The sequence below is a fragment of the Saliniramus fredricksonii genome, assembly GCF_900094735.1.
Classification (GTDB): Bacteria; Pseudomonadota; Alphaproteobacteria; order Rhizobiales; family Beijerinckiaceae; genus Saliniramus; species Saliniramus fredricksonii.
In genome coordinates this window covers 2,222,501-2,277,695 of record NZ_FMBM01000002.1, presented here as the reverse complement: position 1 = coordinate 2,277,695, position 55,195 = coordinate 2,222,501, and the positions used below count along the sequence as shown (strand labels likewise).

General features: G+C 65.2%; 59 protein-coding genes (1 of these 59 only partly in view). 30 read left to right on the top strand and 29 right to left on the bottom strand.

The window, feature by feature from the left end:
- Window positions 1-749, top strand: the final stretch of a protein-coding gene (locus GA0071312_RS16910) for a D-alanyl-D-alanine carboxypeptidase (protein ID WP_074445911.1). Its footprint begins 814 nt before the window's first position; only the last 749 of its 1,563 coding nucleotides appear in the window; its start codon lies beyond the left edge, outside the window; it ends in the stop codon at window positions 747-749.
- A 123-nt stretch (window positions 750-872) separates the two neighbouring features.
- On the opposite strand, the gene GA0071312_RS16905 is transcribed toward GA0071312_RS16910, so the two are convergent.
- From GA0071312_RS16905 to GA0071312_RS16895, 3 genes are read right to left on the bottom strand one after another with little or no spacing between them, the layout of a single operon-like run.
- Window positions 873-1,616 carry a DnaJ domain-containing protein gene (locus GA0071312_RS16905; RefSeq protein WP_238947271.1) on the bottom strand — a complete coding sequence of 248 codons (744 nt, stop codon included), beginning with the start codon at window positions 1,614-1,616 and terminating at the stop codon, window positions 873-875.
- Window positions 1,613-2,350 (bottom strand): hypothetical protein, encoded by a 738-nt coding sequence (locus GA0071312_RS16900; protein ID WP_074445910.1) that lies wholly within the window; start codon window positions 2,348-2,350, stop codon window positions 1,613-1,615. Before GA0071312_RS16900 ends, GA0071312_RS16905 begins: the two co-directional genes overlap by 4 nt.
- Entirely contained in the window at window positions 2,347-3,213 is an 867-nt protein-coding gene (locus GA0071312_RS16895) for a class I SAM-dependent methyltransferase (protein WP_074445909.1), read from the bottom strand. The genes GA0071312_RS16900 and GA0071312_RS16895 overlap by 4 nt, the downstream gene beginning before the upstream one ends.
- 240 nt (window positions 3,214-3,453) lie before the next feature.
- Here GA0071312_RS16895 and GA0071312_RS16890 point away from each other — a divergent pair, with 240 nt between their 5' ends.
- The 8 genes from GA0071312_RS16890 to GA0071312_RS16855 all read left to right on the top strand — a co-directional run bounded on the left by GA0071312_RS16890 (window position 3,454) and on the right by GA0071312_RS16855 (window position 9,776).
- Entirely contained in the window at window positions 3,454-4,248 is a 795-nt protein-coding gene (locus tag GA0071312_RS16890) for a thymidylate synthase (protein WP_074445908.1), read from the top strand.
- A gap of 19 nt (window positions 4,249-4,267) precedes the next feature.
- Window positions 4,268-4,792 carry a GNAT family N-acetyltransferase gene (locus tag GA0071312_RS16885; RefSeq protein WP_074445907.1) on the top strand — a complete coding sequence of 175 codons (525 nt, stop codon included), beginning with the start codon at window positions 4,268-4,270 and terminating at the stop codon, window positions 4,790-4,792.
- Window positions 4,789-5,310 (top strand): dihydrofolate reductase, encoded by a 522-nt coding sequence (locus GA0071312_RS16880; protein WP_074445906.1) that lies wholly within the window; start codon window positions 4,789-4,791, stop codon window positions 5,308-5,310. Before GA0071312_RS16885 ends, GA0071312_RS16880 begins: the two co-directional genes overlap by 4 nt.
- Before the next feature lie 132 nt (window positions 5,311-5,442).
- Window positions 5,443-6,591 carry an FtsH protease activity modulator HflK gene (gene hflK / locus GA0071312_RS16875; protein ID WP_074445905.1) on the top strand — a complete coding sequence of 383 codons (1,149 nt, stop codon included), beginning with the start codon at window positions 5,443-5,445 and terminating at the stop codon, window positions 6,589-6,591.
- Window positions 6,588-7,601 (top strand): protease modulator HflC, encoded by a 1,014-nt coding sequence (gene hflC, locus GA0071312_RS16870; RefSeq protein ID WP_074445904.1) that lies wholly within the window; start codon window positions 6,588-6,590, stop codon window positions 7,599-7,601. Before hflK ends, hflC begins: the two co-directional genes overlap by 4 nt.
- An 18-nt stretch (window positions 7,602-7,619) precedes the next feature.
- Window positions 7,620-7,805 (top strand): DUF2065 domain-containing protein, encoded by a 186-nt coding sequence (locus GA0071312_RS16865; protein ID WP_074445903.1) that lies wholly within the window; start codon window positions 7,620-7,622, stop codon window positions 7,803-7,805.
- 179 nt (window positions 7,806-7,984) lie between these two features.
- The gene (gene infC, locus GA0071312_RS16860) at window positions 7,985-8,506 is read left to right on the top strand and encodes a translation initiation factor IF-3 (protein ID WP_238947270.1); all 522 of its coding nucleotides are present in this window, start codon (window positions 7,985-7,987) and stop codon (window positions 8,504-8,506) included.
- Window positions 8,507-8,759: 253 nt separating this feature from the next.
- Window positions 8,760-9,776: an acyltransferase family protein gene (locus tag GA0071312_RS16855; protein ID WP_074445901.1), complete on the top strand. Its 1,017-nt coding sequence runs from the start codon at window positions 8,760-8,762 to the stop codon at window positions 9,774-9,776.
- Between the two features lie 9 nt (window positions 9,777-9,785).
- On the opposite strand, the gene zapE is transcribed toward GA0071312_RS16855, so the two are convergent.
- Complete coding sequence (zapE, locus tag GA0071312_RS16850; protein WP_238947269.1) at window positions 9,786-11,003, bottom strand: cell division protein ZapE; 1,218 nt, start codon at window positions 11,001-11,003, stop codon at window positions 9,786-9,788.
- A 147-nt stretch (window positions 11,004-11,150) separates the two neighbouring features.
- On the opposite strand from zapE, the gene GA0071312_RS16845 reads away from it, so the two are divergent.
- A complete protein-coding gene (locus GA0071312_RS16845; protein WP_238947268.1) occupies window positions 11,151-11,903 on the top strand; it encodes a dimethylsulfonioproprionate lyase family protein in 753 nt (250 codons plus the stop codon).
- Between the two features lies 1 nt (window position 11,904).
- On the opposite strand, the gene GA0071312_RS16840 is transcribed toward GA0071312_RS16845, so the two are convergent.
- The 4 genes from GA0071312_RS16840 to GA0071312_RS16825 are packed head-to-tail and all read right to left on the bottom strand — an operon-like array spanning window position 11,905 to window position 16,370.
- Window positions 11,905-12,669, bottom strand: coding sequence for a glycerophosphodiester phosphodiesterase family protein (locus tag GA0071312_RS16840; protein ID WP_131817852.1), 765 nt, complete (start codon window positions 12,667-12,669; stop codon window positions 11,905-11,907).
- Window positions 12,670-12,694: 25 nt separating this feature from the next.
- Entirely contained in the window at window positions 12,695-14,995 is a 2,301-nt protein-coding gene (locus GA0071312_RS16835) for a xanthine dehydrogenase family protein molybdopterin-binding subunit (protein ID WP_074445899.1), read from the bottom strand.
- Window positions 14,996-14,999: 4 nt separating this feature from the next.
- Window positions 15,000-15,491 carry a (2Fe-2S)-binding protein gene (locus tag GA0071312_RS16830; protein ID WP_074445898.1) on the bottom strand — a complete coding sequence of 164 codons (492 nt, stop codon included), beginning with the start codon at window positions 15,489-15,491 and terminating at the stop codon, window positions 15,000-15,002.
- A gap of 12 nt (window positions 15,492-15,503) precedes the next feature.
- A complete protein-coding gene (locus tag GA0071312_RS16825) occupies window positions 15,504-16,370 on the bottom strand; it encodes an FAD binding domain-containing protein (protein WP_074445897.1) in 867 nt (288 codons plus the stop codon).
- Between the two features lie 264 nt (window positions 16,371-16,634).
- Here GA0071312_RS16825 and GA0071312_RS16820 point away from each other — a divergent pair, with 264 nt between their 5' ends.
- From GA0071312_RS16820 to GA0071312_RS16785, 8 genes are all read left to right on the top strand, one after another.
- Window positions 16,635-17,249, top strand: coding sequence for a queuosine precursor transporter (locus GA0071312_RS16820; RefSeq protein WP_074445896.1), 615 nt, complete (start codon window positions 16,635-16,637; stop codon window positions 17,247-17,249).
- 139 nt (window positions 17,250-17,388) lie between these two features.
- Window positions 17,389-17,823 (top strand): Hsp20 family protein, encoded by a 435-nt coding sequence (locus GA0071312_RS16815; RefSeq protein ID WP_074445895.1) that lies wholly within the window; start codon window positions 17,389-17,391, stop codon window positions 17,821-17,823.
- Window positions 17,824-17,904: 81 nt separating this feature from the next.
- Complete coding sequence (locus GA0071312_RS16810; protein ID WP_074446292.1) at window positions 17,905-18,186, top strand: BQ00720 family protein; 282 nt, start codon at window positions 17,905-17,907, stop codon at window positions 18,184-18,186.
- 167 nt (window positions 18,187-18,353) lie between these two features.
- A complete protein-coding gene (locus GA0071312_RS16805; protein WP_074445894.1) occupies window positions 18,354-19,223 on the top strand; it encodes an RNA polymerase factor sigma-32 in 870 nt (289 codons plus the stop codon).
- Window positions 19,224-19,292: 69 nt separating this feature from the next.
- The gene (locus tag GA0071312_RS16800) at window positions 19,293-20,057 is read left to right on the top strand and encodes a CDP-alcohol phosphatidyltransferase family protein (protein ID WP_083204644.1); all 765 of its coding nucleotides are present in this window, start codon (window positions 19,293-19,295) and stop codon (window positions 20,055-20,057) included.
- A gap of 74 nt (window positions 20,058-20,131) precedes the next feature.
- On the top strand, window positions 20,132-20,479 hold the full coding sequence (locus GA0071312_RS16795; protein WP_074445893.1) for a hypothetical protein: 348 nt from the start codon (window positions 20,132-20,134) through the stop codon (window positions 20,477-20,479).
- Between the two features lie 193 nt (window positions 20,480-20,672).
- Window positions 20,673-21,809: a DUF2865 domain-containing protein gene (locus GA0071312_RS16790; RefSeq protein ID WP_074445892.1), complete on the top strand. Its 1,137-nt coding sequence runs from the start codon at window positions 20,673-20,675 to the stop codon at window positions 21,807-21,809.
- Window positions 21,810-21,982: 173 nt separating this feature from the next.
- On the top strand, window positions 21,983-22,540 hold the full coding sequence (locus GA0071312_RS16785; RefSeq protein WP_074445891.1) for a hypothetical protein: 558 nt from the start codon (window positions 21,983-21,985) through the stop codon (window positions 22,538-22,540).
- A gap of 18 nt (window positions 22,541-22,558) precedes the next feature.
- On the opposite strand, the gene GA0071312_RS16780 is transcribed toward GA0071312_RS16785, so the two are convergent.
- Window positions 22,559-22,825, bottom strand: a complete 267-nt coding sequence (locus GA0071312_RS16780) for a BolA family protein (RefSeq protein ID WP_074445890.1) — start codon at window positions 22,823-22,825, stop codon at window positions 22,559-22,561.
- A gap of 316 nt (window positions 22,826-23,141) precedes the next feature.
- Between GA0071312_RS16780 and GA0071312_RS16775 the strand changes: the two genes are divergently transcribed.
- From GA0071312_RS16775 to GA0071312_RS16760, 4 genes are all read left to right on the top strand, one after another.
- The gene (locus GA0071312_RS16775) at window positions 23,142-23,774 is read left to right on the top strand and encodes a J domain-containing protein (protein WP_074445889.1); all 633 of its coding nucleotides are present in this window, start codon (window positions 23,142-23,144) and stop codon (window positions 23,772-23,774) included.
- Between the two features lie 138 nt (window positions 23,775-23,912).
- On the top strand, window positions 23,913-24,917 hold the full coding sequence (gene cobS, locus GA0071312_RS16770; protein ID WP_074445888.1) for a cobaltochelatase subunit CobS: 1,005 nt from the start codon (window positions 23,913-23,915) through the stop codon (window positions 24,915-24,917).
- Window positions 24,918-25,010: 93 nt separating this feature from the next.
- On the top strand, window positions 25,011-26,906 hold the full coding sequence (gene cobT / locus GA0071312_RS16765; protein WP_074445887.1) for a cobaltochelatase subunit CobT: 1,896 nt from the start codon (window positions 25,011-25,013) through the stop codon (window positions 26,904-26,906).
- Window positions 26,903-27,937, top strand: a complete 1,035-nt coding sequence (locus GA0071312_RS16760; RefSeq protein ID WP_074445886.1) for an esterase-like activity of phytase family protein — start codon at window positions 26,903-26,905, stop codon at window positions 27,935-27,937. Before cobT ends, GA0071312_RS16760 begins: the two co-directional genes overlap by 4 nt.
- Here GA0071312_RS16760 and GA0071312_RS16755 read toward each other — a convergent pair.
- The 7 genes from GA0071312_RS16755 to GA0071312_RS16725 form a co-directional block, all read right to left on the bottom strand.
- Complete coding sequence (locus GA0071312_RS16755) at window positions 27,919-29,691, bottom strand: hydantoinase B/oxoprolinase family protein (protein ID WP_074445885.1); 1,773 nt, start codon at window positions 29,689-29,691, stop codon at window positions 27,919-27,921. The two genes, GA0071312_RS16760 and GA0071312_RS16755, sit on opposite strands and share 19 nt — an antisense overlap.
- A complete protein-coding gene (locus GA0071312_RS16750; protein WP_238947267.1) occupies window positions 29,688-31,814 on the bottom strand; it encodes a hydantoinase/oxoprolinase family protein in 2,127 nt (708 codons plus the stop codon). Before GA0071312_RS16750 ends, GA0071312_RS16755 begins: the two co-directional genes overlap by 4 nt.
- 130 nt (window positions 31,815-31,944) lie before the next feature.
- Window positions 31,945-32,835: an ABC transporter permease gene (locus GA0071312_RS16745; protein WP_083204642.1), complete on the bottom strand. Its 891-nt coding sequence runs from the start codon at window positions 32,833-32,835 to the stop codon at window positions 31,945-31,947.
- Entirely contained in the window at window positions 32,825-33,595 is a 771-nt protein-coding gene (locus tag GA0071312_RS16740) for an ABC transporter ATP-binding protein (RefSeq protein WP_074445884.1), read from the bottom strand. The genes GA0071312_RS16745 and GA0071312_RS16740 overlap by 11 nt, the downstream gene beginning before the upstream one ends.
- A gap of 65 nt (window positions 33,596-33,660) precedes the next feature.
- On the bottom strand, window positions 33,661-34,689 hold the full coding sequence (locus GA0071312_RS16735) for an ABC transporter substrate-binding protein (RefSeq protein ID WP_074445883.1): 1,029 nt from the start codon (window positions 34,687-34,689) through the stop codon (window positions 33,661-33,663).
- Between the two features lie 23 nt (window positions 34,690-34,712).
- Window positions 34,713-35,393 (bottom strand): GntR family transcriptional regulator, encoded by a 681-nt coding sequence (locus tag GA0071312_RS16730; RefSeq protein WP_074445882.1) that lies wholly within the window; start codon window positions 35,391-35,393, stop codon window positions 34,713-34,715.
- 182 nt (window positions 35,394-35,575) lie between these two features.
- Window positions 35,576-35,857 carry a hypothetical protein gene (locus GA0071312_RS16725; RefSeq protein ID WP_238947266.1) on the bottom strand — a complete coding sequence of 94 codons (282 nt, stop codon included), beginning with the start codon at window positions 35,855-35,857 and terminating at the stop codon, window positions 35,576-35,578.
- A 138-nt stretch (window positions 35,858-35,995) separates the two neighbouring features.
- Here GA0071312_RS16725 and GA0071312_RS16720 point away from each other — a divergent pair, with 138 nt between their 5' ends.
- The 5 genes from GA0071312_RS16720 to GA0071312_RS16700 all read left to right on the top strand — a co-directional run bounded on the left by GA0071312_RS16720 (window position 35,996) and on the right by GA0071312_RS16700 (window position 41,192).
- Complete coding sequence (locus GA0071312_RS16720; protein ID WP_074445881.1) at window positions 35,996-36,829, top strand: hypothetical protein; 834 nt, start codon at window positions 35,996-35,998, stop codon at window positions 36,827-36,829.
- Window positions 36,826-38,121, top strand: coding sequence for an amidase (locus tag GA0071312_RS16715; protein ID WP_074445880.1), 1,296 nt, complete (start codon window positions 36,826-36,828; stop codon window positions 38,119-38,121). The genes GA0071312_RS16720 and GA0071312_RS16715 overlap by 4 nt, the downstream gene beginning before the upstream one ends.
- 112 nt (window positions 38,122-38,233) lie before the next feature.
- Window positions 38,234-39,439 carry a 3-oxoadipyl-CoA thiolase gene (pcaF, locus tag GA0071312_RS16710; RefSeq protein WP_074446287.1) on the top strand — a complete coding sequence of 402 codons (1,206 nt, stop codon included), beginning with the start codon at window positions 38,234-38,236 and terminating at the stop codon, window positions 39,437-39,439.
- 99 nt (window positions 39,440-39,538) lie between these two features.
- Complete coding sequence (locus GA0071312_RS16705; protein ID WP_074445879.1) at window positions 39,539-39,811, top strand: DUF6460 domain-containing protein; 273 nt, start codon at window positions 39,539-39,541, stop codon at window positions 39,809-39,811.
- Between the two features lie 13 nt (window positions 39,812-39,824).
- On the top strand, window positions 39,825-41,192 hold the full coding sequence (locus GA0071312_RS16700; RefSeq protein WP_074445878.1) for an MATE family efflux transporter: 1,368 nt from the start codon (window positions 39,825-39,827) through the stop codon (window positions 41,190-41,192).
- A 147-nt stretch (window positions 41,193-41,339) separates the two neighbouring features.
- On the opposite strand, the gene GA0071312_RS16695 is transcribed toward GA0071312_RS16700, so the two are convergent.
- The 12 genes from GA0071312_RS16695 to GA0071312_RS16640 form a co-directional block, all read right to left on the bottom strand.
- Window positions 41,340-42,161 carry a universal stress protein gene (locus GA0071312_RS16695; protein WP_074445877.1) on the bottom strand — a complete coding sequence of 274 codons (822 nt, stop codon included), beginning with the start codon at window positions 42,159-42,161 and terminating at the stop codon, window positions 41,340-41,342.
- 140 nt (window positions 42,162-42,301) lie between these two features.
- Window positions 42,302-43,354: an EscU/YscU/HrcU family type III secretion system export apparatus switch protein gene (locus GA0071312_RS16690; protein ID WP_074445876.1), complete on the bottom strand. Its 1,053-nt coding sequence runs from the start codon at window positions 43,352-43,354 to the stop codon at window positions 42,302-42,304.
- Between the two features lie 18 nt (window positions 43,355-43,372).
- Window positions 43,373-44,194: a type III secretion system export apparatus subunit SctT gene (sctT, locus tag GA0071312_RS16685; RefSeq protein WP_074445875.1), complete on the bottom strand. Its 822-nt coding sequence runs from the start codon at window positions 44,192-44,194 to the stop codon at window positions 43,373-43,375.
- A 4-nt stretch (window positions 44,195-44,198) separates the two neighbouring features.
- On the bottom strand, window positions 44,199-44,468 hold the full coding sequence (locus GA0071312_RS16680; protein ID WP_074445874.1) for a flagellar biosynthetic protein FliQ: 270 nt from the start codon (window positions 44,466-44,468) through the stop codon (window positions 44,199-44,201).
- 3 nt (window positions 44,469-44,471) lie between these two features.
- Window positions 44,472-45,140, bottom strand: coding sequence for a type III secretion system export apparatus subunit SctR (sctR, locus tag GA0071312_RS16675; RefSeq protein ID WP_074445873.1), 669 nt, complete (start codon window positions 45,138-45,140; stop codon window positions 44,472-44,474).
- Window positions 45,137-46,228, bottom strand: coding sequence for a type III secretion system cytoplasmic ring protein SctQ (gene sctQ, locus GA0071312_RS16670; protein WP_074445872.1), 1,092 nt, complete (start codon window positions 46,226-46,228; stop codon window positions 45,137-45,139). Before sctQ ends, sctR begins: the two co-directional genes overlap by 4 nt.
- The gene (locus tag GA0071312_RS16665; RefSeq protein ID WP_074445871.1) at window positions 46,225-46,695 is read right to left on the bottom strand and encodes a hypothetical protein; all 471 of its coding nucleotides are present in this window, start codon (window positions 46,693-46,695) and stop codon (window positions 46,225-46,227) included. Before GA0071312_RS16665 ends, sctQ begins: the two co-directional genes overlap by 4 nt.
- Entirely contained in the window at window positions 46,695-48,161 is a 1,467-nt protein-coding gene (locus tag GA0071312_RS16660) for a FliI/YscN family ATPase (protein WP_083204641.1), read from the bottom strand. Before GA0071312_RS16660 ends, GA0071312_RS16665 begins: the two co-directional genes overlap by 1 nt.
- Before the next feature lie 54 nt (window positions 48,162-48,215).
- Complete coding sequence (gene sctL, locus GA0071312_RS19455; protein ID WP_074445870.1) at window positions 48,216-48,788, bottom strand: type III secretion system stator protein SctL; 573 nt, start codon at window positions 48,786-48,788, stop codon at window positions 48,216-48,218.
- 280 nt (window positions 48,789-49,068) lie between these two features.
- Complete coding sequence (locus GA0071312_RS16650; protein WP_074445869.1) at window positions 49,069-50,046, bottom strand: hypothetical protein; 978 nt, start codon at window positions 50,044-50,046, stop codon at window positions 49,069-49,071.
- On the bottom strand, window positions 50,043-50,903 hold the full coding sequence (gene sctJ, locus GA0071312_RS16645; RefSeq protein ID WP_074445868.1) for a type III secretion system inner membrane ring lipoprotein SctJ: 861 nt from the start codon (window positions 50,901-50,903) through the stop codon (window positions 50,043-50,045). Before sctJ ends, GA0071312_RS16650 begins: the two co-directional genes overlap by 4 nt.
- 24 nt (window positions 50,904-50,927) lie before the next feature.
- Complete coding sequence (locus tag GA0071312_RS16640; RefSeq protein ID WP_131817851.1) at window positions 50,928-51,734, bottom strand: hypothetical protein; 807 nt, start codon at window positions 51,732-51,734, stop codon at window positions 50,928-50,930.
- Between the two features lie 424 nt (window positions 51,735-52,158).
- Between GA0071312_RS16640 and GA0071312_RS19765 the strand changes: the two genes are divergently transcribed.
- The 3 genes from GA0071312_RS19765 (at window position 52,159) to GA0071312_RS16630 (ending at window position 54,100) form a co-directional block, all read left to right on the top strand.
- The gene (locus GA0071312_RS19765) at window positions 52,159-52,476 is read left to right on the top strand and encodes a hypothetical protein (protein WP_131817850.1); all 318 of its coding nucleotides are present in this window, start codon (window positions 52,159-52,161) and stop codon (window positions 52,474-52,476) included.
- A 16-nt stretch (window positions 52,477-52,492) separates the two neighbouring features.
- A complete protein-coding gene (locus GA0071312_RS16635) occupies window positions 52,493-52,762 on the top strand; it encodes a hypothetical protein (RefSeq protein ID WP_074445866.1) in 270 nt (89 codons plus the stop codon).
- 318 nt (window positions 52,763-53,080) lie between these two features.
- Complete coding sequence (locus tag GA0071312_RS16630) at window positions 53,081-54,100, top strand: alpha/beta hydrolase (RefSeq protein WP_074445865.1); 1,020 nt, start codon at window positions 53,081-53,083, stop codon at window positions 54,098-54,100.
- Between the two features lie 18 nt (window positions 54,101-54,118).
- Here GA0071312_RS16630 and GA0071312_RS16625 read toward each other — a convergent pair whose 3' ends face one another.
- On the bottom strand, window positions 54,119-54,949 hold the full coding sequence (locus GA0071312_RS16625) for a DUF3108 domain-containing protein (RefSeq protein ID WP_074445864.1): 831 nt from the start codon (window positions 54,947-54,949) through the stop codon (window positions 54,119-54,121).
- Window positions 54,950-55,195: the final 246 nt, after the last annotated feature.

Genomic DNA, 55,195 nt, shown 5'->3' with positions numbered 1-55,195 from the left:
GGCTGGTCAAGAACAATCTGCCGCACGCCTTTGCGGGCGCCCGTCAGACGCCGATGATGAATGCCGCCGGCGCGGTGGCCTTCGTGCCGAATGTCCTGCCGCCCGCGCGCCCCGCCGATATCGGCGTGCCGCCGGCTGCTTTCGCCAGCGCCTCGGCCACCGGCGGTCCGCTCGATCTCGCCTCCATGCGCCCCGCCGTGGCGCCCGAACGCAATGCCGGCAACACCGCGACGCCGGCTTCTTCCGGCACGCTGCGTCAGGGTGCTGCCGCCGAAACGGCGCCGGAACAGAGTGGCGGGCAAGTGCTCTCTTTCGCCGAGTCGACCGGTTCGATTCCGCTGCCGCCTGCTGATCTGGGTTCACGTCATGTTTCCCGGGAAATGGCGCAAGGCGGTGAAGATGCCGAGACCGTGGCGCCCATGCAGGTCGCGAGCGCGAATGCCGCTGCGCCGCTGCCGCCGGCTGCGACACCGGCCGAGCCCGAGCCGGAGCCCGTCGCGGTTTCGCCCTGGGTCGTGCAGATCGCCGCAGTCGATTCGAAGCGCGCCGCCCTGGAGATGCTGGAAAATGCCCGTAGCCGTGTCGGTGACCCGCTCAGCGCAGCCGAGCCTTTCACCGAAACGGTCCAGACCGGGGGAACGACGCTGCATCGCGCGCGCTTCTCGGGCTTTGACAGCCAGGGCGCGGCGCGCGACGCCTGCCGCCAGCTGGAGCGTCGCGGCTTTGCCTGTTTCGCGTCGCGCAGCTGATCGGCGACCCCGCCGGAGCACGTCCGGCATACCTTTCGAGTGCGGATCGACCGGCATCTTCCGGTCGATCCCGTGAGTGGCGTAACCGACCATGGTCCCGTTCGGACCATCGCGCGTGGAGTATCAGCGATGTCGGCTCAAGAGCATGTCCTTGGCCTGGTTCACCCGGGCCGCGAGGTAGGTCGACCCCCCCTGGTCGGGATGGAGCTTCAGCATCAGCGCGCGGTGCGCGCGCTTGATGGCGGCAGCATCCGCCCCCGGCTCAAGCCCCAGGATCTGATAGGCCTCCTCTTCCGTCATCGCGCCCGCCTCGGCCTCGCGGCCCGTCCCCGCGTCAGCGTCAGCATGAGTGTCTTCACGCCAGCCGGGAAACCGGCGGTCGAAATAAGCCTCTAACAGACGCAAGCCCTCCTGATCGCCGGCGCCGGCGCATTCGGTGTAGAGCGTCTGCAATTCGCGTTCGCCGAGTTCGTCGAGGCCGCGCCCGGCGAAGGCACCCGCCAGAACGCTGCCGTTCATCTCGCCGCTATCGTGATCGAGGGTCATCTCGATCATGGCCGAGCGCACGCGCGAGGTCTTGCCGGTGGCGGGGCCGCTCGAGGGGCTCCCTGGCCCCAGCCGGCCAAGGCCCCCGGGCAGACCGGGAAGGCCCGCGCTCCAGCCCAGCAACCAGGCGGCGAAACCGCCGATCAGCAGCGCCATGTCGATGCGTCCGCGCACCAGCATGAGAGCGGCGAGCGCCAGCGCCGCCGTTCCGGCAACGGCCTTGATCAGCCGCACCAGCACGCGCGGATTGGTGCGCGCATAGAGGCGCGACAGCCACCAGAGAAGGAGAACGGCGAGGACGCCATAAAGCAGTGAGATCATGAGCGCTTCATCGCCGTAATCAGGCGCCGCGCACCGGCATCGCCCTCGGCCAGCTTCTGTAGCGCCCCCATGCCGCCTGCCGCATAGGTGGCCGCTGCCCGCAGCAGCGCTTCGAGGGCGCCGGGTGCGGCTGCATCGAATCGCTCATGTGCGCCCCCGCTGAGCCGCGCCATCTCGGCGAAGGCCGCCGTCGCGGCGGGATCGTCGCCCTCCTGGAAGAAGAAGCCCCTGATCCCCATCACCCCGAGCTCACCGGTGAGGGCGCACAGCGTATCGACATGTTCCTCCATGGCGTCGCCGACGTAAATGAAGGCGGCGATACGGCGCTCCTGCGCCGCCCTGCGGACATGGCGCAGCACGCGTTCGATCTGCGTCAGACCACCCTGACAGCGCAGACCTGTCATGATCTCGGTGAGCGCGCGCGGATCCGAGACCCAGCGCGAGGCCCGGCATTCGCGAAAGCCGCGGAAATAGACGAGTTGTACGGCGAGCCCGCCGATCCGCGCCGTCGTGTCGAACATTCCCGCCTGGACCGAGCAGGCCAGATCCCAGGTCGGCTGCCGGCTCATCGTGGCATCGAGGGCGAAGATCAGGCGACCCTGATCGGCGCCCGCCGCAACGGGGGCGAGGCTGCCGGCTTCCCGCAGAAACGCGTCGACGGCGCCGCCGGACTGGCCGGCAGGGCCCGGGCGATTGTCTTGCTTGCGCCTGTCGGGCGCCTTGCCTTCACTCATCTTTCGACCTTGTCGCCTCCCGGTCCGCCAGCGCGGCGGATCGCACCGTCATGCCCGCCACCGCATCCGTAAGATAGGGTCGAACCGGTCGCGTTCCCATGGCATGCGTTGCCGCTGCGCTGCGGCACCGGTGCGCCGGCGGGGCTTGATGCCGGTGACAGGCGGGGTGAGAGCCGCAGGCGCCGGCTGCGCTGCCGCACCGGGATCGGGCGCTGATCCTGACGCGTCGCCTCGACGATATGGACTCCGGCGAAGGGGGCCCGCAGCCGCAGCCCCGCCCGCTCCCACAGACCCGCACTGCGCAGGAAACGCAGCGAGGAGATCGGCGGCACGTAGAGGGCCTCGTTCCAGACCTGCGCATCGAAACCGTTGCGATGCAGCAGGCTGCCCAATTGTGAAACCGAATAAGGGCGCCCCTGGCCGAAGGGGGTGGCGTCGACACGCGCCCAGATGCCGCGCCGGTTGGGTACGATGATCGCAACACGTCCGCCGGGAGCGAGGATGCGCCAGATTTCGTGCAGGAACTCGTCCGGATCGCCGACATTCTCGAGCAGATGCGCCACCAGCGCGCGTTCATAGGCGCCGTCCACCGCCGGCAGCACCAGCGGCTCGACGAGACAGGCGCGATTCTTCTCGTCCGGCGGCCAGTGCGATACACCCTGGCGCGCGGGCATGAACAGGTTCACCCGCTCGCAGCGCGCGATGGCCGGGCGCAGGAACGGCGCGGCGTAGCCCAGCCCGACCATGCGGCAATCCTGTGAGCCGCGTATGAAATCCACCAATGTGCGCGCCACGAAGCGCTGCGCCACATGCCCGAGCGGGGTCTGGTAGAATTGCTGCAGCGAGACGATATCGACGATCATGGTCGGCGCATGCCTTCGGTTGCCCTTGGCGGGTCTCGTCCGGTTGCCCTTGGCGGGTCTCGTCAACGAATGGCCAAAACACCGCGTCTGCGCAACCCGTATCGTCACGACAGGGCGTTTTCGGCCCGAAGGCGGACAGGCCGGGCGATGTGTCTCGTGAGGAAACGTCTTGTGGATAGGATTGCAGGCGTGCTCCCCAAGCCGGCATGGCAGGCTAAGATCGGAGGAACGAGGACAATCATGCAGCAATACCACGCGCTCCTGCGCCGCATTCTCGACGAGGGCCTTGAGAAGGGTGACCGGACCGGTACGGGCACGCTCTCGGTTTTCGGTCACCAGATGCGCTTCGATCTCGCCGACGGCTTTCCGCTGGTCACGACCAAGAAGCTGCATCTGCGCTCGATCATCCACGAATTGCTGTGGTTCCTGGCGGGCGACACGAATATCGCCTATCTCAAGGAGAACCGCGTCTCGATCTGGGATGAGTGGGCCGACGCGAACGGCGATCTCGGGCCGGTCTACGGCAAGCAATGGCGCTCATGGCCCAATCCGAACGGCGCCGACATCGACCAGATCAGCTGGCTGATCAACGAGATTCGCCGCAATCCCGATTCGCGCCGCCTCGTGATCAGCGCCTGGAACCCGGCCGATCTCGACCGGATGGCGCTGGCGCCGTGTCACTGCCTGTTCCAGTTCTACGTGGCCGGTGGCAAGCTCTCCTGCCAGCTCTACCAGCGCTCCGCTGACGTTTTTCTCGGCGTGCCCTTCAATATCGCCTCCTATGCGCTGCTCACCCATATGGTCGCGCAGGTAACGGGGCTTGAGCCAGGGGATTTCGTGCATTCCTTGGGCGATGCGCATCTCTATGCGAACCATCTCGAACAGGCCCGTGAGCAATTGTCCCGCGAACCACGTCCGCTGCCGCGCCTGCGTCTCGATCCGCAGGTGCGCGATATTTTCGGCTTCCGTTTCGAGGATATCGCCATCGAGGGCTATGATCCGCATCCGGCGATCCGCGCCCCGGTGGCGGTTTGAGCGGCACAGGTGAGGCGATATGAGCGCTGCATCGACAGGCGTGACAATCCGCCGCGCCCGCCCCGGCGAGTCCGGCATCGTCGCGGGCTTCATCCGCGAACTCGCGGAATACGAGCGGCTCGCGCATGAGTTGCGGGCCGGCGAGGCGGAGATCGATGCGGCGCTGTTCTGCGACAATCCCCGCGTCTTCTGCGATCTCGCTTTTCTCGATGACGAACCTGTTGGTTTCGCTTTGTATTTCTACAATTTCTCGACCTTTCTTGGACGCCACGGGATCTGGCTCGAGGATCTCTACGTGCGCGAGGGGCTGCGCGGGCGCGGTATCGGCAAGGCACTGCTGGCGAGCCTCGCACGGCGTTGTGTTGCAGAAGGTCTCGGGCGCCTCGAATGGTGGGTGCTCGACTGGAATGCCCCGGCCATCGCCACCTATCGCGCTCTGGGGGCGCAGCCGATGGAGGAATGGACGGTGCAGCGGCTGACGGGGGAGGCGCTCACGCGGCTCGCCGACAAGGGCGGGGAGATATCAGGGAGAGAGCCGGGATGACGACAGAGACAGGTTTTCCGCTTACCATCGTCGCGGCAATTGCCGATAACGGCGTGATCGGCGACGACAACCGCCTGATCTGGCGGCTCAGGAGCGATCTGCGGCGCTTCAAGGAGATCACCCTCGGCAAGCCGATGATCATGGGCCGCAAGACCTTCGATTCCATCGGGCGACCGCTGCCCGGGCGTCGCACCATCGTGATGACGCGCGATCCGGATTTTGCGGTGGATGGTGTCGATGTCGCGCGTTCTTTCGACGCGGCCTGCCTTCGCGCCGATGCGGTTGCGCAGGAAATGGGCGCGCGCGAGATCATCGTGGCAGGCGGAAGTCAGATCTATGCGCAGGCGCTGCCAGCCGCACAAACGCTTCGGCTGACACGTGTCCACGCCATGCCTGATGGCGATGCGCACTTTCCCGACTTCGATTCGACACAATTTCGTATCATCGCTGAATCCGGCCACGGCGCCGGCCCGGATGATGAATTCGCGTTCACTTTCATCGATATGGAACGATGCTGACTGCCCGGTTTCGGTTGACTTTGGGGGCAGAAGTCTCCACTTCCGATGCAGACGTGGCGCGCTTTTCCGCAATGATAACGGGTGAGCAACGCGATGGTTTCAAGAATTATGCACTGAAGAGGGAAGCGTAGGATGCCCTGGAATAATCAAGGCAGCGGCGGTGGCGGAGGGCCCTGGGGTCCCCGCGGCAGCGGCGGCGGCGGTGGCGGCGGCCCATGGGGAGGCGGCCCGCAAGGCGGCGGCGGCTCCGGACAGACCCCGCCCGATCTGGAAGAGATCCTGCGCAAAGGCCAGGATCGCCTGAAGAACATGGTGCCCGGCGGCGGCTCGATGGGAGGCAAGGGCATCGCCCTGATCCTCATCGGTGTCGTGGTCGTCTGGCTGCTCACCGGCTTCTACACGGTTCGGCCCAACCAGGTCGGCCTCAATCTCATTTTCGGCGCCTATGTCGGCCAGACGGCGCCGGGCCTGAACTACAATCTGCCTTTCCCGATCGGTCAGGTGATCAAGCCGGACGTCACGCAGGTCAACCGCGTCGAGGTCGGATACCGCTCGGCGACAGAAGGGCAGCGTCCGCGTGACGCGCTCGAAGAGAGCCTGATGCTCACGGGTGACGAGAATATTGTCGATATCGATTTCGACGTGCAGTGGCAGATCGATGCGGCCCGGGCCGAAGAGTTCGTCTTCGAGATCCAGAATCCGGAAGGCACGATCAAGGCTGTGGCCGAGAGCTCCATGCGTGAGGTGATCGGGCGCCGTGACATCCAGGCCATCCTGACGATCGAGCAGGGCGAGATCATGCAGGAAGTCCAGGAGATCATGCAGGCCACACTCGAGGATTACAGCGCCGGCGTCACGATCCGCGTGGTGCAGCTGCAGGCCGCCGTGCCTCCGGCTCAGGTGCGTGAAGCCTTCTTCGACGTCAACGCGGCGCAGCAGGATCTCGTGCGCCTGCAGAACGAGGCCGAGACTTATGCGAGCCGGGTCGTTCCGGAAGCGCGTGGTCGCGCCGCGCGGATCATTCAGGAAGCTGAAGGTTACCGCGAGCGGGTCGTCAATGATGCCCAGGGTCAGGCGTCACGCTTTACCCAGGTCTTCGACGAATATGTGAACGCGCCGGACGTGACGCGTGAGCGTCTCTTCCTCGAGACGATGGAACGTGTCCTCGCGGGCACGGACAAGGTCGTCATCGATCAGAGCAACGGGGATGGTCAGCAGTCGGTCGTGCCGTATCTGCCCCTGCCGGAAATCCAGCGCCGCGCGCAGGGAGGCTCCCAATGAGAAATCCCGTCATCCGCACCGGCATCCTGATCGTTCTCGGTCTGGCGGCAGTGCTGCTCTACTCCTCCCTGTTCACGGTGCATCAGACCCAGCAGGCCGTGGTGCTGCGCTTCGGCGCCGTACGTCAGGTCATTACCGATCCGGGCCTCTACCTGAAGGCTCCGTTCATCGACGTGGTCCTGCCCGTCGAGAAGCGGCTGCTCGATCTCGACATCCCGGTTCAGACGGTCCTGTCGAGTGACCGTCAGAATCTGGAAGTGGACGCCTTTGCACGCTACCGGGTCATCAATGCGCTGCGCTTCTATCAGACGGTGAACAACCAGACCAATGCCAATGCGCGGTTACGCTCCTTCGTCAATGCCGCAATGCGTAACATACTGGCGAATGCCTCCTTCCCGGAGATCATTCGCACCAGCCGAAACGACCTCATGCTGCGTATTGCCGAGACGGTGAACCGTCAGGCGGAGGATCTGGGCATCGAAGTCGTCGATGTGCGCCTCACCCGCGTCGATCTGCCGACGGCGAACTCCGAAGCGGTGTTCCGCCGGATGCAGACCGAGCGTGAGCGTGAAGCGGCGGATCTGCGCGCACAGGGTGCCCAGCGTGCCAATGCCATCCAGGCGCGGGCCGATCGCGATGTCGTCGTGATCGAGGCGGAAGCCAACCGTACGGCCGAAGAGCTGCGCGGTGCCGGTGACGCCGACCGTAACCGCATCCTGGCCGAAGCCTATGGGCGTGACGCCGACTTCTTCGCCTTCTATCGCTCGATGCAAGCCTACGAGCAGGCCCTGATGACGAGCGATACCGCGACGACGCAGATGGTGATCTCACCCGATTCGGACTTCTTCCGCTTCTTCGACAGTCCTGCCGGGCGCGGACAGTCGACGCGGGATCTGCCGCTTCCGATCGATCCGGAAGGGCCGATGAGCGAAGCGCCCACGCTTCCTCAAGCTCCGACTGCGGCGGATGCGACGGGGAGCCTCGGCCCGCTCGCCGCGCCCGTCGAATAAGGCCTGCAAGCGTCTCGCATGTGGGACCTGATCACAGCCCTCGGCCTCGTTCTCGCGGTCGAGGGCATTCTTTTTGCCGCTTTCCCCGACGCAATCCGCCGCGCCATGTACGAGGCGTCGCAAAGCCCGCGCGATCGGATGCGGGCGGTGGGGATCGTTTGTGCGATCATCGGTATCGCCATCATCTGGCTCGTGCGCGGATGATCGATGCGGTTTTATCCGGAATGGCGCGGCAATGGCTTGACTTGCCTCGATTTTGCGCAAACACTCCGGCATCGATGCAACCGGGGTTTCCGGCCCGACCTTCCGCATGGATTGTGGGAGGATTTCGTGCTTGAAGCCGATCAGAGGAGAAGACAGCCATTCGCCGACCAATGAGAGCCATGCCGGTCCCGCAAAAGGACGGGCCGCGCGCCAACCGCGACATCCGAGGCGTTCGTGAGGTGCAACTGATCGATGACGAGGGCACGAATCGTGGCGTCGTCCCGTTTGCGGAAGCCCTCCAGCTGGCCGAGGCAGTCGGCCTTGACCTGGTCGAGATCGCACCCAATTCCGAACCTCCGGTCTGCAAGCTTCTGGATTACGGCAAGTTCCGTTTCGATCAGCAGAAGAAAGCGTCTGAAGCACGCAAGAAGCAGAAGACGGTCGAGGTCAAGGAAGTCAAGCTTCGTCCTGGTATCGACAAGCACGATTACGAGACGAAGATGAAGAACGTGAAGCGTTTCTTCGAGGATGGCGACAAGGTGAAGATCACCCTGCGCTTCCGCGGGCGCGAAATGGCGCATCAGGATCTCGGCCTGAAATTGCTGTTGCGGGTCAAGGAAGAGACCCGGGAATTCGCCAAGGTCGAGCTCGAGCCGCAGCTCGAAGGCCGCCAGATGATCATGATCCTGGCACCGCGCTGAAGCGCGTGCCGCTTGTTTCACGGATGCATGTCATGCCGCCCCGTCTGGTAACAGGTCGGGCAGGCACGCGTTCGGGATATCGATGCTCGGGGCCGGGACGATGCGTGTCGCGGCCCCGTATTCTTGGCTGACTGACCCTTGACCGATCTCGGCATGGTCGATTTCTGCGACGATCAAAAGATTTCCGCATTTGCCGCACAGACTCACGTTGCTGCGCCGAAATTCTGGGGCGTCTGTGGGTCGGGAGGGCGGCGTGAAGCGGATCGAGGAAATCTACTGGTTGCGTTTCTACGGCGCGCTGGCCGTCTTCACGTTTCATCTGATCGACCGGATCGAGCTCTATTATCTCGAGCACACAGCCCTTGATCTGTTGCGCATTCCCTCCGCACTCGGAACGCCGATCTTCATTTTCATCTCGATCTTTCTGTTTTCGCTGCGCTATGGTCGTGATGTCCCGAACGATTTCCTTGTCACGCGGCTGAAATATATCATGTTGCCCTATTTCGTTTACGGGATAATCTATTCAACAGCCGAATATATCCGCGTATCGCTCAGCGGGCTGGAGGTCAGTTACATTGCCTATCTGCGCGAATATCTGCTCTTTGCCGGCTGGCACGGCTATTTTCTAATCGTGGCGATGCAGTTTTATATTTTCTTCTGGGCCTATAATCGCTTCAGGCTCTGGACATGGCTGCCCTCCGAGCGCTGGCTGATACCGGCATCATTGATCAGCATGGCATGGTGGGGTTTTTTCCGCTGGTACGATATCGCGCCCCCGGGCTATCTGCACTGGATCGCGCCGCTGGGCTGGGTCTATCTGTTCTTCCTCGCCGTGCTCATGGCAAGGCATTACCCCGATATCCGCACAAACCGGCTGCTCGCGACCTTTTCGCAGCCGATCTGGCTCATCGCGATCCTGGTCCTGCTCGTCAGCATGACCTTTCTGCACGCGATCGAATACTCGTCCAAGGAAGCCTGGGTCATCCCGCTTTTCAGCTTCGCGCTGCTCTTTGCCATGCCGCGGCTTCTCGGGATCGTCGCGCCACTGCTGGTGCGCAAGGTCAATGAAGCCTCCTTCGTGATCTATCTCGCGCACCCATTGTTCTTCTCGGCCGTCGATCTCGTTGGCTGGAATGTCGGTCTGCCGTTATGGCTCTACGTGATCGCGCTCATCGTGGCGGGTATGGGCGGCTCGATCATGCTCAGCCACATCGTCAATCGGGCAGATTGGAGCGCCATGCTGCTGGGCAGGCGGCTGCGCGTGGCCTGAGGGAGGCCTTCAGGTTTCGACGAGGCCCGTCGTGTCGTCAGAGCCACGCGAATCGGGGCGGCCATGGGCGAGCGCGAGATAATCCTGCGAGCGCATCTCGATCAGACGCGAGACGGTACGATCAAATTCGAAGGCCTCCCGCCCGTGCCTTGCATCATAGAGCGCGTGCGCCTCGGCGGCGGCGGAGGCGAGCAGCTTCACGCGGTTGTCGTAGAGCGCGTCGATCAGGGTGATGAAGCGCTTGGCTTCGTTGCGGTTTTCGAGATGCATGCGCGGTATCGCGTCGATGATCACCGTGTGGAAATCCTGCGCAATGGCGAGGTAGTCGGCGGCGCCGAGCGGGCGGGCGCACAGCTCCTCGAAGGAGAAGCGCGCCACGCCCGAGGCGGCCTGCGGGACCTGCAGCGGGTGCCCGCGCACGGCCACGCGCATCGGCTCGCCGCGCTTGCGGCCGGTGAGGCGCCGGAAGGCGTCGTCGAGGGCGGCGCGTGCCGTATCATCGGCCGGGACGTGCCAGACCGGCTTGCCTGCGAGTTTCTCCAACCGGAAATCGGTGCGCGAATCGAGTTCGACGATGGCCATACGCTCATGGATCATCTCGATGAAGGGCAGGAACAGCGCGCGGTTCAGCCCGCCCTCATAGAGGCGGGCCGGCTCCACATTGGAGGTTGCGAAGACCACGACGTTTTCCGCAAACAGCGCCTTGAACAGGCGCCCCAGGATCATCGCATCGGCGATGTCGGTGACGGTGAATTCGTCGAAGCACAAGACATAGGCTTCCTGCGCGAGCGCCCTGGCCACCGGTTCGATCGGGTCGTCCCCCTTCACCTTGCCGGCCTTGAGATCCTGCCGGTAGGCGTGGATGCGGCCATGGACATCGGCCATGAAAGCGTGGAAATGCGCCCGGCGTTTGCGGCGCACGCTCAGGCTCTCGTAGAAAAGATCCATCAGCATGGTCTTGCCGCGCCCCACCGAGCCCCAGACATAGAGCCCCTTTATCGGTTCGCTCGCGGCGGTGCGGCGCCCGAACAGCCAGCCGAGGGCACTGCTCTTGCGCGCGAGGCGCTTTTCATTGAGTTGCACGGCCAGTTTGTCGAGCCGCGCGAGCAGGCTCGTCTGGGCCGGATCGCGCTCGATCGCATTGCTCGCGACGAGCGCGTGATAGCGCGCGCTGACGGGCCGTGAAGTGCTTTCAGGATTGGTGATCTCGTCGGTGCGCTTGTTCAAGATCGTGGTCGCGTGGCTGGTTCGTGAAGGTGAGCTTGTTATCTCTTTGGCTAGCGCGATAAGCGGGCGCTCACAAGCCCCTGAAACATGCGTTGACCGGCCCGTATCCTTGCGTCAGCATCGCGCATCAAGGTAGCGGAGATTGCCATGAGCGATGATATGATGGGGGACGTGCCGGAGGATGGGAGTGCGGCAGCGGCGCCCCCCGTGACGGTTGATACTGCAGGGGCAGTGTCGGCGCCCTCTCGCCTGCGCGACCATCCGAACTGGTATTACCTCCTGCGCGAATTCTATGAGCTCTACCGCTTCCTGCCATCGGGCGGCAGCGACAGGATTCGCGGCCATCAGCGCGCGGTGCGCGAGCGTATCAGCGCCCTGATCCAGACGAATGCGCTCCTGCGCTTCGGGGCCTGCGAGGAAAAACCCGTCACCGCCTATCTGCGCCGCGTCCTCGACGAGGGGCGTGTCGAGAAGCACGCACCGGTGATTCGCGCCATCGATGCCGTGCGCGCCAGTCTCAACTGGCAATACGGCTATGACAAGATCCCGCGCGGGCTCTCGCAAAAATTCGCCTATGCGGAGATCGCCGGGCCGAATGCGCCGATCCACAGCGAAGCGGTGATCCTCGGCCTCGTGCTCTTCGCGCCCGGCTGTACCTATCCCACCCATGCGCATGACGGCATTACGGAGAGCTATGTCTGCCTCTCCGGCGCGGTCTCGGAAAATCATCAGGGCGTCTATGCGCCGGGCTCACTGATCTTCAACCCGCCGGGCCAGCACCACCGCATCACGGTGTCTGACCGGGAGCCGTCACTTCTGGCCTATGCCTGGATCGGGACGCGCGAGAAGCTCTCGCATCAGAAGATGGCGTTCTCCCGTGCGCCACGAAAGCGGGCATGAGTCACAGCCACAGTCCACGCTCCTGCAGAACCTGCTTCAACAGAGTCGGCCGGTCGGTCATCAGCCCGTCCATGCCGGCATCGATCAGCGCGCGCATCTGCTCCGCCTCGTCCACGGTCCAGACATGGACCTGGATATCGCGGGCATGCGCTGCATCGGCCAATCGGCGCGTTGCCACCGGGATGCCATGGAACGCGGGCGGGATCTGCAGGGCGGGACAGGGCGTGACGGGGATCGGCAAACCCCAGCCTGCAAGCCAGACCGAAGCGACACCGGCATGGCTGGGCGACCAGCACAGATCATCGCCCAGAAGCTCCCGCAGCCGCCGCGTTCGCTTTGGATCGAAGCAGCCCACGCAGACGCGCGGGAGCGCCTTCGCCGCGCGGATCACCGCTGCCAGCGGCTCCACAACGGCTTCAGATTTCGGCTCCAGATTGAAGCGGGTTTCCGGATAGGCCTCCAGCGTCTCGTCGAGGCGCGGAATGCGCGCGCCGCAGGGGAAGCGCAGCTGCGCGAGATCGGCCCAGTCGAGCGCGTCGATCCGCTCGGGCCGCCCCATCAGCCGCGTCAGGTCGTCGTCATGAAAGACGACGACCACACCATCTCGGGTAAGCTGCACATCGGTTTCGATATAGCGGTAGCCGAGCGCCACCGCGTGATCGAAGGCATCATGGGTATTCTCGGTCCGCTCCAGCGCCCCGCCGCGATGGGCGAAGGCGAGGAGGCCCGGATGGTCGAGGAAGGGGAACCGCATATTGGCCGGCAAGTCACACGCTCCTCGACCGACGGGCTCACCCCTGCTGCCTCGCCCGCATCGCCATCAGGAGCCGCTCCGGCGTCATCGGCATCCGCCCGGTGCGCACGCCGACGGCGCGGCGAATGGCATTGGCGACGCAGCCCGCCACCGGTACGATCGGCACCTCGCCGACACCGCGCAGCCCGTAAGGCACGTCCGGCACCGGGGTCTCGATGATGACGCAGTCGATATCGGGCACGTCCAGCGCCGTGGGCAGGCGGTAATCGAGCAGGCTGGCATTGCGCAGCCGCCCGTCTGCACCGTAATCATAACCCTCGGTCAGCGCCCAGCCGATACCCTGCACGACGGATCCCTCGATCTGGCCCTCGACCGCGATCGGGTTGAGCGCCTTGCCGACATCCTGGAAGGCGGTGTAGCGCAGGATCGTGACCTGCCCGGTATCGGGATCGACCTCGACATCGCAGACATGCGCGCCGATCTCGACGCCCAGCGGCAGCTTGGTCGAGGTGCCGCGCCCGATCACGGCGCCCTCGGTCAGCGTTTCCTGCATCAGTTCGGCGAGGCTGATCGATGTGCCGGGCCCGCCGGAGACACGGAAGGCGCCATCAGTGAAGGTGAGATTCTCCGCCTCGCTCTGGAGCAGGCGCGCGGCGCGCGGGCGCAGCTGCTCAATCACGTCGCGCGACGCCTCGACGATGGCCGCGGCCATGGTGCGCGCCACGCGGCTGCCCGCCGCACCGTCGGAATAGCCCGCCGTCTTGCTGTCGCCGGTCTGCACATAGACATCATCGGGGGCGATGCCGAACTGGTCCGCCGCGACCTGGGTCATGGTGGTGCGCGTGCCGGAAATATCGACCGCGCCCATGGTGACGACCGGGCGCCCGTCACCGCCGATGGTGATGTGGCAGGCAGACGTCATCGAGGTGCCGCGCCAATAGCCCAGCGCCAGCCCCCGCCCGCGTGGATGCGCACCCGGTTCGAGCGGCGTCGTCCAGCAGGGGTGCGCGCCCACCGCATCGAGGATGGTGGTGAGGCCGATGGCCGGGAAGGGCGTGCCGATCGGCATGGTCGAGCCGGTCACGGCGGCGTTGCGCCGGCGGAATTCCAGCGGGTCCATGTCGAGGGCGAGGCAGAGCTCGTCCATCGCCTGTTCCATGGCAAAGGCGCCCTGGATACCGCCGGGGGCGCGATAGGCTTCGGTGCGCGGCTTGTTGGTGACGACGTCATAGCCTTCGAGCCAGAGTGCCGGCGTCTGGTACATGGCGGCGGAGGCCTGCATCAGCAGGGAGGGGTTGAGCCCTGGCAGGCCGCCGGAATCGACGTGATAGACGCCATGTATGCCGGTGATCGTGCCGTCGCTCTTCGCGCCGACCGCGATCTCCATCATCGCGCCCATGGTCGGGCCGGAGCCGCCCTGGAGCACCTCCTCGCGCGAGAGCACCAGCTTGACCGGGCGCCCGGATTTCTGCGCGAGCCTGAGCGCCAGCGCTTCGCCATGGATCGAGATCTTGCCGCCGAAGGCGCCGCCCACCTCCATCGGCACGACCTTGAGCTTCGACATCGGCCAGTCGAGCATGCGGGCAATCATCAATTCGGCGGTAAACTGGCCCTGGGTCGAGGTATAGACGGTGGCGAAACCGTCCGGCGTGATCTCGGCCACCATCGCCTGGGGCTCGATATAGCCCTGATGCGCCGTATCAACGATGACGCTGACGCGCCCCGTGGCATCCGCGCCGGCGATGGCCGCCTTCGCGTCCTCGCGGCTGACGATGGTGCGCGCCGCGATGTTGGAGGGTTTCTGCGGCGTTTCGTCGAGGCCCCTGGTGATCAGATTGTCCCACAATACCGGCGCATCCGGACGGATCGCATCAGCGATGCTGGTGACAGCGTCGAGCACCTCGTATTCGACTTCGATCAGATCCAGCGCCTGCGCTGCGATATGGGGGTCGCGCGCGGCCAGGGCGGCGACGGGCTGGCCGATCCAGTGCACCTTGCCGCGCGCCATGTTGAGCCGCGAGACGCCCCACATGTCGTAGCCTGTTTCGCCCATCGGGATGCTGGCACCCTGGGGCAGATCGGGGAAATCATCGGCGGTCACGATGGCGAGCACGCCGGGAAGGGCTGCGGCGGCGCTCGTATCGATGCGCTTGATCACGGCATGCGCATGCGGCGCGCGCAGGATCTTCGCATGCGCCATGTCGGGACGGGTGATATCGGCGGCATAGCGCGCGCGACCGGTGACGCGTTCACGGCCATCGACGCGCGCGAGCGGCTTGCCGATGGCGGGATCGGCGGGAACCGCGTCGGTGCTGCGGGTCTTGATCGTCGCATCCATCGTCTCACTCCCCCGCCTGCGCCGTGGCGCGGCGCTGTCTGGCAGTTTCCTCGACCGCGCGCACGATCTTGTCGTAACCGGTGCAGCGGCAGAGATTGCCGGCAATGGCATAGCGGATCGCCGCCTCGTCCGGGGCGGAATCGTCGCGCAGAAGCGCGGCGGCGGAGATCACGATGCCCGGCGTGCAGAAGCCGCATTGCGTGCCGCCCATTGCGGCGAGGTTTTCCTGCAGGTCGCGCCATTCCCCGCCATCGCTCAATCCCTCGATGGTGGTGATCTGCGCCCCCGGCGCCTCGACGGCGAGCATCAGGCAGGCATTGACCGGCGTGCCGTCGATCATGACCGTGCAGGAGCCGCAATTGCCGTTGCCGCAACCTTCCTTGGTGCCGGTCAGGCCGAGCCGGTCGCGCAGCCAGTCGAGCAGGGTGTCGCGCGGATCGGCGAGGCTGGTGACTTCCTCGCCGTTCACCTGCGCGGTGATCGCGATCGGTTTCATGCGCCGTTCTCCTCAGGCCTGGTCGATCAGTTGGCGGCAATGGGTGAGCACCCGCCGGGTCAGCACGGCGACGAGCTCGCGGCGATAATCCGCCGAACCGCGCGTATCGGATATCGGGCTCGCGTCGCCGCGCGCCGCTTCACCGGCGGCGTGGATGGTGGCGTCGTCGAGCGAAGCACCGATCAGCGCGGCCTCGGCGGAGGGGGCGCGGATCGGTTTCGGCGCGACGGAAGCGAGCGCGATGCGGGCCTGCGTGACGGTGCCGGCTTCATCGAGGACAATGAAGCCGCCGACACCGGCAATGGCGATATCCATCTCCCGGCGCGGGGTGAAGCGCAGGTAATGCGAGGCGGAGCGCACTGCCACGGGCGGCAGCAGGATACGGGTAAGCACCTCGCCGGGGGCGAGATGCGTGCGGCCCGGGCCGGCAAATATCTCTTCGAGCGGAATTTCGCGCAGGCCGGCACTGCCTGCGATTTCAGCGCGCGCGCCGTGCGCGATCAGCGGCGGCACCGCATCGGCCGACGGTGCGGCATTGCAGATATTGCCGCCGAGGCTGGCGCGATTCTGCACCTGATAGCTGCCGATCAGCAGGGCCGCAGCGGCGATGCCCGGATAATCGCGCCGGATACGCTCGTCGCGCGCCACTGTCGTCGAGGAAACGGCTGCGCCAATGGCGAGACCGCCGTCCGGGAGCGGGGCGATCACGCGACAGGCCTCGACATGCTTGATGTCGATGATCGCTGCGACTTTGCGCCGCCCCTCGCGCATCTGCGGTATCAGATCGGTGCCGCCGGCAAGCGGACGGGCATCATTGCTTGCGAGCATGCCGGTCAGTTCCGCGATCGTGGCGGGTCGGTGGTAATCGAAAACGTCCATTGCGGGCCCTTCGGCTGTGCATGACGGGCAGATCCGCGCCGCTCGGTGATGATGCGACGCGATTCCCGTTCCAGAGCGATTCGAGCCACATTCGCGGCGCGGGTGCAAGGGGTGGGACGCCCGCACGGATTTCGCCTTTGATCACCCGGGCGGCAGCCCTTGCATCCCCGCGCCCCTGCGCTTAAACGAACCGTTGACGCATCGAGAACGCCACGAATGGCGTGGCGATGCAAGCCCGTGACATTCCCGACAAGGCCGCTTCCCATGCTCGCCCCCGCCGACCGTCAGCCGTTCTTCCTCGCCATCGCCCTGATGGCGTTGATCGTGCTTGCCTCCAACGTCCTGGTGCAGCACCCGGTGCAGTATTGGGGTCTGCAGGATTATCTGACCTTCGGCGCCTTCACTTATCCCTTCGCCTTCCTCGTCACGGATATGGCGAACCGCCGTTTCGGCCCGGCGCGCGCGCGGCGTGTGGTCTATGTGGGTTTCGCCATTGCGGTGCTGCTGTCGGTCTATTTCGCCACGCCGCGTATCGCGATTGCCTCCGGGACGGCCTTTCTGGTGGCGCATCTGATCGATATCGGCGTGTTCAACCGTCTGCGCAGTTTCGCCTGGTGGCTGCCGCCGCTGGTCTCGTCGGTGATCGCGTCGGGCATCGACACGGCGATCTTCTTTTCCTTCGCCTTCCATTGCGGGCCGGTGATCGGCGATACGACAATCACAGGGATGCTCGCCATGGCCGGTATCCCCGATAGCTGCATCGCGCTGCCATGGCAGACGCTGGCCATTGTCGATTACTTCGTGAAACTCGCCATCGCCCTGATCGCACTGATCCCGTATGGCGCGCTCTTGCGCTACACGCGTCCGGCGCCGGTGTGACCGCGCGGGCCGAACAATCCGACGGCCACGGCTGACCCTGCAGCCCTTGAACTCACGCAGGGGAGACGACATATGAGGGGTCGGGATCGCGCCGATGGCGGGTCCTGATCAACGAAGTGCCTCGAAGAAGGGCTTCCATATGTCGCGTCAATCACCGTTCGGGCATCCGTTCCTGCTCGGCTTCGATGAAATCGAACAGGCACTGGACCGCGTCGCCAAAGGTGGCGGTGACGGTTACCCGCCCTACAATATCGAGCGGCTGCCCCGCTCTGAAGCCGAGCCTGAGCGGTTGCGCATCACGCTCGCGGTGGCCGGGTTCACCCGTGATCAGCTCGAGATCACGCTCGAAGAGAACCAGCTCGTCATTCGCGGGCGCCAGACCGACGACAAGGCGCGCCATTATCTCCATCGCGGGATTGCCGCGCGCCAGTTCCAGCGGACGTTTCTGCTGGCGGACAACATGGAGGTGATGGGAGCGGATCTCAGCAATGGTCTGCTTTCGATCGACCTTGCCCGGCCAGAACCGGAACGGATCGTCAGGCGCATCGACATCGCGACCGAAGAGAAGCACTGACAGGCTCAACACAGCCCGTACACGTCGTGCAAACGCGCATGATGCGGGCGCAACGCACCGCTCATGAAGGAGGGCGCGCAAATGACCGACACCAATCACATCAAGCCGGATTCCTTCGGCAACGAAAACAGCCGCGAAGCACAGGCGCTCGCGCAGATGGGCGAAGGCCATGTGGTCTACGTGAAGCCGATGCTGTCTGACCAGATCAGCGCACTTTATCCCGGTGCGCCCGAGATGCAGCCCGGCCTTGAGCTCTTCGCCGTGCTTTCCGCAAGCGGCGCGCCGATCATCCTCACCGATTCCCGTGACACGGCCATCGCCGAGGCGCGCAAGGCGGATCTCGAGCCCGTCAGCGTGCATTGACGCACAAACCCGGCGGGCGTGGCGCGCCGAACCGGCAAGCCGGGTTCGGCAGCGGGGTTTGGCAAGCAAGGTTTGGCAAGCGGGGTTTGGCAAGCCATGCTCGCAAAAGCGTGATTGATCCGTTGCGGGCTGCGCGGCGTAACCCTCTCAAACGAGGGAGCCAGAATATGGGTGACGATAACAGCCTGCAACGCACCTTTCTGCGCAACGCCATGCGCGCACCCTATCTTGAGCGCGCCGAAGAGCGTGCGCTTGCCGTGCGCTGGCGGGAAAACCGTGATCAGGAGGCGTTGCACCAGTTGACTTCGGCGCATATGCGCCTCGTCATCGCGATTGCGGCACGGTTTCGTAATTACGGATTGCCGATGCAGGATATGATTCAGGAAGGCCATGTCGGCCTTCTGGAAGCAGCGTCCCGTTTCGAGCCGGAGCGCGAAGTGCGTTTCTCCACTTATGCCACCTGGTGGATCCGTGCTTCGATTCAGGATTACATCCTGCGCAACTGGTCGATCGTGCGCGGTGGGACATCGTCGGCCCAGAAGGCGTTGTTCTTCAATCTGCGTCGCTTGCGCGCCAAACTGACGCGCAACGGCGATGAGCGGATGTCCGACAGCGTTTACGGCGAAATTGCCGAAGCGATCGGCGTATCGCTCAAGGATGTGGCGACGATGGATGTGCGGCTATCCGGTGCGGACACCTCGCTGAATGCGCCGGTTGCTGCGGATTCCGAAGGCGCCACGTCGGAGCGGATGGATTTCCTCGTCGACGACGCGGCGCTGCCGGACGAAACCGTCAGCGACGTCATCGATGCCGAGCGCCGTTCGCGCTGGCTGCGCGATGCTCTGGGAGTGCTCAACGAGCGCGAACTGCGCATCCTCAAGGCGCGGCGTCTCAGCGACGACCAGACCACGCTCGATGCGCTCGGGCATCATCTGGGGATTTCCAAGGAGCGTGTGCGGCAGATCGAAAGCCGTGCGCTGGAGAAGCTCAAGAAGGCCCTGATCGAAACCGGCCCCGACATGACGAGCTATGCCTGAGCGGCGCCGTCCTGTTCCCGGTGGCTCCGCCGGGAACAAAGCCGTTGCCGGGGTGTTGGGAATACCGCAATGAAGTACGACAGCGCCTCCGCCCTTCCGGCGACATGCTCGACGCTGCGACGGCAGGATACGCTGCTTGCGCTTGCGACGGGTTTCGTCGCCCTCGTCACAGCCGCGACCGTGATCCTCTGGGCGGGAGGGGCTGGCTGGATTCTGTTCCCGGGCGCGGCTGTGCCGTATCTCGTGATCGGGGCCGTCGTGATGGCCCGGATCGACCGCTACCATCCCCATGACCGGTTCGGCATCGCGAATGCCGTGACACTCACACGCGCCGTGATCAATTGTCTGCTGATCGGCCTGCTCGTCGAGCACCACACGCTGTTCACCTTCTGGGGTGAGCGGGCCGACTGGCTGTTTTTTGCCGCTGCCGTCGTCTCCCTCTCCCTTGACGGGTTCGACGGTGCGGTTGCACGACGCCAGGGCCTGACCTCGCGCTTCGGCGCCCGTTTCGACATGGAAATCGACGCGTTGCTGCTGATGCTGCTTGCTGTTGCGGCAATCGCGCTGGGCAAGGTCGGTGCCTGGGTTCTGCTGATCGGTACCACCTATTACCTGTTCATGGCGGCGCGGGCACTCGTGCCCCGGCTGCGTCGTGATCTGCCTGAATCAATGCGACGCAAGGCCGTCTGCGTGCTGCAGGGTGCGGTGCTGATCGCGCTGGTGACCCCCTTCATCACAGGGATCGCAGCGACCGCGCTGGCGCTGACTGCTCTGGTGGCGCTCGCCTGGTCATTCACGGTCGACATCATCTGGCTCATGGCGCGCCGTCGTTAACGGGTCGTTAATACGATATTCGCGATACTGCCGGAAACCGTTGGGTCCGACGGCCCCCGCCCGGGAGATCGTTCATGCGCCGCGCCTTCGCCGCTTTCGGCTTCATCACACTCGCGGGTGCGCTCGTGACCTCCTTCACACTGGTTTCCACGACCGAATCGCGCGCCTTCATCGGTGATCGGGCCACTTTCGTCATTCCCGCCAGCGAAGGCTACGGCATCGCCGATTGTCTGACGGGCGGCGAAACCTGCGGCGATATCGTCGCCCAGGCATGGTGTGAAGCGCATGGCTACGGCGCCGTCAGGGAATACGGAGAGATCCGGCGTGAAATGATGGGCGGTTTCGCCGATATCGGCGCCATCATGAGCGATGGTGCCGCCCGGACGCAGTCGCGCCCGCTGATGATCGCCTGCAGCCAGTAATCCGGCGGCAAAAAAATCCGGCGCGAAAGCTGCACTTGTCCGGATTTGATCATATTCTTCCGTCATGAAGCCACTCACGACGATTCGTAGCCGGTGTGGTGGCGCACATCGCTCTGGACATCAGCGCGATTCCGGCGCACCGCGCGTGCTGGAAGAATTGCGGCAACCGACACGACGAGAAGACGGTCGATCCATGAATAATTCCCTGATGACACGCATTGCCGCAGTCTGTTTCGGCGCAGCAATTCTCGTCGGCAGCGCGCAGGCGCAGACCAGCCTGTGCGAGGATTATCGCGCCGAATTGCGCAATCTGGAACGGGGCGGCGGTCAGAATTATGCGGATATGGCCGAGCAACAGCGCGCCGAACTCAACCGCATGGTGCGCTATTATCAGCAACTCGATTGCGATCGCGGACGCAGCCTGTTCGACGCCCCGCCCTCCTCCGAATGCGCTGCCGCGCGCGACCGCATCGAAGCCATGGAAGAGAACTACAACCTCCTCATCCGGCAGGCTTCACAGGCCAGCGAAGACCGCCGTCAGGAATTGCTCGCGGCCATCGCTCGTCATTGCGAACCCCGCCAGGCGCGTCGCGGCTTCCTCGATGGCTTGTTCGGGCGCGACGATCCGGGTTTCGATCAGGAGGAGGACATGCCGCTTCTCGACGATACCTTTGCCCGCCGCGCCGGCGCCGAGCCGATCTGCGTGCGCAGTTGTGACGGCTATTTCTTCCCGCTCTTCGCCCGTGGCGTGAGCGCTGACGAGGCTGAACGACTCTGCCAGGCGCAATGCCCGAACGCGCCCACGCGTCTGTTCTACATGAGCGGTGACAGCGAGCTCGAATCGGCCATCGGCGCCGATGGCATGACTTATACATCGCTGCCCAATGCGTTCCGCTATCGCACGACCTTCGATCCGACCTGCTCCTGCCGCCGTGAGGATGAGAGCTGGTCGGAAGCGCTTTCCGGCGCCCAGCGCATGATCGGCACCCGTGAGGACGACATTCTCGTGGATACGGCCCTCGCCCGCGAGCTTTCGCTGCCGGCGGAACTGCGCGAGGCGGCCCGCGCCCGGCGCCTCGAACAGGAGGCCGCGACGGAAGTCTTCGACGAGGCCGCGCAGGAGGCTGCGCGCCGCAGCGAGGAAGCGCCGACATCGGGCGATGAATCCGCAGGCATCCGGATCGACGGGCTCGAGCGGGATCGTGTCGTGACCCGTGAGGAGGGCGAAGAGGCGCCGGCTCCCGGTAGCGGCCAGGGTTACGTCCCGGCTGATCGCGCACCGGTGCGCATCGTCTCCCCGGACAGCATGCCGCCTTCCGATGCGAGATGATCCCGGTGTTTCGGGGCGCATGCCCTTGCGATCACATGGCCGGTGCACCATTTTGCAGCGATGGGAGCGGTTTCGCGTGAACCGGGCTTGACGATTTCGCCCACGCTTGCTCTCCCCGAGCAATGGCGGCCACGATCGGGTCGTCCCGAAAAGGACGCGACAGGAGTCTTCTTATGCGCATTCTGAAAGTCACGCCGGTGTTGGCGATCCTCGCGCTTGCCGCCTGTGGCGATCAACAGACGGCCGAGACAGAGCAGTCGTCCCCGCCGCCGGTCGCGGAAGCACCCGCGCAGGATGCGCCCGAAGAGGCGATGCCCGAAGCGCCCGAGGGAATGCCGGATGATCTCCCGCGCACAACCGAAGCGCCACCGGCCCCCTCGGCCGTGTTCGAGGAAGGTGTCGAGGCGCTTGGCGACATCGACGAATCCGTCCATTCGGTCTTCGCTGACGCGCCGTTCGATGCCGGTGATTATCGTGCCGAGGAGTTTCATCTCTCGATCACGGAAGAAGGCGATTTCACCCTCGAGATCGAATCGACCGACCGCACGCTGAATGGCGATCTGCGCGTCTACGGTGATATGTTCACCATGTCGAACGTCGCCGAGGAAACCGATCCTGGTGAATTCCCGATGACCTGTCTGGTCAGTTCCGCGCCGGACGGGTTCGAACTCGCGGCTGACGGGCCGAGCTGCGACATGTTCGATGGGCTGGTCTTCGCCCGCGTCGAATGAGCGCGGCGCGCGCTGCCCTCATTCGCCCGGCGCACGGGCCTTGAGCGCGAGCGCGTGCAGTCCTCTGTCGAAGGCTTCGGTCAGCGCCGTGTTGACCATGCGATGGCGTGCGACCCGGTTCTGCCCGGCAAACGCGTCTGCCGTGATCTCCACGCGAAAATGTGTCTCGCCGCCTTCGCGCCAGCCGGCATGGCCGGCATGCAGGTGCGATTCGTCGATCACGGATAACTGGCTGGGAGCCAGGGTTTCGCGTAAACGGGATTCGATCAGGGATTGCATGCTCATCCGGTGCCTCTCATCGCTGTGACCGGGTCCCGCATTGCGCGATCCGGCTCGAGGGCGATATGGCGTCATGCGGGCGGCTGCGCAATGGGGGCGCGAGCAAACAGGATTCCATCCACGGGAAATGCGCGGCGATGAGGCGCATGCCGGTCGGCGAAACCGCGTGGAAAGATTTCGACCGCTATACCGAATCGCGACACCGGCGACCGGTGCCGGTCGTTCCACCAAGGCGCAATCGACGGCCTTTGCTCCATGACATCTGATTTATGCAGCAAAAGCTCTTGCCGATCGCGCCGCAACACACATAATCGCTCGTGTCATGGATCTGAAATCGCCTCTGTTCGACCGCATCAGGATCAAGCCGCGCAAGGCCGAGGAGGCCAGTGGCGATTCGCGCGCGCCGACCTGCGAGTTCCCCGGCTGCAAGGAGCCGGGGCAATACCGCGCACCCAAGGGGCGCGGGGCGGAGGGGCAGTATTATCGCTTCTGCCTTCAGCACGTGCGCGAATACAATACCAAGTACAACTACTTCAACGGCATGAGCGACGATGCCGTTGCCGCTTTCCAGAAGGATGCGGTGGTCGGCCATCGCCCCACATGGTCCATGGGGGTAGAGCGCGGTGCGACCGCACGCAGGGCCGGTGCCACGGCTGGTGTGGCAAGGGATTGGGAATATTCCGACCCACTCGGCGTATTGCGTTCGGAAGGTATCGCGCAGCCCCGCAAGGCGGAACCGGAACCGCCGCGCCGGCGGCTTTCCGGCCCCGCCATCCGCGCCCTCGACGTGCTCGGCCTTGACGAAACCGCAGACGCCGCCACCATCAGGGCGACGTACAAGACCCTGGTCAAGCGCTTTCATCCGGATGCCCACGGCGGCGACCGTTCCTTTGAGGAACGTCTGCGTGACATCATCCGTGCACATGACACGCTCAAGGCGGCGGGGCTGTGCTGAGGCAGGCGGCAGGCTCAAACACGCAACCCTCTTATGAGCTTCGCGTGATTGCGCCGTGGCGCCGAGAGGTTTAACGAAAGTGCGACAGTCCGGTCGCGTGCGACCGCGTTTGAGCCGACCGCATCGAGAGAGGCATGTATGCAGGACACCATCGAGACCCCCACGGCCGACAAGCCCGTCGCTCTGCCGGATACCAAAGTTTCCGTGCGCAAGGCCTTCGGCATCGACAGCGATCTCGAAGTGCCGGCCTACAGCAAGGGCGACAGCTATGTGCCGGATTACGACCCGGATTACCTGTTCGACAAGCAGACCACCCTCGCGATCCTGGCAGGCTTTGCCTATAACCGCCGCGTGATGGTCACGGGCTATCATGGTACCGGCAAATCGACGCATATCGAGCAGGTCGCCGCACGCCTGAACTGGCCTTGCGTGCGCATCAACCTGGACAGCCACGTCTCGCGTATCGATCTCGTCGGCAAGGATGCGATCGTTCTCAAGGACGGCAAGCAGATCACGGAATTCCGCGACGGGATCCTGCCCTGGGCCTATCAGCACAATGTCGCGCTCGTCTTCGACGAATACGATGCCGGACGCCCGGACGTGATGTTCGTGATCCAGCGCGTGCTGGAATCCTCGGGCCGGCTCACCCTGCTCGACCAGAGCCGTGTGATCCGCCCGCATCCCGCCTTCCGGCTGTTCGCCACGGCCAACACGATCGGGCTCGGTGACACTTCGGGGCTGTATCACGGCACGCAGCAGATCAACCAGGCCCAGATGGACCGCTGGTCGATCGTCACCAATCTGAACTATTTGCCGCACGACAACGAGGTCGAGATCATCCTGTCCAAGGTGAAATCCTTCGCCAAGACGGATGAGGGCCGTGATTCCGTGAGCAAGATGGTGCGCCTGGCCGATCTCACCCGCAACGCCTTCATCAACGGCGATCTGTCGACCGTGATGAGCCCGCGTACGGTGATCATCTGGGCGGAGAATGCCGAGATCTTTAACGATATCGGCTTCGCCTTCCAGCTCACCTTCCTCAACAAGTGCGACGAGCTCGAGCGCTCCCTCGTGGCGGAATTCTATCAGCGCTGCTTCGGTGAGGAATTGCCGCAAAGCGCCGCCAATGTCGCGCTGAGCTGACGCCCAGGGGCCAACCATAGCCTCTTTCGAGGGGACGGCAGGACGGGCGCGGACAGTCGCTGCGCCCGCCCCATCAACCGGAGCCGAAGACGCATGTCGATCTCGAACCGCAAACCGGGCGAAACCAGGGAAGCCCCGAACGAGCCTGTCAAGCGCTCGGTCGCGTCCTGCCTGCGGGCCATCGCGCGCATGCCGGAATTCGAGGTGACCTACGCTGCCGACCGGCCCGTGCTGATGTCGGACAAGGCCCGCCTGCCCGAGCCACCGCGCAAGATGTCCTCGCATGATCTCGCCGTCCTGCGCGGCAATGCCGATTCGATGGCCCTGCGTCTTGCCTGTCATGATGCCGGCATCCACCGCAAGCTCGCGCCCGAGGCGCAGGATGCGCGCGCCGTCTATGACGCGGTCGAGCAGGCCCGGGTCGAATCGATCGGCACGCGGCGCATGCAGGGCGTGGGCAGCAATCTCGATGCCATGCTGGAAGACCGCTACCATCGCGGTGGCAAATACGAGGATATCACCGACCGCGCCGATGCCCCGATCGAGGATGCGATCTCGCTGATGGTGCGCGAGCGCCTGACCGGGCGCGCCCCGCCCAGGGCCGCGCAGAAGATCGTCGATCTCTGGCGCGGCCATATCGAGGAACGCGCGGGCGAAAATCTCGACGCGTTGCTCGGCAATCTCGAAGACCAGGGCCGGTTTGCCCGTTCCGTGCGCGAATTGCTCACCTCCCTCGACATGGGCGAGGAGGTACCCCTCGAGAGCCAGGAGGATGACGAGCAGGAAAACGAGCAGGAGCAGGAGAACGACGAGGAGCAGGAGGGCGAAGGCGAGGAAGGCGCCGAGGGCGAGCGCGCCGAGGTGGAAATCACCGATGACGGTGACGAGGAGATGCAGGAAGGCGCTCAGGAAGCCGCAGAGGGCCCGACCAGCGAGATGCCCGAGGACATGGAAGACGCCGATTCGGAGGAAGCCTCCGAATCCTGGCGTCCGCCCAGCGGCGCCAACGATTCCCGCGCCGGTGATTACAAAGCCTATACCCAGAAATTCGACGAGATGATCCAGGCCGAGGAACTCTGCGAGGCCGAGGAACTCGCGCGCCTGCGCGCCTATCTCGACAAGCAGTTGTCCAATCTGCAGGGCGTCGTCGGTCGTCTCGCCAACCGCCTGCAACGCCGGTTGATGGCGCAGCAGAACCGCTCCTGGGATTTCGATCTCGAAGAAGGCATTCTTGATCCCGCGCGCCTGACGCGTGTCGTGATGGATCCGTTCCAGGCGCTCTCCTTCAAGCAGGAGAAGGACACACAGTTCCGCGACACTGTCGTGACCCTCCTGATCGACAATTCCGGCTCCATGCGCGGACGCCCGATCACCGTGGCCGCCACCTGTGCCGATATTCTCGCGCGCACGCTGGAGCGCTGCGGCGTCAAGGTCGAGATCCTCGGCTTCACCACGCGCGCCTGGAAGGGGGGGCAATCGCGCGAGCAATGGCTGCAAGCGGGCAAGCCGCCCAATCCCGGTCGCCTCAACGATCTGCGCCACATCATCTACAAATCCGCCGACGCCCCCTGGCGCCGCGCCCGTCGCAATCTTGGGCTGATGATGCGCGAAGGGCTCCTGAAGGAGAATATCGACGGCGAGGCGCTGACCTGGGCGCATGAGCGCCTGCTCGGCCGCCCCGAACAAAGGCGCATCCTGATGGTGATCTCCGACGGTGCGCCGGTCGACGATTCGACACTTTCGGTGAATGCCGGCAATTATCTGGAAAAGCATCTGCGCCGGGTGATCGAGGAGATCGAGACCCGCTCGCCGGTACAGCTCATCGCCGTCGGCATCGGCCACGACGTGACCCGCTATTATCGCCGCGCGGTGACCATCGTCGATGCCGAGGAACTCGGCGGTGTGATGACGGAGAAACTCGCCGAATTGTTCGAGGACGAAGTCCCCGGCCAGGGGCCGCGCCGCAAGATCGGCGGGGGGCGCCGGTGAGGTTCAGCCGTCGCGGCGCCCTGCGCCTCGGCGCAAGGCTTGCCGGCGGTGCGCTCGCTGCAACCGCGCTCGGCGGTTCCGCCGCGCCGGCGAACGGCCTCATGCCGCTTTCACCGCAGGTGGATCGCCTGCCGTTCTTCGATGCCGATGATCGCAGCCGTACGCGCTTCGGTGAACTCAGTTTCCGCTCCGGCCTCGAGATCAACGATCCCTATCCCCGTTTCGGCGGCTTTTCCGGGCTCTGGCGTCCGCGCGACGGTGCGCGGCTGATCGCCGTCAGTGATCGTGGGGACTGGTTCGCAGCAGATGTGACCGAGGACGCGAACGGCGTATCCGGGTTCGCCGCGGCGATGATGGCGCCGATCCGCGATTTCCATGGCACGCCCCTCGGCCGCACGGAGAATTACGACGTCGAAGCCATCACCATCAAGGACGACATCGCCCATATCGGCATCGAGCGCACCAACGCGATCATGCGCTTCGATCTCACCGAGGATCGGCCAACCGCGCGCGGAGAATTCCTGCCCACGCCGCGCGAGATGCGCGACTGGCCGCACAATGCGGGGCCGGAAGCGATTGCCATCGCGCCGGATGCGAGCCCCTTTCCCGGTGCGATCATCGTGATCGGCGAGCGCACGAACCGGGGCGAGAGCGCGCCGACGCAGGGCTACATTCTCGATGGCGAGACGTATCATGCCTTCGACGTGGCGCGCCATGACGGGTTCGACATCACCGATATGGAATTTCTCGACAATGGCGACATCCTCGTTCTGGAGCGCCGTTACCGTATCCTGCGCGATGTCGGCGCGCGCATCCGCCGCCTGCCCGGCGGCGATCTCCGCCCCGGCGCCGTGCTCGACGGCCCCGCCATCTTCGAGGCGGGGGCCGGTCAGCAGATCGACAATATGGAAGGTCTCGCCGCGCATCGCACGCGGGACGGGCGCCGCGTGCTCAGCCTGATCTCCGACGACAATTTCTCGATCCTGCAACGCACGCTGCTGCTCGAATTCTACTACGACGACGCGGATTGAGCTGCTGCGCCGGCGCACTCTTCCCGCAGCGCCTGCGTCTGCGCCATATCGAGGCTCATCCCGTCGGCGCCGGGCACCACCGCGTAGATTTCGCGCGCGGCCTGCGCGCTGATGATCCCGTCACGCAGATCGGCGAGAACGGCCTGCGGATCGCGGGTCTTCGGATCGCCCCAGCCGCCGCCTCCCGGCGAGGCCGCCTGGTAATGCAGCGGCCCGAGCTGCATCAGGCCGAATTGCGGGGCCTCGACCGGCTCCGATCCGTCATGCGGCGAGAGCAGCATCGCCCCTGCCGCGCCCCAATCGCCGCCCTCGACCCCGTAGCCCGAGGGTGTGCGCAGACCCTCGCCCCGGAAGGAATAAAGCGCCGGCACCATCACTTCGAGCGCGTAATCCACCCCCGTGCCGCCGCGATAGCGCCCCGCACCGCCGGAATCGCAGCGGAATTCCTGGCGCAGATACCGCACCGGGTAGATCTGCTCGTAGACTTCGAGATTGGGGATGGTGAGGCCGCCCAGCGTGCACAGATGGCCGATCTGGTTGAAGCCGTCGCGGCCCTCGATCGCGCCGCCGCCGGCGGCGAGGTTGTTGTGATACATGACGAAGGGCTCGTCGGCGCCTTCCTTCGTACCGGAGGTGACGCCGAAGACGTTGCGCGCCCAGCCGGCAAGCGCGCGCTCGGGCGCAGCGAGGCCGAGAGCCCGCCAGCAGGCATGGATGATGTCATGGGCGGGAAACACCGTGCACATGGTCATCGGTGCGGGCGGGCGCGCATTCACGACGCTGCCCTCGGGCGCGATGATGGTCACGCCGCGAAAGCTGCCCTCGTTGCGCGGCAGATCGGCATCGAAGAAGGAATAGAGCGCCGTGTAGACGCCGGAGACGGTATTGGCCAGCGAGGAATTCTTGAAGCCGCGGATCTGGTCGTCCGTGCCGGTGAAATCCACCGTCAGGCTGTCGCCTTCGATCGTGAGCGCCACCCGGGTGACGATGTCGGCAGGGCCGAAGCAATCGTTGTCGGTGCGGTCCTCGCCGCGATAGGTGCCGTCGGGCAGATCGCGGATGACGGCGCGAAAGCGCGCTTCGGCATAATCGAGAATGCCGGCGAAACAGGCCCGCGCCTGGTCGGTGCCGAGCTCTTCCGCCAGCGCCGTGACGCGGTCTGCCCCGATACGCGTGGAGCCGAGCATCGCGCGCAGATCGCCGTCGAGGAGATCGGGCGTGCGGCAGTTCAGCTTGAGCAGATCCCACAGATCCTCGCGGACCACATCCGCCGCGACCAGCTTCATCACCGGCAGGCGCAGGCCTTCGTGGAAGATCTCGGTGGCCTGCGGATTGTAGGTGCCCGCCGCGCCGCCGCCGATATCGGATTGATGGGCGCGGTTGCAGGCAAAGCCGAGATGATCATCGCCCACGAAGACCGGGCGCGCGATCACCCAGTCCGGCAGATGGTTGCCGCCCGCCGCATAGGGATCGTTCAATAGAAACACGTCGCCGGGCGCGATCTCGCCACCGAAACGCGCCACGATGGCGCGGGCGGCGAAACCGCCGCCGCCGGTATGGATCGGGATGCCGTCGGCCTGGCTGACCACGGTGCCCTTGGCGTCAGCGAGGAAACAGGAAAAATCATGCGCCTGGCTGAAGATCGGGCTGCGTGCCGTACGCACCATCACCCGTCCCATCTGCTGGGCAATGTGGTCGAGGCGGTTTTGCACCAGGGCGAGGATGATCGGATCGATGGCCTTGTGCGCGCTCATGCCTGCGCTCCCCTCTCGGCGAGATCGATGATGAAATTGCCCGCCGCATCGACTGTGAGCGTATCGCCGGCGCGGGCGATGGCGGTCATGGTCTGCTCGGTGACGATGGCGGGGCCGGCGATCGACTGGCCGGGTGCGAGATCGGAGCCGTCATAGATTGCCGTGTCGCGCCAGCCATCGGGGAACCAGACCCGGCGGGTTTCGCGCCGATGCGGCGCCTGGTTACTCGCCGGCGCCGATGCTGCTTCGAGCGGCGGCAGGAGGCCGAAACCGGCCATGCGCAGGCTGGTGATCTGGATGGCACCGCCGGGCTGGATATGGCCGAACTGGCGGGCATATTCTGCTTCGAAGAGCCGGCGCACCAGGGCCGGATCGAAAGCCTCGCCATCGGGCAATTCCACGCGAAGATCCGATTGCTGGCCGCGATAGCGCAGGTCCAGCGCGCGCCGGTAGGCGGCCTGATCACCGGTAAAGCCTTCCCGGGTGAGCGCCTCGTTCGCGCGGGCGCGCAGCTGTGCGAAACCGTCCTGCGCGGCCTTCGCAACCTGCGTGGCCGCGGCAACATCCCCGTCGAGATCGCGCATGAAGACCTGGATGTAATCCTGCCGGACATCTGATTGCAAAAGCCCCATGGCGCAGAAGGCGCCGGCCTGCCGGGGCACATAGACGCGTCTGGCCCCCAGCATCGCCGCGACGCTCGGCCCGTGCAGTGGCCCGGCGCCGCCTGCCGGGACGAGGGTGAATCCGGCGGGGTTGAAGCCGCGCTGTACGGAAATCCGCTCCACTGCATGCAGCAGATGCTGCTCGACCAGCCGGATGATGCCTGACGCGGCATCCTCGATGCTGATTCCAAGCGGCTCGGCGACGCGCGTGCGGATCGCCTCGCGGGCGCGCTCCTGGTCCAGAGTGACAGAGCCGCCGGCATAGGCGCCGGGCGCCAGACGTCCGAGCACGAGTTGCGCATCGGTGACGGTCGGCTCGGTGCCGCCATGGCCGTAACAGGCCGGTCCGGGACGCGCGCCGGCGCCCTTGGGCCCGGCAAACAGCATCCCGGCCGCATCGACTCCGGCAATGGTGCCCCCGCCCGCGCCGACCGTATGGATTTCGACGGAGGGTATGGCGAGATGATAGCCGTCGATTTCGAGCGCATCGCTCGTCGCCACCTGGCCCGCGCTCATCAGGGCGACGTCGCAGGATGTGCCGCCGATCTCCATCGAGATCAGGTTGTCGTCGCCCAGCGCATTGGCCGCGAGCGTCATTGCGCCCACACCGGCGGCGGGGCCGGAAAGAACGAGATTGACGGGCCGGTCGGCGATCTGGTCGACGGAGACGACGCCGCCATTGCTCTGGCTCATCAAGAGCGCGCCGGGCAGGCCGAGGCGCTGCAATTCCTTGGCCAGATCGCGCAGATAGGTGACGACGCGCGGCGCGACATAGGCGTTCATGACGGCCGTGGAGCTGCGCTCGTATTCGCCGATCGTCGGCGCGATGGCGCTGGAGCGGCTGACCCATTCGCCGGACCAGCTTTCGGCCAGCGCCCGCGCCGCTTCGTCTTCGTGGCGGCCATCGGCATAGGCGTTGAACAGGCAGATCGCCACCGCCTCGACACCCTCGCGGGTGAAGATCTCACCGGCGGCGACGGCATCGGCGACCGCGATCGGCGCGACTTCCGCACCCTCACTGTCGAGGCGCCCGCGCACGGGCAGGCGGAGATAACGCGGCACCAGAACCGGTGGGAAGGGTTTGCGGTGATCCCAGGGATTGTCACGAATGCCGCGCCGGATTTCCAGGCTGTCGCGAAAGCCATGAGTGGTCAGGAGCCCGACCTTCGCGCCCTTGCCTTCGAGCACGGTGTTGGTGGCGACCGTGGAGCCGTGCACGAAGAGCCGGCATTGTGCGAGGAAACCCTCGACCGGCATGGCCAGGTTCGCTGCCGCCTTGCGCACAGCGTCAAGCACGCCCTCGCCCGGATTCGCGGGAACCGATGGCGTTTTCACGATCATCAGCGCGCCTTGCGCATCGACCATGACCAGATCGGTAAAGGTGCCGCCGACATCGACGCCGATGCGCCAGGGCGGGATCATGCCCGCCGCTTTCGCCTGATTTCCCTGCGCCTCGCTCACTTGCGCCCCCGCTTGCCGTCCTGTTTCCTCTTGAAGGCGCAGTCTGCCCAAGCATGACGCAGGGGCAAGTGTGGAAACCACCCATCCGGTTCGGGTCTTCACCGAAACCGATGGCAGCCGGCAGGTCTTTTCAGGTCCTCCAGGTGAGGAAGAAGCGCTCGGCCCGCCCGATAAGCCAGCTGATGGTCAGCCCCAGGATCGAGAGCATGGCGACGCCGGCGATGAGCTGCTCGATGGCAAACAGCGATCCGGCCATGAGGATATAGGCGCCGATCCCGAATTGCGCGCCGATCATCTCGGCGGCGACCAGCAGAACGATGGCAATCGAGGCCGAGATCCGGAAGCCCGAGAGAATCGCGGGCATCGCGCCGGGAATGATGATCTTGCGCACGATCGAAAGCCAGGACAGCCCGAACGACTGACCCATCCGGATGAGATTGCGGTCGACATTGTCGACGCCGCCATAGGTCGCGATCACGGTTGGGAAAAAAGCGCCGAACAGGATCGTGGCAACCTTCGAGCCCTCGCCGATGCCGAACCAGACGATGAAAAGCGGCAAAAGCGCGATCTTGGGGATCGGAAACAGCGCCGAGACCACGGGCGAGAGCCCGGCGCGCATCACCGAGAACAATGCGATGGCGAGCCCCACGGCGACGCCGATGGCGGTGCCGAGCGTCCAGCCGACGATCAGCCGGAACAGACTCGCCTCGAGATGACGCCACAGCGTCCCCGTGCGCACCAGATCGACGAAAGCGCCGAAGGCGGCCGAGGGGGCGGGGAGGGCGATCGGACTGATGAAGCCGGTCTGGGAACCGAGCTCCCACAGGCCGATGAGCGAGACGAAAACGAACGGGGAGATCAGGCTCAGCGGCTTGTGGGTGAAGCCGCCGCCGCGAAATGGTACCGGCCGCAGCCCGGCGCCGCCCTGTGCGGCCTTCTGGAGTGGGACTTCCCGCAGCGGCTCCGATTGCGGGTTCGCCTCGCGTGCGCGGGCGCCATGCGCCGTGGATTCAGCCGGCATCGGAGAGCTCCCTGTCCGCCGCGCGGGCCTCGTCGCGCATGGCCTCCCAGAGGCGCCGCTGGACCTTCTCCAATTCGAGCACACGCTCGGGCCGCTCGTCCAGCGGGATATCGATGGAGACCATTTCGCGGATGCGCCCGGGCCGGCGCGACAGCACCATGATGCGATGCCCGAGCCGCACGGCTTCCGCAAGATTATGCGTGACATAGGCCGCCGAGAAGCGTTCGCGCTTCCACAGATCGATGAGATCGTCGAGCAGCAATTCGCGGGTCTGGCTGTCGAGCGCCGAGAGCGGCTCGTCCATCAGCATCACGGCGGGCCGCACCGCGAGGGCGCGGGCGATGGCAACGCGCTGTTTCATGCCGCCGGAGAGCTGACGCGGCCAGGCATTGGCGAATTCCGAGAGTTTGGTCCGCGCCAGCACATCGTCGATGATCGCCCGCGATTGCGCGCCGCGAATGCCGTGATCTTCCAGGACGAGGCTGACATTGCCCGCGACACTGCGCCAGGGTAGCAGCGCGAAATCCTGGAAAATGTACGTGAGGGGGTTGAGCGAATCGGCAGGCGGCTCCCCGGCGATCAGCACCTCGCCATGATCGGGGCGCTCCAGCCCGCCAATGAAGCGCAGGAGCGTGGATTTTCCGCAGCCCGACGGGCCGATGATGCAAACGATCTCGCCAGGCGCGACGCTGAAGCTGATATCACGCAAGACTTCCGTCTCGCCGTAATCGTGGCTGACGCCTTCGATCCGCAATTCCATGATGGGTCCCGCCGGCTATGGTAATAGGACCGCCGCCGTGAAGGGCGGCGGCCCCAAAGGCTTGCTCAGTAGGTTTCGACGAAGCTGGTATCGACCAGCGTCTCGATCGAGGCATCGGCGGGCACCAGCCCCTCCGAGACGAACCATGCGAGCTGATCCTCGATGCTGGTCAGGTTCATGCGCGCATCCGCGTTGACCCGCATCGCGCCGGCGCGAATGGCCGCATCGGCATCCTCGAACGGGCGATCCGTATAGACGTATTCGTGGATCATGCGGCTGATCTCGGCGACCTCGCCCTCGCTCATGGTCTTGTCGACGAGCGCGGCATTATAGTCGTCGACCCCGCGCGAGAATCCCGCAAGGAAGCTGCGCACGGTATCGGGTTCTTCCGCAGCCATGCGCGAGGAGGTGAACACGGTCGTGACCTGATAATCCTCGATGTAATCGGAAATCTCGCCGATCTCGAAGACATCACCGCTTCGTACCAGCGCGCCGGCAATGTTGGGCACGATCGACCACGCGTCGACCTGGCCCGAACGCAGCGAGGCGATCACGGCCGGAACCCCGTTGAGCGGCACCAGTTCCAGCGAATCGCGGGCGAAGCCTTCACCGTCGGCGATCTTGTGGGCCATGTAATGGAAGGACGAGCCCGCCGTGGTGATGCCATAGCGCTTGCCGACGAGATCCGCCGGCGTCGTCACGCCGGATTCGTAGGCCGCTTTCGAAACGAGGATTTTCTGACCCTCGACATTGGTGCTTTCCTGAAGCGCGCCGCCGATCACCTTCACCGCGCCACGCTCTGCAAGGCTGATCAGCCCGCCGGAAATTGCGGTCACGCCGAAATCGACGTCGTCCGAGGCGATCGCCACGGCCATTGGCTGCGCCGCCTGGAAGGAGACGAATTCGACATCGAGCCCCTGATCGGCGAAATAGCCCTTGGCGGCCGCGATGATCGAGGGGGCATGCGAGGTCAGCGAAAGCAGGCCGACGCGTATCGGCGTGCCCTGGGCGAAGGCGCGGCTGCGTGCGAATGTCGCGGTTGCGAGCCCGCCGGCGATGATGCCGCCGAAGCCTCTGCGTGTAAGACGTATCATGATGGTCCTCCCGTGATGGCCGGTTATTGCGATGATTCCGTGCCGGCCCCGGCTGCCGGCTGGAAAAGGCGTGTCAGACAAGCCAGCGCCGCTTCGGTATCGCGCGCGAGAACGGCCTCGACGATCTGCGCACGCGTGGCTTTCTCCGCATCGTGGTCGATGCACCCCTCGATCAGGGCGGCGAGGCGAAACCGCCGGCTCTCCAGCGCGAGGCGCTCCTGAAAGGCGATCAGGCGGGGCGAGCGGCAATTGGCGACGAGCGTCGCGTGGAAGCGCGATACCGCTTCATCCCAGGCGAGCGCTTCCGAGGCTGGTTCGTGGCGCACCGCCTCGACGGCGCGGCCGAGCGTATGGCGCGTGGCGACGAGTTCGGCCTCCCAGCTCGCATCGGCATGGGCGAGGGACCATTCGAGCCCCAGCGTTTCGATGCGTGCGCGCATGCGTTGAATGTCTTCGAGATCGGCGCCGGTGGCGGAGGCGACGCGAAAGCCGCGCTGGGCATGTGATTCAACGATCCCTTCACCGGCGAGCAGGGTCAGCGCTTCGCGAAAGGAATGGGCAGAGCCCCCGTAACGGGCGCGCAGATCGTCGATCTTGAGGCGGGTATCCGGTGCGAGAATGCCAAAGGCGATATCACGCCGCAGCTGCGCCGCCAGCAGGCGCACGACGCTTGCTTCCTCGTCCTGTCTGCCCCGACCGAACATTCGAACCTTCGAGATTTCGAGAAATCTTCAACAAAATGACGCTGACGCAGGGGCAGTGCACTGTCAAGCTCTCATCGACGGGCACAACGGCGCAACCCCGCGCCGAAGCCGGTGCGGGGTGGTTTCGATGTGATGTGGGAGCGTGACCGGCAGGCGCGGCCCGCCAAGCTCAGTCACTTGGCTCACTTGCAGTGGTTCCAGCCCTGGAAGAGATAGAAACCGTTGAAGCGCGCCGCGCGGGAGGCGATGCTGCCGTCGAAGCCGGGCTGTTCACGCGAATCAGCGGCGATGCGCCCGCCGAATTCCCAATCCTCTCCCGCGATGAAGGGCGGGACGACACGGTCTTCAGGAACGGCGCAGAACAGATCAGGCGCTTCACGCCGGCGGAAGAGATTGAAGGCGCAGGCGCGGCGCGAGGCTTCGACAGCGGCATCGTTCGGTGCAATATTGTGATCGGCAAGCATGATTTTCCCCAAGCGTTTATTATTTCTGCGGCAAGTTACGCGCCGCATGACGATTGAGATGGACATAGTGCCGAAAAACGGCAGTTAAATGACAGGCTAACATGTTTTTCAAAATTTCTCACTGTGGCAGGTCGTGAAATGCCCGGTCTCGATGATCCCTTCTGGCTGCAACTCCTGCTGAAAATGCTGGCAAGTGCCCTGCTCGTGGTCACGGCGTCCTTCGTTGTCGAACGCAGCGGGCCGCTGGCCGGGGCGATGATCGCGACGCTGCCGCTCTCCGCCGGGCCGAATTTCGTCTATCTCGCCATGGATCACGGGCCCGGCTTTCTCGCGGAAGTCGCCCGGATCGGCATGCAGGTGAATGTCGGCAATGCCTTCTTCGTCCTCGCTTATGCCACGGTCGCGCCGGGGCGGCGACTGGCCCCGGCATTGCTTGCGGGGTTCGCGGGCTGGGGCGGGGCGGTCTTCGTCATGCGCAGCATCGATCCGGGCCTGCCGGCTACGCTCGCGATCAGCGCCTTCGTCTTCACCGCCGCCTTTCTCGCTATTCGCCGCAAGCTCGGCAACGAGCGTCCGCCGCCGGCGCCGCGCACGCCCTTCGATCTGCCTTTGCGCGCAATCACGGTGATGCTGCTCGTCGCCGCAGTGGTGACATCGGGGCGCCTCGCGGGGCCCTCGGTGGCGGGTGTCCTCGCCATTCTGCCGCTGGTTCTGAGCTCGCTCGTGATCATCCTGCATCCGCGTATCGGCGGTGCGGCGACGGGGCAGGTGATGCTTAACGGCTTTCCCGGGCTGATGGGATTCGGCATCGCCGTGGGCAGCGTGAGCGTGGCGGCAATCCCGTTTGGGTCGGCGTTCGCCTTGACGGGCGGGCTCGTCGTTGCCGTGATATGGAATTGCGCCGTCATGCTGATCGCACGCCGACGGCAAGCGCAAATCCGCATCACCGCCCGTTCCGGAAGGCCATCATGAACACGATCCGCGACCAGCTCGAAGCCATTCTCGCCCGTCTCGATGCGCGCGCCCGCGATGAAAAGGTCTATACGAAGCTCTACAAGGAGCAGGCGCGGCTTGCCGCCGATGCGGCGGATGCGCGCCGCAGGGCCGGGATCAGCCTCGGTCCACTCGACGGGCGCATCGTCTCGATCAAGGATCTGTTCGACGTGGCCGGCGAGACGACGCTCGCGGGTTCGGTGATTCTGCGCGACGCGGCCCCCGCGACCGCCGATGCGCCCATTGTCGCGCGGTTGCGCCGGGCAGGCGCGGTGATTACGGGCAAGACGAACATGTCGGAATTCGCTTTCTCCGGAATCGGCATCAACCCGCATTACGGCACGCCCGGCTGCGCCGCCGATCCGGACCGCATCCCCGGCGGTTCCTCCTCCGGTGCCGGCGTCGGCGTCGGCGAGGGCACGGCGGAGATTGCCATCGGCACCGATACCGGCGGCTCGGTCCGCATCCCCGCCTCGCTCAACGGCTGCGTCGGCTTCAAGCCGACGGCACGGCGGGTGCCGAAGGAGGGAGCCTATCCGCTGTCCTATGCGCTCGATTCGATCGGTCCGCTGGCGCGAAACGTCGCCGATTGTGTCGCGACCGATGCGATCATGGCCGGGGAAGATCCGTGGATGCCGGAACCGATGGATGTGGCGGGCCTGCGCATCGGCGTGCCGCGCGGACGCCTGTTCACACAGACCGAGGAAATGGTCGCGAGCGCCTTCGAGACCAATCTTGCCCGGCTGGAGCGCGCGGGGGCACGCATCGTCGATATCGATATCGAGGATCTGCTGGAGGCAATGGGCGAATTGATGGCGGATGCGCCACTGGTGGCGATCGAGGCGGCTGCCGTGCATGCCGATCATCTGGGTTTCGACGACAAACTGTTCGATCCGCTGGTGATCACGCGCATCCGCATGGGCGCGACGGTGCCCGCAGCCGGCTATATCCGCTTGATGCGCGCCCGCGACGCGTTGATCGCGCGCATGGATGCCCGCCTCGCGGCCTGGGACGTCGTGGCTTTGCCCGCCACCGCCACATCGGCCCTGCCGATTGCCGAACTCGAAGCCGATTTCGAGCGCTACATGAAAGCCAATGTGCTGATTCTGCGCAACACCACCTGGGGCAACCAGTTCGATCTCACCGGTATCTCGCTGCCCATGCCCGGGCTGGCGCGCCCGGCGGGAATCATGTTCGTCACCCGCAACGGCCATGACAGGCGGCTTCTGAACGTCGCTGCGGGGCTCGAACCGGTCATCGGTGCCGCGTGATGGGCGCAAGCCCCATGCCGCTGGGGCATCCGCGCCGCTTGACGGCGACGCCGGCGATGGCGATCCCGGAACGAACGCGCGCCCGCCGGCGCCACGAGGAGGAGACGAGATCATGGCCGAGGCCTTCATCTGCGATTATCTGCGCACGCCCATCGGCCGCTTCGGCGGCGCACTCGCGAAGGTGCGCACCGATGATCTCGGCGCGATCCCGCTGCGCGCTCTGCTTGCCCGCAATCCCGCCATCGCGGACGCGCTCGAAGAGGTCTATTTCGGCTGTGCCAACCAGGCCGGCGAGGACAACCGCAACGTGGCGCGCATGGCGAGCCTGCTGGCCGGGCTGCCCGAGAGCGTGCCGGGCGTGACGCTCAACCGGCTCTGTGCCTCGGGCATGGAAGCGGTGGGCGCCGCTGCGCGGGCGATCAAGGCAGGCGAGATCGATCTCGCCATATCGGGCGGCGTCGAAAGCATGACCCGCGCGCCCTTCGTCATGGGCAAGGCGGAAACCGCTTTCCAGCGCAGCGCTGAAATCCACGACACCACCATCGGCTGGCGTTTCGTCAACCCGCTGATGAAGAAGCAATACGGCATCGATTCCATGCCTGAGACCGGCGAGAACGTGGCCGCGCAGTTCGGCGTCTCGCGTGAGGACCAGGACGCCTTCGCCCTGCGCTCGCAGCAGCGCGCCGCCAAGGCGCAGGCCGACGGCTATTTCGCCGGGGAGATCACCCCGGTCGAGATCAAGGGCCGCAAGGGCGAGGTGACCATCGTCGATACCGACGAGCATCCGCGTCCCGAGACCACCATGGAGATGCTGGCCAAGCTGAAGACGCCGTTTCGCGAGCCCGGCTCGGTGACGGCGGGCAATGCGTCGGGCGTCAATGACGGCGCGGCGGCGATGATCGTGGCCTCCGGGGCGGCGGTGGAGAAATACGGGCTGACGCCGATCGCGCGCGTGCTTGGCCTCGCCAGTGCCGGCGTCGCGCCGCGCATCATGGGGATCGGGCCGGCGCCCGCCTCGCGCAAGTTGACGGAGCGGCTTGGCATGACGATCTCTGATTTCGATGTGATCGAGCTCAACGAGGCCTTCGCCTCGCAGGGGCTGGCGAGCCTGCGCGAGCTCGGCATCGCGGATGATGCTGATTTCGTCAATCCCAATGGCGGCGCCATTGCGCTCGGCCACCCGCTGGGCATGTCCGGCGCACGCATCACCGCCACGGCGGCGCGGGAACTCGCGCGGCGCGGGGGGCGCTATGCGCTGGCCACGATGTGTGTCGGCGTGGGGCAGGGGGCTGCGATCGCGCTCGAACGGGTTTCCTGACGCGATCGCTCTTCCCTCTTGCGCGCCGTTCCCCTTGCGCTTCGCGTGCGAACCGGTCAAGACGGCGGGCGGGTTTCATGCTGACAGGACGAGGTCGAGATGGCAGGCGGATTTCGGCGGGTGATCGGCGGTTCGGCAGGCGGCGTGCTGGTGCGGCTAGCCTTCCTCTCGCTTCTGGTCGGCGCCTTCATGGCGATGCTCGGACTCACGCCCCAGCGGCTGCTCGACAACCTCGTTGGCATGTTCGAAGCGTTGTGGAACATGGGCTTCGAGGCTTTCGGCACGTTGGGCATGTGGCTCGTCTACGGCGCCATGATCGTCATCCCGATCTGGATCGTGGTGCGGCTCTTCGCCATGATACGCGGGCGCTGAGCGGCTTTCACGCATGAACACAGCTTCCCCCGGCGAGGGCCCGGTGCGCCGGGTCGAGGTCTCGCATCGGCGCATGCTCGTCATCGCCGTGCCGATGACGCTGTCGCATATGACGACGCCGTTGCTCGGCCTCGTCGACATGACCGTGATCGGGCGGCTCGGCGATGCGGCGCTGCTCGGTGCCGTGGCTTTGGGCGGGGTCGTCTTCGATTTTCTGTTCTGGAGCTTCGGCGCCCTGCGCATGGGCACGGCCGGCCTGACCGCCCAGGCGAGCGGCGCCGGTGATGATCGCGAGATCGACCGGGCGCTCGCGCGCGCCATCGCCGTCGCCATCCTGATCGGACTGGTGCTGATCGCGCTGCAATGGCCGATCGGTCTGATCGCGTTGCGGATGATGGGGGCGAGCACAGAGGTGAATGCTGCGCTGGCCTTGTATTTCCATATCCGCATCTGGGCTGCGCCGTTTACCCTGGCGAATTATGCGATCCTCGGCTCGATGATCGGGCGCGGGCGCACCGATCTCGGTTTCGCGCTGCAGGTCGGGCTCAATCTGATCAATATCGCGCTCACCATCGTGCTGGTGGTCGGGCTGGAAATGGGGGTGGCGGGAGCGGCTCTGGGCACGCTTGCGGCGGAGGCGCTCGCGGCGGGGCTCGGCCTGCTGGTGCTGCGCCGGCTCGGCTCGAATCCGCTGCGCATCCCGCTCGCTGAGACGCTGCAACCGGCGGCAATGAAGCGCATGCTGGCGGTGAACGGCGACATCATGATCCGTACCATGGCGCTGATCGTGGCCTTTGCGAGCTTCGCCGCCATCGGCGCGCGGGCCGGCGATGTCACGCTCGCGGCCAATGCGGTGCTCTACAAGATGTTCACGCTGGGCTCGTATTTCCTCGATGGCACCGCCACGGCAGCGGAAGCGATGTGCGGGCAGGCCTATGGCGCGCGCAACCGCCACGCCTTCCGCCGCTCCGTCACCATCGCGATCCAGTGGAGCCTCGGCCTCGGCTGCTTCGCCATGGCCGTGTTCTGGCTTGCCGGGCCGCTCTTCATCGATTTCATCACGACGGATGCCGCCGTGCGCCTGTTCGCGCGCGATTATCTGATCTATGCAGCGGCAGCGCCGCTGGTCGGCGCGCTGGCTTTCGCCTTCGACGGCATTTATATCGGCGCGACCTGGACGCGGGCCATGCGCAATCTGATGCTGGCATCGCTCGCCATTTATCTCGCCGCGCTCGGCATCGGCGGGATTGTCACCGCTGACGGCCTGAGCAATCACGGCCTCTGGCTCGCCTTCCTCGCCTTTCTCGGCGCGCGCGGCGCGGGCCAGGCGCTGCTCTATCCGCAACTGGAAAAGCAGCGTAACTGGCCGCAGCCTCTATAACCTGCATCATTCGTACACCATGCCCGGCGTGCCGTGTTGCGACAGGAGGGTTCGCCCTGCATGAAGGCCGTACCGGAACTCCCCTCTCCCTGATGGAGAGGGGAAAGAGCGCTGCATTGCCCGCTCGCCAGGCAACCGCACCGCTGATCAGTGCATCATCAGAACCGGCACCGTCATGCTCTCGAGAATGCCGCGTGTGGCACCGCCGAGGACCAGTTCGCGCATGCGCGAATGGCCGTAGCCGCCCATCACGATCAGATCCGCGCCGTTATCCGCAGCATGCGAGAGAATGCTGTCGGAGACGCTGCCGACATTGGTCAGCATGCGCGCTTTCGTCTTGATGCCGTGGCCGGAGAGAACCTTCGCGAGACGTTCGCCCCGCTCACGCTCGGCTTCAGCACCGGTGGAGACACCGACGATCTCGACGGTGCCGGCCTGCTTCAGGAGCGGCATCGCAGCCGTGACCGCCTTGGCAGCCGTCGCGCTTTCGTCCCACGCCACGATGACATGGTCGAGCTTCATCGGCGCGCGCTGGATGTAGGGCACGATCAGGAGCGGACGCCCGGAACCGAAGAGCATGGCCTCGACGAAGAGCGGCCCGCCCTTCTCGCGATCGGAGCCGGGTTGCTCGACCACGGTGAGATCATAATAGCGCGCCATCCGCTCAAGCTGTCCGGCGCAGCGATCCATCATGCCTTGCAGGACGAAGCCGTCGACATGCACCCCGACTTCCCCGGCCTTGGCCTCATAGGAGGCGAGACGGGCCTGCGCTTCCTCGCGGCTGGCTGCGCGCGCCTGCTCGAGCACGTCACTCGGCATTTCCGGAATGACATAGCTCGGCATCGTCGGATCGATGGCGATGCCGGCCGCGCGGGTGCTGGCGTCGAAGGCCCTGGCCAGCGAGGCCGCATAGGGTCCGACAGCTTTGGCCTCAGGGCTGAGAACGACGAAGATTTCCTTGTAAGACATGCACTTTCCTCCTGTGGCCGACCGCCTGCAGCCTGCGGTTCATCTTTGCCTGGCCTGTCATGCCCGAGCATGCTGATGCTGCCCAAGCTTTGCATTGATCTTTCGCAACGCTTGCCGGGCGCAGCCCGTTCCCTGCGGCCTCAGCCAGAGAAGCCGGCGCGCACCAGGGCCTGGGCGACTTCGGTGAAGCTGTCGCGCGGGATCGGCTGGCCGATCTTGCCCTCGGTGATGAGGAGCTTGAAGAGTTCGGGATTGCTCTCGATGGCGATGCCGTTTTCATGCGCTACCTCCCTCGCCCGCGTCTCGTTATCGGCCAGTGCCTTGGCGGCGAGCATGGGGACGCCGGATTGCTCGGGCTTGTAGGCGATGCCGATCATGCCGTTCGGCCCGGCGATCCAGAGATTGGCGGCTTTCGGGCCCACGAGCCCGGCGGTATCGGCCATCTCCTTGCGGATGCGGTTGCGCTCGCCGCGGACATGCGGATCACCGAAGGATTCCTTCATCTCCCGCTTCATCTCGGTCTGGGTCATCATGTTGTCGCGCTTGAACAGGATGCGCGCGATGACGAAGTCGATGGCCGCAAAGATGAGGATGAGAAATGTCGAGATCAGAATGATGTAGAGAATGATCGTGCCGCCGACATCGAAGATGCACCCCATGCCGCAGGTCGGTGACCAGATGACATCACCAAGAAAGCCGCGCAATATGAAATATATGCAGACGAAGAAGATGATGATTTTTGCCGTACTCTTGAGAAGATCGATCAGGCTCTTCAGGGCGAAGATGTTCTTGATCCCCTCTGCGGGGTTGAACTTGGCGAAATTCGGGGTCAGCGATTCCATGGAAAACAGGAACCCGCCAACATCGAGCATCGTCGCCACAAGCGCTCCGACAATGGCGATCCCCATGACGGGCAGGGCCAGTTCGAGCGTCAGGCGCACCGTCATGCGCGTGGCTTCATGCAGGCGCTCATCGAAGGGGGCGCCGTTGAAGACGGGGTTGTCGATGAAGCCGATCGCGAAGCTGTCGATCATCGAATCGTAAGTCGCGAGCACGTAGAAGAGCACCGTGATCAGCGTTACCGCGCCGGTGACCTCCCGGCTGCGCGGGATCTGGCCCTTGTCGCGCAGTTGTTTGAGTTTCTGGGGGGTGGGCTCGAGAGTGGCCTCTTCGGAATCATCCTTGCCCGACATGCCCTGCTTCTCCCGGCCTTATTCGCGCACTTCCCCCATCAGCAGGAAGGCTTCGACGAAACGCATCAGTTCGCGCCAGTCGTCGAGCATGTATTCTTCAAGGAACAAGGCGTAGAGCGGGATGAAGGCGCATACGCACAGGTTCTTCACGATGGCGGCAAATTCCGAAACCTCGATTTGCTGTGCGATCCGGTGCCCGAAGACGAGGGTCAGGTCGATAACGATCAGCGCGATCATCAGCGGCCCCGAAATGATGACGCCCAGCGTGAACATCCGCGTCAGCAGGTCACCGATCGCCGTCACCGTCGCCACCCCCATCGGAGGGGCGACGTCACTGATGTTCAATATGCTGTAGGAATGGTAAATTAATTCTATCACCAATTGCATCCCGCCCGCGACCACGAAGATCGCCAGCGAGGCGTAGAGCAGGACGACACCGGTGAGCGAATTCTCGTCCGCGTTCACCGGATCGGCGACATTGGCCATGCTGGCGCCGCGCGAGACGTCGATAATGTCGCCGGCAGCCTGGATGCCCCAGAAGGGAATCGCGATCAGAACGCCAAGCAGCAGGCCGAAGACGAATTCCTTGATCATGATGGTCGCGATCACCCACAGATCGGGAATGCCCATCTGCATCAGTTGCGGCTCGATCAGGGGCACGAGCGGGATCGTGAGCACGATCGCGAGCGTGGCACGGATCGTGCCCCGGACATTGAGGGCGGTGAACAGCGGAAAGATCTGCAACACGGCGATGATGCGCGCAAAGCCTGTGGCGAAGGCGAGCCCGGTCCACATGTAGCGCCCGAGCCAGGCGGTGAGGATTTCGTCGAATTCCGTCATCGCCTTACCGCGTCATGGTGTGAAACGAGGCGAAGAGCGTGCGTGAATAGTCGAAGAGCGGCGCCGACATCGGCACGCCGCCGATCATCAGCACCGCGAGGATGACGATGATCTTCACCAGCTGCGGCAGGGTCTGGTCCTGGATCTGGGTTGCGGCCATGAGAATGGCGAGCACGACACCCACCACCATCGCCGCGATCATCGGCGGCGCCACGATGATCAGGCCCGTCAGGAAGCTGGCATAGATCTGCTCGACGAGGCCGGACGAGCCCATGCGTCAGCCTCCCGGAACGTAGGAGAGTACAAGGCCCTGCAACAGCCGCGACCAGCCGTCGATGAAGACGAAGAGCAAGAGCTTCAGCGGTGTCGAGATCACCGTCGGCGACAGCATCGACATGCCCATCGCCACGATGATCACGCTGACGACGAAATCGATGACGAGAAACGGCAGATAGAGCAGGAAGCCGATCTCGAAGGCGCGGGTCAGTTCCGAGATCAGGAAGGCGGGCAAGAGCACCACGATGTCGTTTTCCGCGACCTGCATCTCGACATCGTACTGCGCCCAGAGCGTCGTGGTCGTTTCGACGAAGAAGGTCGTGGCTTCCGGTCGCGAATGCGTTTGCAGGAAGCTGATCAGCGGCACTGTCGATTCTCGGAAAATGACCTCGAAATCGGCCATCGTCTCGTAGCTCTGGCGCGGATCGGTGATGATGCCGTACATCTCACGCAGGATCGGCGCCATGATGAACAGGGTGAGCACGATCGCCACCGTGTTGATCAGCACACCCGGCGGCGTCTGCTGGATGCCGAGCGCGTTGCGCACGAGGAAGAGAACGATCGAGATCTTGGCGAATGAGGTGGCAGCGACGACCAGGAAGGGAATGACGGCGATGATCGCCGAAAGGACGATGAGCGAAAAATACGTCGGGATCGCCAGATTCGTCATCGCGCCAGCTTCGAGACCCGCACTCCGATGGCTTCACCCAGGCGCACCAGCTCACCGGTGCCGACGCGGCGTCCGTTGGCAATGATGTCGACGCTCTGGCTCAGCGGCTTGCCCAGTTCGAAGACATAGCCGGCGGCCAGGCTTTCGAGCTCCGATAACGGGATCTCGAGCCGTCCCAGTTCAAAGACCAGCTGGACCGGGATCTCGTCGATGCTGCCGGTCGGCGCCGCCTGTTCAGGCTTTTCGGGTTGTTGGGTCACACGTGCATCCGTCGAATAGGCGAGGGTGGTTGCATCCATGGGCCGCAGCAGCGGCCCGTCGAGCGTCGGCTTGATGGTCTTCCAGTTGCATGTCTGGGCGAATCGCTCTGCCGTGATTGCTACAATCTTTTGAAAACTTAAAGTAGTATCGTCAAGTGAAATCCCACAACCGGTCTCCAGTGACGCGAATTCCGCGAGTGTCAGCCGCGTGCAGCCGCAGCGGAATGCAATGGATGTGGTCAGCTCTGCAAAGGGGCTGCGGGTGATCGGTCCGGCGATCAGGGCCGCGATGAGCTGATCGCGCTCGATGGCGTGGCAATTGAGGGCGATGGGAAAGCGCGCCCCGCCCTGGCCTGCGGCAGTATCGGCGGCGCCGGCCTCGAAGACGAAGTCGGGCCGTATGCCGATGGCCAGACCGCGCTCAGCCGCGACCACGGCGATCTCCGCCCGGATCGCATGCGAGAAGGCGTCGATCAGGTCATTTTCCAGCGCATCGATCAGCAATGCCCGGTCGGCTGTGGACAGGGCGGTATCGTCGAGCATGGGATGGGCGCCGCGCAGCATCGCGGTGACGATATCGTCGGGCAGCCAGAGGCTCGCGGCGCGATCGGCGCAGAGCAGGTCGAGCCGGGTCCAGCCGCCCTCCCAGGCCGTGAGGGCAGCGGGATCCGCCAGAGCGAGGACGATACGCCCGATACCGGTCTGGAATTGCGGATTGGCCCGGTTGCGCGCCAGACGGCGCCAGTCACCCGCTTCGCGCGGAGAGAGGGTCGGGAGTTCGAGGGGTTGGGCCAGGGCCGGATCGATGCGTCGGAAGGGTGCGTTCATGACTGTTTCCAGCGTGGTTTGGACGGCATTTCGGTCTGGAGCTCTTCCTGCAACTCGGCTTCGCGCGCCTCTTTCTCGGCGAGTTCGGCATCGAAGGTGTCGAGCTGTTCGGCGGATTTCTCGGCGGCGCGCAGGGCTTCATGGGCCTCGGCGACCTTTTTCTCCTGGAGCTTGATCTGGCGATCGAGGCGCAGTTTCGCGGTCTTGAGGTCGCGCAATTGCAGATCGTAGAAATAGCGCTGGCGTTGGCTGTCGATCACGGCGGTCTGGGTGAAGGTTTCGCCGGATGCGCTGCCCAGCCGCCCCGCCGAGGCACGGGCTGCCTCGACCTCCCCGATGCGGGCCGTATTCTGCGCCATCTGCTGCGTGAGCGCGTCGAGATTGTTGCGTTCGTTCTGGTAATCGCGCCGGCGCTGTTTCGTGCGCAGGGTGCGGATCGTCATCAGTTTCTGCAATTGCGCGCGCATCACACACCCGTGATCTCGCGCAGACGCGCGATCGTGTCGGCGAATTTGGCGATTTCACCCGGCTTCTGCTTGAGATGCGCCTTGATCATCTCGATCTTGGCGACAGCCTCGTCATTGAGGGCGTCGGTACCCTGCTTGTACTCGCCGACCTGGATCAGCAGTTCGAGTTCCTGGTAGCGGGCATAGAGCTCGCGCATCTTCTCGGCGGCGGCGCGGTGTTCCGGCGTCGCCACATCGTTGAACAGACGGCTTTTCGAGACCATGACGTCGATGGCGGGATAATGCACCTGCGCCGCGAGTTTCTCCGAGAGGATGATATGGCCGTCGAGCAGGCTCTTGACCTCCTCGGCCACCGGATCCGAGCTCATGTCGCCTTCGACCAGCACGGTATAGAAGGCGGTGATCGATCCCACGGCGGCGGGGCCGGCCCGCTCCACCAGCAATGGCAAGGTCGAATAGACGGAGGGCGGGAAGCCGCGCCGTCCCGGTGGCTCGCCGGCGGAGAGGCCGATCTCGCGCAGGGCGCGTGCCAGACGCGTCACCGTGTCGACGAAGAGCAGCACCTTCATGCCGCGATCGCGAAAATGCTCGGCCACTGCGGTGGCGGTGAGCGAGGCCTGCATGCGCTCCACCGAGGGGCGGTCCGATGTCGCCGCGACGATCACCGAGCGCGCGCGGCTTTCCTTGCTCAGCGCGTGTTCGAGGAAATCGTTGACCTCGCGCCCGCGCTCGCCGACCAGCGCCACGACGGTGACATCCGCTTCGCAGCGCATCACGATCTCCGACATCAGCGTCGACTTGCCGCCGCCCGCCGTTCCGAAAATCCCCATTCGCTGGCCGACCCCCATGGTCAGCAGCGAATCGATCGAGCGGATGCCGATTTCCATCGGTGTCCTGATCGGCTGACGCGTCATCGGGTCGGGGGCCTGCGCCGAGATCGGGCGTCGCTCGGCCTCGGGGCCGGGCCGTGGCGGCTCGGAGGCGTCGCCCCAATCCATGAAATTGCCCAGTGCGTCGATGACGGTGCCGAGCAGATGGTCGCCGCAGGTCACCGTCGGCGGACGGCGCAGGCCCACCACTTCGGTGCGCAGCGACAGGCCGGAGGTGCCGCCATAGGGGGCAAGAAAGGCGGTGGCGTTGTCGAGCCCGACCACCTCCGCGAAACGCGTTTCGGAGGTATCAGGATCGCGCAATTCGCATAATTCGCCCACCTCTGCGCCGGGCAGTTCCGCGCGGATCAGGGGGCCGGTCACGGCGAGCAGGCGTCCCGAGGAGCGGCGCGTGTCGATCCCGCCGACGATGCGCTGCAGCTTGGCGAGCTTGCCGGCAAAGCCGGTCTGGCGGTCGGCATTGCGCCGTTCGGGCTGTTGCGAGCCCGTCTTTGCCGCAGCCGGCTTCTGCGCCGGCTCTCGGCGCTGCGCGTCGACGTCCCGCGGTGATTTCGGCGGTGCGCTCGTCTGGTCCATCCCGATTCCCCGATTGCGGCATCTGCATGTGCCGATGGCGCGTGGCGCCTCTCCTCATTCGTCCAGGCTCTGCAGTCCGGCCTTCAGCCGTGAGAGCTGCTGGCGCATGCCCACATGGATGCGTCCCTTGGGGGTTTCGAGAATGATCTCGCCGCGCTTGAGCAGCGGATCGGCCTCCACGCCCTTGATTTCGGGCCAGGAGCCCGTCATCGGCAATTGCCGCAGCCCTTCCTCGAGATAGGGAACCTCGTCCGGTGTGACCCGCACCACGGCCCAGATGTCGCCTGCCGCGTCGTCGAGGGCGCGCCGCACACAGCGCAGGGCGAGTTCATGCTCGTCCATTTCGCCGAGCATGCGCTCGACCGCACCGAGCACGATGGCAGCGAGTTCCTCATCCGAGGCCGCAAGGCGCTCGCGCACCCGGTCGATGGCTTCGACGAGCGTTTCAAGGGCCTCCAGACGGCCCTTTTCGAAGCCTTCCTGATAACCTTTCTTGCGGGCCTGCTCCTGCGCTTCGGCGACGCTGCGGCCCATGCCGTCATGCAGGCGCCGGGCCTCGTCGCGGAAGCGATCCGCGATGCGCAGCACCTTCATCTCCTCCGCCGAGAGCACTTTCGTGGCGGGCACGAAAACCGAATTCTCCGGCTGGCCCGCCGCATCGCCTGCGGCCGGTTGTGCCGGGGGCTGTGACTCCGCTGCCTTCGACGACGCAGCCTGTGCCGCCGCTGCCTCGGGCGGTCTCTGCGGAGGCCTCTGCACAGGCCTCTGGGGTTGTGTTCGCGGCGGTCTCTGAGGCGGCGTTCGCGGTGCCGCCGGGGGTGGTGGTTGCGCGGATGCATCGGGCGGCGCCTGTGGGCGCGACGCTTTCGTCCCGGGATCGGGTGTCGGCTGTGATGCGGGCGGGGCTTCAGGCTGCGGGTTCGTCATTTTCGCCTCCGGGTGAACCATCCTTGCCGACCGCAATCTCTCCCGTCATCGAAGCATCAGAGGCCGCATCGCCCCCGGCTGCGGCAGGGTCGTCCGCGAGGCCATCGGCGCGCCATTGCGCTTCCGCAGCATGGACCTCCTCGGGGGAGGGCATGACGCTATGGCCGCCGCCGCTCGTATCCTGATGGGTATCTGCGGCTGCATGATCCCCGATCACGCGCGTCAGGGCCCGGGCGGCCAGGGTGGGCAGGCCGGTGATCACCGCGTCGAAACGATCGGCGAAGCCGCGTGTTGCGATCGCGACCGGCAGATCAAGCAGCAGCGCCACACAGGCGGCGCCGTCATGGCCATGGGCGGCGAGCGCGCGCACGAACATGCGTTTGTCCGCATCGCTGACGGGCGGCTCGGCGATGAATTCGCGCAGTGCCTCGATGCTCTGCGTCAGCAAAGGCCTCTGCACCAGGGCGAAGGAGAGCGCTTCTTCGCCATATCGTTCCGCAAGCCGGCGCATCGCGTCGCGGCCCATCACGCGCGGCGTGTCGGCAAGTCGCATGGTGGTGGCGAAAAAGCCGATGGCGCGCATGATGATCGCGGGGTCGCCGGGAATGTGGCGGGCGGCCGCGACCTGGCGCCGGGTCAGCCCGAGACGCTCGCGCAGACGGGCCGCAAAACGTCTTTGCAGGCCGGCGCGGGCGTGAGCGAAATTGCTGATTGCGGCTTCCGGCAGGCCCGTCAGCGCCGCGATGCGCACCTCGCCGAGCAGGGCGAGCAGGGCGGAGGGATCTTCGCAGGCCGATTCCAGAATGATCGGTACACGCCTGTGGCGGGGATGGCCACTATCGCCGTCATTGCCGGTCAGGCGCGGTGAACGCAGCCAGGCACCGTCATCGACGGGAGCGGAAACGGCGCCGGGCTGCGGCGAGACGGCGCTTTGCACGCGACCCTGTACCGGCGTCATGAGGCGCCTCTCGTGGCAACGCGCTGGCGCCATGCGAGGAAGCCTGCACCCGCCGCCATGGCAAGGGCTGCCGCCCAGAAGATGTAGGGGGCAATGCGTGTCATGAAGGGCAGGGGCGGTGCAGTCTCGCCGGTTTCGGCAGACGGAGTCTGTGCTGATGATGCCGCGGCGGGCTTGGGGGGCGTGCCGGCGCCGGTCGCCGTATCGGGCCGGGCGTCAGGCGGTGCCGTATCTCCGGCAGGCGCCCCGCTTGCGGCAGCCGTCCCCATTGCTCCGGAGAGCCCGTGAGACGCATCGAAGAAAGCGACAGCGACGTTGCGGAAGTCCATGCCCTGGACAGCATTGGTGACGAGCATGCGCACGCGTGTGGTCAAGGGTTCCGTGTCGAGGCCGGGCTCATGATGAATCAGGATCGAGGCCGAGGGCTGGTTCATCGGCTGTCCGCGCAGATCGAGCTCGGGCAGGACGATGTGGACACGCGCGTTGCGCACGCCGGAAATCGTGCTGATCGTCCGGGCGATCTCCTGGTTCAGCGCATGCATGGTGCGGATGCGCTGCTCGTAGGGCGAGACGATCAGCCCGTCTCCGGGAAAGATCTCGCCGAGCGACTGGAAGCGTTCCGCTGGCAGGCCGGCTCCGGCCAGTGCCTCGACGGCGGCGGCCATCTCGGATTCTGCGACCATGACGCGAAAAATCCCTTCGCTGACCGGTTCGCGCGTAGCCTCGATTCCCGAACGGGCCAGAACCGCGATCATCTCATTCGCCTCACGTTGCGACAGATTGCCGTAGAGCTCGACCTGGCAGGCAGCCAGGAACAGGCAAAGCGTCACAATGAAAGAGCGTGAAAGGCCGCGCATCTCAGGATCGTCCTCGTCATCGGATTACGACCCTTGCTTGAGTTGATTGAAGATCTCGTTAATTTTCTTCACCATACCCGTGACGTGCTCGAAGGCCGAGAGCATGCGCACACGCGTCTCCTGGTGAGCGGCCATGTGCAGCGACATCATCATGCTGCGTTCGGTATTGAGCTTGTCACCTTCACGCGTCAGGGCGTGCACTTTGGAATTGTGCTCCATGGCTTCCTCGGGCGAATCCGGTCGCGGTTGTGCGATGGTCTCGCGCAAATCGCCCATCACGGTGTCGAGGCGGTTGGTGAGGTGGCTGATCTCGCCGGCGAAATCGATCGTATTGGCTTTTGTTTCTCCGTTCATGCCCAGCGCCGATTGCACCACCGGGACCGCGCGCTGGCTGTGATCGGAGAAGATCGGCTGGATCCGGTCGGAATCGCGGGCGAGGCGCTGCTGATCATGCGAGGTGAAATGTCCGCGCTCCGCTCCACCACCGGCAGCCGGGGCAAAAGTGTCGGCGCTGCCGCCCGAGACCGACGCAGTCTGAGCGGCATGGCGATAATTCTGGCCATGCGCCTCGCCGGCTCCGATCGTGGGCGGCATCAACACCTGCATCATGGCGGTGCGCTCTGTTTCCAGCGTACGCTCGAGATTACGAAAATTGTCTCCGAAGGTGCGCAGATCGGCGCGGGGATTGAGCTCGCGCGCAGCCGGTGCCTGGCCCAGCGCTTCGCGGTAGACCGCATTGAACGCCCGCGCATCGCTGCCCGCCGGATCCGCGCCGGGGCCCGGCGCACCGACGTGAAAACCGCTGACGGATGCGGGTCCGATGGTATCCAAGCGCATCTCCCTGACGATGATGGCGTCCGTGCCATGCGGCTCGACTGCCGGGCATCGCCTGCCCGGGACGAAACGCATTCTATGATTGCGCATCGCGTCGTACAATCTTTGCGCGATACAGACTGAAAATACGATTAACAGCGCTTTACGGCAGGCGTCTGTTTTCCCGTGCCGGTTCCCGGCCTGTCGGCGCGAGGGGTATGTGCTGCGGCGAGCAAACGCCAGCTCAGATCATATAAAATCGCATACATACATAGAAATTCAATTCACAAAAATTATGCTTTAAACTGAAACATATTTGTGTTAGATGTAGCATCCTTGAACAGCGCATGAGTTGTATCGCGATCTCAATCTTCTCTTGAAGATGACGCGCATTCTGCTTATGATGTGCGGCAATTATGATGCATGGGATAAATGAAAGACAATGAGCGTTTCTAACTATAATCCGCTCGGCTTACCCGTAGGGCCGAATTCGGGCGCACAGCGCAGCTCGATCGTTCCGGGTGCTGTTGACGCCGGCTTCACGATTCCAACATCGGACACGGCTCCGGTGGGCGCGGGTGATTCTCCCGCTGGTACGACACAGGCACCACTGGTCGGGGCGCAGGCGGCACAGAGCGCTGCCGCAACCGAAGACAGTCAGGCAGGTCCGGCTGCTCAGACTCTCGGGCAGGAATACGACAGGCTGCCGCAGGGGCGCCGCGAGAACTATGCCTCCCTGTACAACAGCTATTTCGGCTGACGGTGGAGTCTGACCCATGCGCCTCCCCAATCGTGAAATCGTCTATCGTCTGCTTTTCGTGACCGAACAGGGCAACGAGGACCAGCGCAATGCCGCGAATGCGCGACTCGCTTCGCTGCGTGACGCCTTCAACAACGACCGGCGCTTCCCTTCGTCCCGCCCGGTCATGCCGGCGATCGAGACGGAATGCTGGACCTGGTGGCACGAGGTGGCGAACATGCCGCCCGCCCCGCGCGAGCCCGCTCCGACCACCGGCACGGTGCCGTTCGGCCAGATTCCCGGCTGAGGTTCGCGCAAACGCCGCGATGGCTGACCGCGCCGTCGGCGCCCCAATTGCGGCGCCGGCGGCTTCGTTGCGCGAGCCGGGTCGGACATGCGCACCACCGGAGAAAGATCTCCCTGCAAGAAGTGCGTCTGCGAGCCATAACGGATCGATATGCCGTTTTCGATCGCCGATTCCGCCGCAAGCTCGCCCCAATCGCAATGCATTGAATTCCTCCCGGACCGGCACGCCCGCGCAGCACGGGCGCGGCATCGCGTGCGATCCGGACTCCTTTTATCTCATCTCAGTCCCGTAGCCCCCCAGAGACGGTGCATCCCGATCATGGCGCGTCAGCCGAGTTCAGTATCGAAGATCCGCGCCTCCCGTCGTGCCTTCCTCGTCGGCGGCGGCAGCCTGCTTCTCGGCGGCTGCTTCGGAATCGCCGGTGCGGGAAGCCCCGGCGGTGATCCGCGCGCGAGCATGTCCCGGGAGCCGACGCTCCTCGTCGCCACCACCCGGCGCCCCGCGAGTCCGGCAGGCGAAGCCCCGTTCTTCGGGCCCGAACGCGGCACCGGCCTCACCTTCGCCCGGGCCCGGCTGACTCCGCCAGCGACGGGTCTGACGGCCCGCGTCAGCAATATCGTCTCGGGCGGCTGGCAGGTGGCGGGTATCGATGACGTCATCTCCCGCGATGCCGCCGACGCCTTTGCCCGCGCGGCTTTGGGCAAGGATGTGCTGCTCTATGTGCACGGCTATCGCGAGACCTTCGAGAGCGCGGCTGCGAGTGCTGCCGAACTCGCCGACGGTATCGGTTTTCGTGGCGCGCCCGGCCTGTTCACCTGGCCCTCTGCCGGGGGGACGTTCGACTACGCCTATGATCGCGAGAGCGCCATGTGGTCGCGTGATGCGCTGGAGGAACTGATGCTCACGCTGGCGCAGTCGCCGAGCGGCGGGCGCGTCCATATCGTGGCGCATTCCATGGGCTCGCTGCTGGCGCTGGAAACGCTGCGGATGCTGCGCGGCTCCGGTGGTGATCGGGCGATGGCGCGCATCGGCGCCGTGGTTCTGGCTGCGCCGGATGTCGATATCGATCAGTTCGAGCAGGCGGTGAACCGCCTCGGTCCGGATGCGCCGCGCATCACCGTGATCGTCTCGTCGCGCGACCGCGCCCTGATGGCGTCGCAGCGCATCGCCGGCGGTGTCGCCCGCGCCGGCGCCGCAGAACGCGAACGCCTGACGGCCATGGGCGTGCGCGTCGCCGATGCCAGCGCATTCGGTCGCGGCATTCTCAACCACGACCTTTTTCTCTCCAATGAAGACGTCCGCCGCGTCGTGCAGCGGGCGATCGAACGCGCCCGCTGAGCGCTCGCTGCGCGGCGGTTACTGCACGGAGGCAGCCCGGCGCGGTGTCGGTGAAAGCTTCACCCGCCCGGCTTCGATTACGCTCATGCCGATCTGCGTGCGCAGTTCGATGCGCATCGGCACGAGTGAATCATTGGCCGGGAAGGGGGCGAGCCAGACCGCCATGTCGCGGTTTTCCTCCATGAAGCGCACCGCCTCGCGCGACGGTCGATGCCCCGAGACGGCGCGAAAACGCGCCTTGCAGACCAGCACTTGCCCGGAATAGCCGGGGCGACTGAAATCACGGGTGCCGTCATAGCTCAGAATGATGTCGAAACGCGCCGCACCGTCGAAGACGGGAATGGTGCGCTCGCAATTGCGTTGATCGGCGGGATTGCTGCGGATCGTCGCCGGCATCAGAAACGCGCTCACGGGATCGACCACACCACTTTTATGCGCGGCCTGGACGGGGATGGCATCGGCATGGTCCTTCAGCGGCGGCTCGATCTCGACAGCCGCGACGGTGCCGTTGTTCAGCCCCATGCGCACCGTGCGACTCGCCTGGGAGCTGCGTGAATTCGCCGCGAAGGCACGGGGCATCACCTGCCTCCCCGAGACGGTTCCGCGCGCGCTCGCCGCGCCGCGCCCGCTGACGAGCACCCCCGCGAGACCGGTCAGCCGGGCCTGCAGATCGATATTGTAGGCGGATCCGTCGAAGTGACTCTTGACGTCGGCGGTGCCGACCGAAAATCCGGCGATCGAGATCTTGTAGACCGCTTCCATTTCGGCGGCCTTTGCCGGCGCCGTCAGCGCGAAGGCACATGTCAGCGACAAGGCCGCGATCGCCCCGGTGATCCCGCGGCGGCGCATGCCGGATCGCCGGGCACAAGCAGGGGCCCCGGTCGCACGCATGGCGGGGGAGGGGGCGGATTGAGAGCGCATGGTCCGCATTGCGCGGCTCCTCGTATGATTGGCTCCGGTGGCGGGCGACGTCGAATCAGCCGGCGAATCGCTCCGGAGCGAACGCGTTACCGTTTTCCAAGCTGCGCGATGAAGGTTAACGCTCTCCTATCCTTGACGTGACCCTGCTTCCTCGCTTATACGCAGCGCTCTTCT

Bases quoted from the DNA above. Each gene is read 5' to 3' on its own strand.
- GA0071312_RS16745 (WP_083204642.1), bottom strand. From the start codon at position 32,835: ATGCCGGCTGAATCCACGGCGCATGGCGCCCGCGCACGCGAGGCGAAC.
- GA0071312_RS16820 (WP_074445896.1), top strand. From the start codon at position 16,635: ATGCTCGCCCCCGCCGACCGTCAGCCGTTCTTCCTCGCCATCGCCCTG.
- GA0071312_RS16690 (WP_074445876.1), bottom strand. From the start codon at position 43,354: ATGTCGGGCAAGGATGATTCCGAAGAGGCCACTCTCGAGCCCACCCCC.
- GA0071312_RS16895 (WP_074445909.1), bottom strand. From the start codon at position 3,213: ATGATCGTCGATATCGTCTCGCTGCAGCAATTCTACCAGACCCCGCTC.
- pcaF (WP_074446287.1), top strand. From the start codon at position 38,234: ATGGCCGAGGCCTTCATCTGCGATTATCTGCGCACGCCCATCGGCCGC.
- GA0071312_RS16720 (WP_074445881.1), top strand. From the start codon at position 35,996: ATGCCCGGTCTCGATGATCCCTTCTGGCTGCAACTCCTGCTGAAAATG.
- GA0071312_RS16725 (WP_238947266.1), bottom strand. From the start codon at position 35,857: ATGCTTGCCGATCACAATATTGCACCGAACGATGCCGCTGTCGAAGCC.
- GA0071312_RS16695 (WP_074445877.1), bottom strand. From the start codon at position 42,161: ATGTCTTACAAGGAAATCTTCGTCGTTCTCAGCCCTGAGGCCAAAGCT.
- GA0071312_RS16790 (WP_074445892.1), top strand. From the start codon at position 20,673: ATGAATAATTCCCTGATGACACGCATTGCCGCAGTCTGTTTCGGCGCA.
- GA0071312_RS16865 (WP_074445903.1), top strand. From the start codon at position 7,620: ATGTGGGACCTGATCACAGCCCTCGGCCTCGTTCTCGCGGTCGAGGGC.
- sctQ (WP_074445872.1), bottom strand. From the start codon at position 46,228: ATGAACGCACCCTTCCGACGCATCGATCCGGCCCTGGCCCAACCCCTC.
- GA0071312_RS16630 (WP_074445865.1), top strand. From the start codon at position 53,081: ATGGCGCGTCAGCCGAGTTCAGTATCGAAGATCCGCGCCTCCCGTCGT.
- GA0071312_RS16795 (WP_074445893.1), top strand. From the start codon at position 20,132: ATGCGCCGCGCCTTCGCCGCTTTCGGCTTCATCACACTCGCGGGTGCG.
- hflC (WP_074445904.1), top strand. From the start codon at position 6,588: ATGAGAAATCCCGTCATCCGCACCGGCATCCTGATCGTTCTCGGTCTG.
- GA0071312_RS19765 (WP_131817850.1), top strand. From the start codon at position 52,159: ATGAGCGTTTCTAACTATAATCCGCTCGGCTTACCCGTAGGGCCGAAT.
- GA0071312_RS16800 (WP_083204644.1), top strand. From the start codon at position 19,293: ATGAAGTACGACAGCGCCTCCGCCCTTCCGGCGACATGCTCGACGCTG.
- sctJ (WP_074445868.1), bottom strand. From the start codon at position 50,903: ATGCGCGGCCTTTCACGCTCTTTCATTGTGACGCTTTGCCTGTTCCTG.
- sctT (WP_074445875.1), bottom strand. From the start codon at position 44,194: ATGACGGAATTCGACGAAATCCTCACCGCCTGGCTCGGGCGCTACATG.
- GA0071312_RS16805 (WP_074445894.1), top strand. From the start codon at position 18,354: ATGGGTGACGATAACAGCCTGCAACGCACCTTTCTGCGCAACGCCATG.
- GA0071312_RS16890 (WP_074445908.1), top strand. From the start codon at position 3,454: ATGCAGCAATACCACGCGCTCCTGCGCCGCATTCTCGACGAGGGCCTT.
- GA0071312_RS16730 (WP_074445882.1), bottom strand. From the start codon at position 35,393: ATGTTCGGTCGGGGCAGACAGGACGAGGAAGCAAGCGTCGTGCGCCTG.
- GA0071312_RS16740 (WP_074445884.1), bottom strand. From the start codon at position 33,595: ATGGAATTGCGGATCGAAGGCGTCAGCCACGATTACGGCGAGACGGAA.
- GA0071312_RS16880 (WP_074445906.1), top strand. From the start codon at position 4,789: ATGACGACAGAGACAGGTTTTCCGCTTACCATCGTCGCGGCAATTGCC.
- GA0071312_RS16735 (WP_074445883.1), bottom strand. From the start codon at position 34,689: ATGATACGTCTTACACGCAGAGGCTTCGGCGGCATCATCGCCGGCGGG.
- GA0071312_RS16810 (WP_074446292.1), top strand. From the start codon at position 17,905: ATGACCGACACCAATCACATCAAGCCGGATTCCTTCGGCAACGAAAAC.
- infC (WP_238947270.1), top strand. From the start codon at position 7,985: ATGCCGGTCCCGCAAAAGGACGGGCCGCGCGCCAACCGCGACATCCGA.
- GA0071312_RS16835 (WP_074445899.1), bottom strand. From the start codon at position 14,995: ATGGATGCGACGATCAAGACCCGCAGCACCGACGCGGTTCCCGCCGAT.
- sctR (WP_074445873.1), bottom strand. From the start codon at position 45,140: ATGACGAATCTGGCGATCCCGACGTATTTTTCGCTCATCGTCCTTTCG.
- GA0071312_RS16650 (WP_074445869.1), bottom strand. From the start codon at position 50,046: ATGACGCCGGTACAGGGTCGCGTGCAAAGCGCCGTCTCGCCGCAGCCC.
- cobS (WP_074445888.1), top strand. From the start codon at position 23,913: ATGCAGGACACCATCGAGACCCCCACGGCCGACAAGCCCGTCGCTCTG.
- GA0071312_RS16775 (WP_074445889.1), top strand. From the start codon at position 23,142: ATGGATCTGAAATCGCCTCTGTTCGACCGCATCAGGATCAAGCCGCGC.
- hflK (WP_074445905.1), top strand. From the start codon at position 5,443: ATGCCCTGGAATAATCAAGGCAGCGGCGGTGGCGGAGGGCCCTGGGGT.
- GA0071312_RS16905 (WP_238947271.1), bottom strand. From the start codon at position 1,616: ATGATCTCACTGCTTTATGGCGTCCTCGCCGTTCTCCTTCTCTGGTGG.
- GA0071312_RS16755 (WP_074445885.1), bottom strand. From the start codon at position 29,691: ATGAGCGCGCACAAGGCCATCGATCCGATCATCCTCGCCCTGGTGCAA.
- GA0071312_RS16705 (WP_074445879.1), top strand. From the start codon at position 39,539: ATGGCAGGCGGATTTCGGCGGGTGATCGGCGGTTCGGCAGGCGGCGTG.
- GA0071312_RS16785 (WP_074445891.1), top strand. From the start codon at position 21,983: ATGCGCATTCTGAAAGTCACGCCGGTGTTGGCGATCCTCGCGCTTGCC.
- GA0071312_RS16625 (WP_074445864.1), bottom strand. From the start codon at position 54,949: ATGCGCCGCCGCGGGATCACCGGGGCGATCGCGGCCTTGTCGCTGACA.
- GA0071312_RS16815 (WP_074445895.1), top strand. From the start codon at position 17,389: ATGTCGCGTCAATCACCGTTCGGGCATCCGTTCCTGCTCGGCTTCGAT.
- GA0071312_RS16660 (WP_083204641.1), bottom strand. From the start codon at position 48,161: ATGGACCAGACGAGCGCACCGCCGAAATCACCGCGGGACGTCGACGCG.
- GA0071312_RS16680 (WP_074445874.1), bottom strand. From the start codon at position 44,468: ATGGGCTCGTCCGGCCTCGTCGAGCAGATCTATGCCAGCTTCCTGACG.
- GA0071312_RS16715 (WP_074445880.1), top strand. From the start codon at position 36,826: ATGAACACGATCCGCGACCAGCTCGAAGCCATTCTCGCCCGTCTCGAT.
- GA0071312_RS16900 (WP_074445910.1), bottom strand. From the start codon at position 2,350: ATGAGTGAAGGCAAGGCGCCCGACAGGCGCAAGCAAGACAATCGCCCG.
- GA0071312_RS16845 (WP_238947268.1), top strand. From the start codon at position 11,151: ATGAGCGATGATATGATGGGGGACGTGCCGGAGGATGGGAGTGCGGCA.
- GA0071312_RS16700 (WP_074445878.1), top strand. From the start codon at position 39,825: ATGAACACAGCTTCCCCCGGCGAGGGCCCGGTGCGCCGGGTCGAGGTC.
- cobT (WP_074445887.1), top strand. From the start codon at position 25,011: ATGTCGATCTCGAACCGCAAACCGGGCGAAACCAGGGAAGCCCCGAAC.
- GA0071312_RS16830 (WP_074445898.1), bottom strand. From the start codon at position 15,491: ATGAAACCGATCGCGATCACCGCGCAGGTGAACGGCGAGGAAGTCACC.
- GA0071312_RS16665 (WP_074445871.1), bottom strand. From the start codon at position 46,695: ATGCGCGCGCAATTGCAGAAACTGATGACGATCCGCACCCTGCGCACG.
- GA0071312_RS16635 (WP_074445866.1), top strand. From the start codon at position 52,493: ATGCGCCTCCCCAATCGTGAAATCGTCTATCGTCTGCTTTTCGTGACC.
- GA0071312_RS16780 (WP_074445890.1), bottom strand. From the start codon at position 22,825: ATGAGCATGCAATCCCTGATCGAATCCCGTTTACGCGAAACCCTGGCT.
- GA0071312_RS16825 (WP_074445897.1), bottom strand. From the start codon at position 16,370: ATGGACGTTTTCGATTACCACCGACCCGCCACGATCGCGGAACTGACC.
- GA0071312_RS16885 (WP_074445907.1), top strand. From the start codon at position 4,268: ATGAGCGCTGCATCGACAGGCGTGACAATCCGCCGCGCCCGCCCCGGC.